This window comes from Streptomyces sp. NPDC093544, assembly GCF_040683495.1.
Lineage (GTDB): Bacteria > Actinomycetota > Actinomycetes > Streptomycetales > Streptomycetaceae > Streptomyces.
This window is the reverse complement of record NZ_JBFBEA010000028.1, coordinates 57,672-114,973: the sequence shown is the minus strand read 5'-3', so window position 1 is coordinate 114,973 and position 57,302 is coordinate 57,672. Positions and strand designations below refer to the sequence as shown.

The 57,302-nt window shown below is 70.1% G+C and carries 48 protein-coding genes, 1 tRNA gene and 1 riboswitch (2 of these 50 cut by a window edge); of the genes, 32 read left to right on the top strand and 17 right to left on the bottom strand.

Translation table 11 applies throughout. From position 1 onward, the window contains the following. Together mfd and AB0N66_RS34280 are read left to right on the top strand one after the other, a co-directional pair. Positions 1-2,256, top strand: the 3' portion of a protein-coding gene (gene mfd, locus AB0N66_RS34285; RefSeq protein ID WP_365442377.1) for a transcription-repair coupling factor. Its footprint begins 1,275 nt before the window's first position; the window shows 2,256 of its 3,531 coding nt (coding positions 1,276-3,531); the start codon falls outside the window, past its left edge; the stop codon is at positions 2,254-2,256. 81 nt (positions 2,257-2,337) lie between these two features. After that, positions 2,338-2,715, top strand: coding sequence for a MerR family transcriptional regulator (locus AB0N66_RS34280; protein ID WP_365442375.1), 378 nt, complete (start codon positions 2,338-2,340; stop codon positions 2,713-2,715). Here AB0N66_RS34280 and AB0N66_RS34275 read toward each other — a convergent pair. Together AB0N66_RS34275 and AB0N66_RS34270 are read right to left on the bottom strand one after the other, a co-directional pair. Beyond that, positions 2,708-3,526: an SDR family oxidoreductase gene (locus tag AB0N66_RS34275; protein WP_365442373.1), complete on the bottom strand. Its 819-nt coding sequence runs from the start codon at positions 3,524-3,526 to the stop codon at positions 2,708-2,710. The genes AB0N66_RS34280 and AB0N66_RS34275 overlap by 8 nt on opposite strands. A 134-nt stretch (positions 3,527-3,660) precedes the next feature. Continuing rightward, entirely contained in the window at positions 3,661-4,251 is a 591-nt protein-coding gene (locus AB0N66_RS34270; RefSeq protein WP_365442371.1) for a TetR/AcrR family transcriptional regulator, read from the bottom strand. Between the two features lie 143 nt (positions 4,252-4,394). On the opposite strand from AB0N66_RS34270, the gene AB0N66_RS34265 reads away from it, so the two are divergent. From AB0N66_RS34265 to AB0N66_RS34230, 8 genes are all read left to right on the top strand, one after another. After that, on the top strand, positions 4,395-5,309 hold the full coding sequence (locus AB0N66_RS34265; RefSeq protein WP_365442369.1) for a hypothetical protein: 915 nt from the start codon (positions 4,395-4,397) through the stop codon (positions 5,307-5,309). 235 nt (positions 5,310-5,544) lie between these two features. Then, positions 5,545-6,243 carry an HNH endonuclease family protein gene (locus AB0N66_RS34260; protein WP_365442395.1) on the top strand — a complete coding sequence of 233 codons (699 nt, stop codon included), beginning with the start codon at positions 5,545-5,547 and terminating at the stop codon, positions 6,241-6,243. Between the two features lie 166 nt (positions 6,244-6,409). Then, positions 6,410-7,228: a GNAT family N-acetyltransferase gene (locus AB0N66_RS34255; protein ID WP_365442367.1), complete on the top strand. Its 819-nt coding sequence runs from the start codon at positions 6,410-6,412 to the stop codon at positions 7,226-7,228. Positions 7,229-7,445: 217 nt separating this feature from the next. After that, positions 7,446-8,042, top strand: coding sequence for a hypothetical protein (locus tag AB0N66_RS34250; RefSeq protein WP_365442365.1), 597 nt, complete (start codon positions 7,446-7,448; stop codon positions 8,040-8,042). Positions 8,043-8,059: 17 nt separating this feature from the next. Then, the gene (locus tag AB0N66_RS34245; RefSeq protein ID WP_365442393.1) at positions 8,060-9,562 is read left to right on the top strand and encodes a protein kinase; all 1,503 of its coding nucleotides are present in this window, start codon (positions 8,060-8,062) and stop codon (positions 9,560-9,562) included. A 222-nt stretch (positions 9,563-9,784) separates the two neighbouring features. Then, positions 9,785-10,612, top strand: a complete 828-nt coding sequence (locus AB0N66_RS34240; protein WP_365442363.1) for a glycoside hydrolase domain-containing protein — start codon at positions 9,785-9,787, stop codon at positions 10,610-10,612. Between the two features lie 208 nt (positions 10,613-10,820). Next, complete coding sequence (locus AB0N66_RS34235) at positions 10,821-11,480, top strand: SurA N-terminal domain-containing protein (protein WP_365442361.1); 660 nt, start codon at positions 10,821-10,823, stop codon at positions 11,478-11,480. A 219-nt stretch (positions 11,481-11,699) separates the two neighbouring features. Beyond that, a complete protein-coding gene (locus AB0N66_RS34230; protein ID WP_365442391.1) occupies positions 11,700-12,710 on the top strand; it encodes a nucleoside triphosphate pyrophosphohydrolase in 1,011 nt (336 codons plus the stop codon). 399 nt (positions 12,711-13,109) lie between these two features. Here the strand turns inward: AB0N66_RS34230 and AB0N66_RS34225 are convergent, their stop codons facing one another. After that, a complete protein-coding gene (locus AB0N66_RS34225; RefSeq protein WP_365442359.1) occupies positions 13,110-14,321 on the bottom strand; it encodes a globin domain-containing protein in 1,212 nt (403 codons plus the stop codon). 201 nt (positions 14,322-14,522) lie between these two features. On the opposite strand from AB0N66_RS34225, the gene AB0N66_RS34220 reads away from it, so the two are divergent. The 10 genes from AB0N66_RS34220 to AB0N66_RS34175 all read left to right on the top strand — a co-directional run bounded on the left by AB0N66_RS34220 (position 14,523) and on the right by AB0N66_RS34175 (position 27,024). Next, positions 14,523-15,815, top strand: coding sequence for a cytochrome P450 (locus AB0N66_RS34220; RefSeq protein ID WP_365442357.1), 1,293 nt, complete (start codon positions 14,523-14,525; stop codon positions 15,813-15,815). A gap of 260 nt (positions 15,816-16,075) precedes the next feature. Continuing rightward, positions 16,076-16,981 (top strand): transglycosylase family protein, encoded by a 906-nt coding sequence (locus AB0N66_RS34215; protein WP_365442355.1) that lies wholly within the window; start codon positions 16,076-16,078, stop codon positions 16,979-16,981. A gap of 183 nt (positions 16,982-17,164) precedes the next feature. Further along, positions 17,165-17,329, top strand: a riboswitch (cyclic di-AMP (ydaO/yuaA leader). A gap of 4 nt (positions 17,330-17,333) precedes the next feature. Further along, positions 17,334-18,044: a transglycosylase family protein gene (locus AB0N66_RS34210; protein ID WP_365442353.1), complete on the top strand. Its 711-nt coding sequence runs from the start codon at positions 17,334-17,336 to the stop codon at positions 18,042-18,044. A 388-nt stretch (positions 18,045-18,432) separates the two neighbouring features. Continuing rightward, positions 18,433-19,728 (top strand): phosphopyruvate hydratase, encoded by a 1,296-nt coding sequence (gene eno, locus AB0N66_RS34205; protein WP_365442351.1) that lies wholly within the window; start codon positions 18,433-18,435, stop codon positions 19,726-19,728. A gap of 124 nt (positions 19,729-19,852) precedes the next feature. Further along, positions 19,853-20,332, top strand: coding sequence for a septum formation initiator family protein (locus tag AB0N66_RS34200; RefSeq protein ID WP_365442349.1), 480 nt, complete (start codon positions 19,853-19,855; stop codon positions 20,330-20,332). 233 nt (positions 20,333-20,565) lie between these two features. Next, positions 20,566-21,141, top strand: a complete 576-nt coding sequence (locus AB0N66_RS34195; protein WP_365442347.1) for a DUF501 domain-containing protein — start codon at positions 20,566-20,568, stop codon at positions 21,139-21,141. Next, positions 21,138-22,079 carry a Ppx/GppA phosphatase family protein gene (locus AB0N66_RS34190; protein WP_365442345.1) on the top strand — a complete coding sequence of 314 codons (942 nt, stop codon included), beginning with the start codon at positions 21,138-21,140 and terminating at the stop codon, positions 22,077-22,079. The genes AB0N66_RS34195 and AB0N66_RS34190 overlap by 4 nt, the downstream gene beginning before the upstream one ends. Positions 22,080-22,518: 439 nt before the next feature. Then, a complete protein-coding gene (locus AB0N66_RS34185) occupies positions 22,519-23,919 on the top strand; it encodes an NAD(P)/FAD-dependent oxidoreductase (RefSeq protein WP_365442343.1) in 1,401 nt (466 codons plus the stop codon). Between the two features lie 282 nt (positions 23,920-24,201). Then, positions 24,202-25,491, top strand: a complete 1,290-nt coding sequence (locus AB0N66_RS34180) for a class I SAM-dependent methyltransferase (protein ID WP_365442341.1) — start codon at positions 24,202-24,204, stop codon at positions 25,489-25,491. Positions 25,492-25,782: 291 nt separating this feature from the next. After that, positions 25,783-27,024 carry an RNA-guided endonuclease TnpB family protein gene (locus tag AB0N66_RS34175; RefSeq protein WP_365442339.1) on the top strand — a complete coding sequence of 414 codons (1,242 nt, stop codon included), beginning with the start codon at positions 25,783-25,785 and terminating at the stop codon, positions 27,022-27,024. A 38-nt stretch (positions 27,025-27,062) separates the two neighbouring features. On the opposite strand, the gene AB0N66_RS34170 is transcribed toward AB0N66_RS34175, so the two are convergent. After that, positions 27,063-29,591: an FtsX-like permease family protein gene (locus tag AB0N66_RS34170; protein ID WP_365442337.1), complete on the bottom strand. Its 2,529-nt coding sequence runs from the start codon at positions 29,589-29,591 to the stop codon at positions 27,063-27,065. Positions 29,592-29,692: 101 nt separating this feature from the next. Beyond that, positions 29,693-30,460: an ABC transporter ATP-binding protein gene (locus AB0N66_RS34165; protein ID WP_365442389.1), complete on the bottom strand. Its 768-nt coding sequence runs from the start codon at positions 30,458-30,460 to the stop codon at positions 29,693-29,695. A gap of 424 nt (positions 30,461-30,884) precedes the next feature. Between AB0N66_RS34165 and AB0N66_RS34160 the strand changes: the two genes are divergently transcribed. From AB0N66_RS34160 to AB0N66_RS34150, 3 genes are all read left to right on the top strand, one after another. Next, positions 30,885-30,967, top strand: a tRNA-Leu gene (locus AB0N66_RS34160). Between the two features lie 191 nt (positions 30,968-31,158). Further along, positions 31,159-32,334 carry a 4-hydroxybenzoate 3-monooxygenase gene (locus tag AB0N66_RS34155; protein WP_365442335.1) on the top strand — a complete coding sequence of 392 codons (1,176 nt, stop codon included), beginning with the start codon at positions 31,159-31,161 and terminating at the stop codon, positions 32,332-32,334. A gap of 262 nt (positions 32,335-32,596) precedes the next feature. Continuing rightward, entirely contained in the window at positions 32,597-33,481 is an 885-nt protein-coding gene (locus AB0N66_RS34150; protein WP_365442333.1) for a Bax inhibitor-1/YccA family protein, read from the top strand. A 106-nt stretch (positions 33,482-33,587) separates the two neighbouring features. On the opposite strand, the gene AB0N66_RS34145 is transcribed toward AB0N66_RS34150, so the two are convergent. After that, positions 33,588-33,818, bottom strand: a complete 231-nt coding sequence (locus tag AB0N66_RS34145; protein WP_148008763.1) for a DUF4287 domain-containing protein — start codon at positions 33,816-33,818, stop codon at positions 33,588-33,590. Between the two features lie 105 nt (positions 33,819-33,923). On the opposite strand from AB0N66_RS34145, the gene AB0N66_RS34140 reads away from it, so the two are divergent. Continuing rightward, positions 33,924-34,235: a hypothetical protein gene (locus AB0N66_RS34140; RefSeq protein WP_365442331.1), complete on the top strand. Its 312-nt coding sequence runs from the start codon at positions 33,924-33,926 to the stop codon at positions 34,233-34,235. A gap of 49 nt (positions 34,236-34,284) precedes the next feature. Here AB0N66_RS34140 and AB0N66_RS34135 read toward each other — a convergent pair whose 3' ends face one another. The 3 genes from AB0N66_RS34135 to AB0N66_RS34125 form a co-directional block, all read right to left on the bottom strand. Further along, positions 34,285-35,067 carry a hypothetical protein gene (locus AB0N66_RS34135; protein ID WP_365442329.1) on the bottom strand — a complete coding sequence of 261 codons (783 nt, stop codon included), beginning with the start codon at positions 35,065-35,067 and terminating at the stop codon, positions 34,285-34,287. Positions 35,068-35,361: 294 nt separating this feature from the next. Beyond that, on the bottom strand, positions 35,362-36,582 hold the full coding sequence (locus AB0N66_RS34130; protein WP_365442327.1) for an acetyl-CoA C-acetyltransferase: 1,221 nt from the start codon (positions 36,580-36,582) through the stop codon (positions 35,362-35,364). A gap of 451 nt (positions 36,583-37,033) precedes the next feature. Further along, the gene (locus tag AB0N66_RS34125; protein WP_365442325.1) at positions 37,034-38,056 is read right to left on the bottom strand and encodes an SGNH/GDSL hydrolase family protein; all 1,023 of its coding nucleotides are present in this window, start codon (positions 38,054-38,056) and stop codon (positions 37,034-37,036) included. A 143-nt stretch (positions 38,057-38,199) separates the two neighbouring features. Here AB0N66_RS34125 and AB0N66_RS34120 point away from each other — a divergent pair, with 143 nt between their 5' ends. Further along, the gene (locus tag AB0N66_RS34120) at positions 38,200-39,594 is read left to right on the top strand and encodes a cystathionine beta-synthase (protein WP_365442323.1); all 1,395 of its coding nucleotides are present in this window, start codon (positions 38,200-38,202) and stop codon (positions 39,592-39,594) included. Between the two features lie 403 nt (positions 39,595-39,997). Here AB0N66_RS34120 and AB0N66_RS34115 read toward each other — a convergent pair whose 3' ends face one another. Then, positions 39,998-40,432 (bottom strand): hypothetical protein, encoded by a 435-nt coding sequence (locus AB0N66_RS34115; protein WP_365442321.1) that lies wholly within the window; start codon positions 40,430-40,432, stop codon positions 39,998-40,000. 214 nt (positions 40,433-40,646) lie between these two features. Between AB0N66_RS34115 and AB0N66_RS34110 the strand changes: the two genes are divergently transcribed. The 3 genes from AB0N66_RS34110 to AB0N66_RS34100 all read left to right on the top strand — a co-directional run bounded on the left by AB0N66_RS34110 (position 40,647) and on the right by AB0N66_RS34100 (position 44,123). Next, complete coding sequence (locus tag AB0N66_RS34110; RefSeq protein ID WP_365442319.1) at positions 40,647-42,521, top strand: aromatic amino acid ammonia-lyase; 1,875 nt, start codon at positions 40,647-40,649, stop codon at positions 42,519-42,521. 59 nt (positions 42,522-42,580) lie between these two features. Further along, on the top strand, positions 42,581-43,417 hold the full coding sequence (locus AB0N66_RS34105) for a MurR/RpiR family transcriptional regulator (RefSeq protein ID WP_365442317.1): 837 nt from the start codon (positions 42,581-42,583) through the stop codon (positions 43,415-43,417). 136 nt (positions 43,418-43,553) lie between these two features. Continuing rightward, positions 43,554-44,123 carry a hypothetical protein gene (locus AB0N66_RS34100; RefSeq protein WP_365442315.1) on the top strand — a complete coding sequence of 190 codons (570 nt, stop codon included), beginning with the start codon at positions 43,554-43,556 and terminating at the stop codon, positions 44,121-44,123. Between the two features lie 85 nt (positions 44,124-44,208). On the opposite strand, the gene AB0N66_RS34095 is transcribed toward AB0N66_RS34100, so the two are convergent. The 5 genes from AB0N66_RS34095 to AB0N66_RS34075 all read right to left on the bottom strand — a co-directional run bounded on the left by AB0N66_RS34095 (position 44,209) and on the right by AB0N66_RS34075 (position 48,111). Then, complete coding sequence (locus tag AB0N66_RS34095; protein ID WP_365442313.1) at positions 44,209-44,583, bottom strand: hypothetical protein; 375 nt, start codon at positions 44,581-44,583, stop codon at positions 44,209-44,211. Positions 44,584-44,599: 16 nt separating this feature from the next. Then, the gene (locus AB0N66_RS34090) at positions 44,600-45,115 is read right to left on the bottom strand and encodes a roadblock/LC7 domain-containing protein (RefSeq protein WP_365442311.1); all 516 of its coding nucleotides are present in this window, start codon (positions 45,113-45,115) and stop codon (positions 44,600-44,602) included. A 64-nt stretch (positions 45,116-45,179) separates the two neighbouring features. Beyond that, on the bottom strand, positions 45,180-45,992 hold the full coding sequence (locus AB0N66_RS34085; RefSeq protein WP_365442309.1) for a transcriptional regulator: 813 nt from the start codon (positions 45,990-45,992) through the stop codon (positions 45,180-45,182). Further along, complete coding sequence (locus tag AB0N66_RS34080) at positions 45,989-46,387, bottom strand: hypothetical protein (RefSeq protein ID WP_365442307.1); 399 nt, start codon at positions 46,385-46,387, stop codon at positions 45,989-45,991. The genes AB0N66_RS34085 and AB0N66_RS34080 overlap by 4 nt, the downstream gene beginning before the upstream one ends. A 368-nt stretch (positions 46,388-46,755) precedes the next feature. Further along, positions 46,756-48,111, bottom strand: coding sequence for a diaminopimelate decarboxylase (locus AB0N66_RS34075; RefSeq protein WP_365442305.1), 1,356 nt, complete (start codon positions 48,109-48,111; stop codon positions 46,756-46,758). A 270-nt stretch (positions 48,112-48,381) separates the two neighbouring features. Between AB0N66_RS34075 and hutU the strand changes: the two genes are divergently transcribed. The 4 genes from hutU to hutI all read left to right on the top strand — a co-directional run bounded on the left by hutU (position 48,382) and on the right by hutI (position 54,369). After that, positions 48,382-50,046 (top strand): urocanate hydratase, encoded by a 1,665-nt coding sequence (gene hutU, locus AB0N66_RS34070; RefSeq protein WP_365442303.1) that lies wholly within the window; start codon positions 48,382-48,384, stop codon positions 50,044-50,046. Between the two features lie 515 nt (positions 50,047-50,561). Continuing rightward, a complete protein-coding gene (locus AB0N66_RS34065) occupies positions 50,562-51,764 on the top strand; it encodes an allantoate amidohydrolase (RefSeq protein WP_365442301.1) in 1,203 nt (400 codons plus the stop codon). Continuing rightward, a complete protein-coding gene (locus AB0N66_RS34060) occupies positions 51,761-53,122 on the top strand; it encodes a formimidoylglutamate deiminase (RefSeq protein ID WP_365442299.1) in 1,362 nt (453 codons plus the stop codon). Before AB0N66_RS34065 ends, AB0N66_RS34060 begins: the two co-directional genes overlap by 4 nt. A 38-nt stretch (positions 53,123-53,160) precedes the next feature. After that, entirely contained in the window at positions 53,161-54,369 is a 1,209-nt protein-coding gene (gene hutI / locus AB0N66_RS34055; protein ID WP_365442297.1) for an imidazolonepropionase, read from the top strand. A 52-nt stretch (positions 54,370-54,421) separates the two neighbouring features. Here hutI and AB0N66_RS34050 read toward each other — a convergent pair whose 3' ends face one another. Both AB0N66_RS34050 and AB0N66_RS34045 read right to left on the bottom strand, forming a co-directional pair. Continuing rightward, positions 54,422-56,176, bottom strand: coding sequence for an RICIN domain-containing protein (locus AB0N66_RS34050; RefSeq protein WP_365442295.1), 1,755 nt, complete (start codon positions 56,174-56,176; stop codon positions 54,422-54,424). Positions 56,177-56,427: 251 nt separating this feature from the next. Beyond that, positions 56,428-57,302, bottom strand: the 3' portion of a protein-coding gene (locus tag AB0N66_RS34045) for an RNA polymerase sigma factor SigF (protein ID WP_365442293.1). 22 nt of this gene lie beyond the right edge of the window; only the last 875 of its 897 coding nucleotides appear in the window; its start codon lies beyond the right edge, outside the window; the stop codon is at positions 56,428-56,430.

The following is a 57,302-nucleotide window of genomic DNA, read 5'->3' as shown; positions in this document are numbered from 1 at the left end:
CTGGGCGGCGAGGGCATCGCGGCCCGCCTGGACACCGACGTGGCGGACATCAGCCCGTCGATCGTCCATGTGTCCTGCGGCTCGATCGACTACGGCTTCATCGACCCGGCCCTCAAGCTCGCCGTCCTGACGGAGACCGACCTCTCCGGCGCGAAGGCGGCAGGCAAGGACGGCGCGCGGATGCCGGCCCGCCGCCGCAAGACCATCGACCCGCTGACGCTGGAGATGGGCGACTACATCGTCCACGAGCAGCACGGCGTGGGCCGCTACATCGAGATGGTGCAGCGCACCGTCCAGGCCGCGACCCGCGAGTACCTGGTCGTCGAGTACGCCCCCGCCAAGCGTGGCCAGCCGGGCGACCGCCTCTACATCCCCACCGACCAGCTGGAACAGATCACCAAGTACGTCGGGGGAGAGTCCCCGACCCTGCACCGGCTCGGCGGCGCGGACTGGACGAAGACCAAGGCGCGGGCGAAGAAGGCGGTCAAGGAGATCGCCGCGGACCTCATCAAGCTGTACTCCGCCCGCATGGCCGCCCCCGGGCACGCGTTCGGTCCCGACACCCCCTGGCAGCGCGAGCTGGAGGACGCCTTCCCGTACGCGGAGACCCCCGACCAGCTCACCACCATCGCCGAGGTCAAGGACGACATGGAGAAGACGGTCCCGATGGACCGGCTGGTCTGCGGCGACGTCGGCTACGGCAAGACGGAGATCGCGGTCCGCGCCGCCTTCAAGGCCGTGCAGGACGGCAAGCAGGTCGCGGTGCTCGTGCCCACCACTCTGCTCGTGCAGCAGCACTTCGGGACCTTCTCCGAGCGCTACTCCCAATTCCCGGTCAACGTAAGGGCGTTGTCGCGCTTCCAGTCGGACACGGAGGCGAAGGCGGTCCTGGAGGGCCTGCGCGAGGGCTCGGTCGACCTGGTCATCGGCACCCACCGGCTCTTCTCCGCGGAGACCAAGTTCAAGGACCTGGGCCTGGTCATCGTCGACGAGGAACAGCGCTTCGGCGTCGAGCACAAGGAGCAGCTGAAGAAGCTGCGCGCGAACGTGGACGTTCTGACGATGTCGGCCACCCCGATTCCCCGCACGCTGGAAATGGCTGTGACGGGCATCCGCGAGATGTCGACGATCACGACGCCGCCGGAGGAACGCCACCCGGTGCTGACCTTCGTCGGCCCGTACGAGGAGAAGCAGATCGGCGCCGCGATCCGCCGCGAACTGCTGCGCGAGGGCCAGGTCTTCTACATCCACAACCGCGTCGAGTCGATCGACCGCGCGGCCGCCCGCCTCCGCGAGATCGTCCCCGAGGCGCGCATCGCCACCGCCCACGGCCAGATGTCGGAATCGTCCCTGGAACAGGTGGTCGTCGACTTCTGGGAGAACAAGTTCGACGTGCTCGTGTCGACGACGATCGTCGAGTCGGGCATCGACATCTCCAACGCGAACACGCTGATCGTGGAGCGCGGCGACAACTTCGGCCTCTCGCAACTGCACCAGTTGCGCGGGCGGGTCGGCCGAGGCCGTGAGCGCGGATACGCCTACTTCCTGTACCCGCCGGAGAAGCCCCTGACGGAGACCGCGCACGAACGCCTCGCGACCATCGCCCAGCACACCGAGATGGGCGCGGGCATGTACGTCGCCATGAAGGACCTGGAGATCCGCGGCGCGGGCAATCTGCTCGGCGGCGAACAGTCCGGCCACATCGCGGGCGTCGGCTTCGACCTCTACGTACGGATGGTCGGCGAAGCGGTCGCCGACTACCGGGCCTCCCTGGACGGCAGCGTCGAGGAAGAGCCGCCCCTGGAGGTCAAGATCGAGCTCCCGGTCGACGCGCACGTCCCCCACGACTACGCGCCGGGCGAGCGGCTCCGCCTCCAGGCCTACCGCTCCATCGCCTCCGCCAACACGGAGGAGGACGTCAAGGCCGTACGCGAGGAACTCCTCGACCGCTACGGCAAGTTGCCGGAGCCGGTGGAGAACCTGCTGCTCGTCGCCGGCCTGCGGATGCTCGCCCGCGCCTGCGGAGTCGGCGAGGTCGTCCTCCAGGGCAACAACATCCGCTTCGCACCGGCGGAGTTGAGGGAGTCCCAGGAGCTGCGGTTGCAGCGGCTGTACCCGGGAACGGTCATCAAGCCGACCGCGCATCAGCTGCTGGTACCGCGCCCGAAGACGGCGAAGGTGGGGGGAAAGCCTTTGGTGGGGCGGGAGTTGCTGGGGTGGACCGGGGAGTTCCTGGCGACGATTCTGGGGTCGTAGGGATGCTGTAGGGATTCCGTAGGCATTGCCGGGGTCCCCGGGGTCTAGGGGGCGTGGTGGGTGTTGCGGTGGGGGACAGCGGTGCGGATCGGTGAGTTGGGGCGGGTGACGGGGGCGACTCCGCGCGCCCTGCGCCACTACGAGCAGGCGGGTCTCATCGAGTCGCGGCGCGCGGCGAACGGCTACCGCGTCTACGACGAGGAGGCCGTCACCCGCGTACGCAACATCCGCCACCTCCTCGCCGCGGGCCTCACCCTCGACGACGCGCGCGTCTTCCTGCCCTGTCTGGACGGGGACATGACCGCGGGGCCCGCGTCCGGCAAGGTGCTCCGGGTCGCGCTGGAACGACTTGCCGTGATCGACGAGCGGATCGCGGCGCAGCAGGCGGTTCGTGAGCGGCTGGCCGATGCCTTGCGCGAGGTCACGGGGCGGGTTGTGGTGGATCCTTCTGTCAGCTGAGGACGGCGCCTCCGTCCACCGGGAGTACGACGCCGGTGACGAAGGAGGCGTCGGGGGAGGCGAGTTGGGTGATCGCCCAGGCCACCTCCTCGGGGCGGCCGACGCGGCCCAGCGGTGTGTGCGCGAGCTGCCACTCGCGTATCGCGGTGCTGTATTCCGGGGTGAATCCGGAGTGCTGGGCGATGGGTGTCGCGATGGCGCCGGGAGCGACCGCGGAGACGCGGATGCCGCGCGGGGCGAGTTCGACGGCCCAGCTGCGGGTGAGGAGTTCGAGGGCGGTCTTCGTGGCGGCGTAGAGGGAGTTGCCGGGCCAGGCACGCTGGCCCACGGACGTACTGACGTTGATGATCACGCCCTTGCTCTCGGTGAGTGCCGGGAGGGCGGCCTGGGTCAGGAGGACCGGGGCGGTGAGGTTCGTGGCGAGCAGCGGGTCGATGGACGCGCGCGTGTAGCTGCCGAGGGACTCCGTTCGTACGATCCCCGCGTTGTTGACCAGGACGTCCAGGCGACCGTGGGTGTCAAGGACGGTGCGGATCAGGTGGGCTGGGGCCCCGTCGGCGGTGATGTCGGCGGGGAGCGTGGTGATCCCCGGATGGCCCGCGGCTGTCTCGGCGAGGGGTTCCGGGCGGCGGCCTACGACGATGACGCGGGCTCCCTGCGCGGCGAACGCGTGGGCGGTGGCGCGGCCTATGCCGGTGCCGGCTCCGGTGATGAGGACGGTTCTGGCGTTGTTCGTGTCGGTGTCGGTGTCGGTGTCGGTGTCGGTGGCGGTGGCGGTGGTTTTGGTTTTGGCGTTGGTCGTGTTGGTCATGGAGAGATCGTCGAACCCTGACGCCGGCGTCAGGGTCAAGCCCGGGCTCAAGTTCAGGACGTAGCTCAAGGCCAAGTCCGATCTCAAGGCCAAGGCCAAGGCCAAGCACGATCTCAAGGCCAAGTCCAACGTGATCAGGCTGACTTGGGCTGGAACAGCATCTCCGACAGCGTACGGAAAACCTCCTCGGGATCCTGGTCGCCGACCGGGCCTTCCAGGTTGTGGCTGAGGAGCAGGGTGGCGAAGCCGTGGGCCAGGGACCAGGCGGCGACTCCGGCGAGACGGGGGTCGGTGCCGCGACCCTCGGGCGGGACCGCGGAGACGGCGGTGCGGAGGCGTTCGCCTGCCAGGGCCTGGGCGGTGGTCAGCTCCAGGTCGTTCGCGCGGAGCAGCTCCGGCGTGAACATCACCTGGAAGTGCGCCGGGTGCTCGCGCGCGAAACGTACGTAGCGGACGCCTGCGTCCTTGAGATCCGCGGCCCCCGCCAGCGTGGCCGCCAGCAGCTCGTAGCCCTCGGCCGCGATCGCGGTGAGCAGGCCGGTGCGGTCCTTGAAGTGGTGCGCCGGCGCCGCGTGCGAGACACCGGCGCGGCGGGCCAGGTCACGCAGGCTCAGTGCGGACGGGCCGTCGGCGGTGATGACGTCGAGCGCGGCATTGAGGATTGCGCGGCGCAGGTCGCCGTGGTGGTAGGGGCGGGGGGCGTCACTGGTCTTGGCAGGGGCCATGGTCAGCAGCGTACGCGGAATCTAGGCATTGACAAGTTGTGAGGGTTGGGGCAATCTTGTCAGTGTCAAGTTCTGGGGCGGGTCGCAGCGATCGCAACGGTCCGTGCGGTCCGTGCAGTCGGTGCGGGATGAGGGGTTGGGTCATGTCTGAGAACGTCAGCGAGGCGGGCGAGCGTGGCGCGGTGGAAGGCGGCCGGGTCGATCTCGGCCGGGTGCGCCAGATGTGGCACCTGCTGGAGCCGCTGCACGCCACGCTCTACTACGCACCGGAGGCCTTCGAGGAGGCGGCCGCGCTCGGGTACGGGACCGAGGAGCGCTGGCCGAGCTACTTCCCCTACCGCGCCGCCCCGTTGGGGGAGACCGGGAGCGGTCGCGTGACCTCCGCCTTCTACAGCTTCAGCCCGCGCATGGTCACCGAACACATGGAGTCCGCGTGGCGGACAGCGAGTCCTGACCAGGTGCTGAAGGCGCGGGAGCGGGCTGTCGACCGGGCTTACCGCGCGATACTCGGCGACCGTATATCCAGTCCCGAACTCGCGCAGGCCGCCTCGCTGGCCCGCCGCGCCGCCGAGGCCGCGAACACCGCCGGCCGCCCACTGTCCGCCGCCAACGCGGAGTTGGCATGGCCCGAGGCCCCGCACCTCCAGCTCTGGCACGCGGCGACGATCCTGCGTGAGCACCGGGGAGACGGCCACCTCGCGGCCCTGCTCGTCGCGGGCCTCGACCCCGTCGAGTCCCTCGTCTCCTTCGCGGCGATCGGCGCGGCCTCCGTGGAGCGCTTCGAGAGCCGTGGGTGGAGCCCCGAGGAATGGGCCGCGGCACGCCAACGGCTCGTCGGGCGCGGCCTGCTGACCGATACGGGTACCGCGACTGACGCCGGCCTCGAGTTGCGCCGCCAGGTAGAACAGCACACGGACGAGCTGGCCGCAGCTCCCTGGCAGGCGCTCGGGCCCGACGCCGTGGGGCAACTCGCCGAACTTGTGGGTGAGTTCTGGGTCGCGGTGCTCGGCTCGGGGCTGCTGCCTTCGGAGACGACGCTGGGGATCGGAAAGGTTTGACGGGGAAGGAAGGGGAGAGAAGGGCAACGGTCCATAAGGGCAAGGGTCCTGACGATGGGCTCACCACCGGCGGTACACCCGGCGTGCACCTCTTGCCTGTTGAGGGCGGGTATGGCCGAGATCCCGCGGCCGCTACTTTGGGATCAGGGGAACGCGCTCGTGCGGGCGCATCCGGCTAGGCAAGGGGAGGGGTGTCGTGGCGCGTCTGAGGGGTGGCGGTGCGGGGTCCGCGCTGATGGTGTTCGTGGTGGGTGTCAGCCTTGGTGTCAGCGGCTGCAAGATCGAACCCGAGGACGGAGCCGCGGGACCGGAGGAGACGGTGGCGGGCGGCGGCGCCGCTCTGACCGCCGTGGACTCACTGACCGTCAAGGGGCGTGCGCCCAAGACGGGTTACACCAGGGACAAGTTCGGTACGGCCTGGGCCGACACGGACTCCAACGACTGCGACACCCGCGACGACATCCTCAAACGGGACCTGGAGGATGTGAAGTTCAGCGACGGTGACTGCAAGGTGTCCTCCGGGGTGCTCAACCCGGACCACTACACCGGCAAGGACGTGACGTTCACCCGCGGCCGCAGCCTGGTCGACATAGATCACGTCATAGCGCTCTCGGACGCCTGGCAGAAGGGCGCCAAGTACTGGGACGCCAGCAAGCGAATAGCTCTGGCCAACGACCCGCTCAACCTCCGTGCCGTCGACTCCAGCACCAACCGCAGCAAGGGCGACGGAGACACGGCGACCTGGCTCCCGCCCAACAAGGCGTACCGCTGCACGTATGTCGCCGCCCAGGTCGCCGTCAAGAAGAAGTACGAGCTGTGGGTCACCAGCAGTGAGAAGGCCGCGATGAAGAAGGTGCTCTCAAGCTGCCCCGACCAGAAGATCCCGTCCGGCGGCAACCCGACGAACGCGCCGGCCCGCTTTCACGCGGACTGAGGACATCGCCGGAGACACCATCGCCGGGTGCCTGAGGCGGGCAGTCACGGCCGGGTGCCTGAGGCGGGCAATCCCGGCCGGGCGCTGAGACAGGCGACCACGGCCGGGCGCTGAGGCAGATGCAAAGCCGTTTCGTTGTGGACCGGCGGCGCTTACCGTGACTCGCATGCAGCTGAAGGTGTCGAGTCTCACCGAGCGCCCGGAGATGCTCGGTCAGGTGGTCGGGATGGCCGATACCTGGCCCGAGTTCATGCTCCACGACCTGGTCGGCAACGCGCACTACGGCCGGATCGCCACCGAGCTCCCGGAGTACGTGCTGTTCGCCGAGGACGAGCACGGGGATGTGGTCGCGCACGCGTACAGCGTTCCGTTCGCGCTCGCCGATGAGGGGAACGAGGACGAGTACGCGGGCGAAGGCGAGTCCGCGGGCGACGCGTCACCAGGTACCCGGGGTGCCCGGGACGCCCGACGCAAGCTGCCCGCGCGAGGCTGGGACGACGTACTGGCCGGTGCCTTCGCCGATCGGCGGCGCGGCACACCCCCCGACACGGTGAGCGCCATCTCGATCGTGGTCGCCCCGCACGCCCAGGGCGGCGGCCTGTCGGCCTGGATGCTCCAGGCGATGCGGGACAACGCCCGTGCGCACGGCTTCGGCGAGGTCGTCGCCCCCGTCCGCCCCAGCGCCAAGCACCTGGAACCGCGGACGCCGATGGAGGAGTACGCGTTCCGCAAGCGCGCCGACGGACTGCCGCACGACCCGTGGCTGCGCGTCCACGTCCGGGCCGGCGGTGTCATCGAGACGGTGGCGCCGGCGTCGATGACCGTGGCGGCCTCGCTGGCGGAGTGGCGCGACTGGACGGGCCTGCCCTTCGACACCGAGGGTCTCGTCGAAGTGCCCGGCGCGCTGGCGCCGGTGCACTGCGAACCGGGGCGGGGATACGCCGTATACGTCGAGCCCAATGTGTGGGTGCGGCACACCCTTTGACGCATCCACCGCAACCCGGCGAGCAACCGTCGAGTGGCTGAGGCTGCCTGAGGTACGGGTGAAGCGATCGGCCCGGCAACGGTTCGGTACAACCCGGGACCGGTTGTCCTTGTCGGCCTATACGCTCGGACTTCGAACTCGTCAGTCCGTCCTCGCCAGGCTGCCCTCGTCAGCCTGGCGCCATCAGTCCGTCCTCATCAGGTCACCGGGAGAAGTCATGTACGGCCACGGCGCGGCGCCGCCCTCCCGTAGTTCGGGCACCGTCATCACCCTCCGTGTGCTGATCGCCGCCGCCGGATTCCTCACCTGTGGACTGCTCGCGTGCCTCCCGCTTTTCAGGGTGGCCGTGCTGCGCGGCAGGTCGTCGGACTGGGTGTTGGCGTGGGTGAGTCTGCCGCTCGTGATCGGCGGCCTCTCCGTGATCGGCTCGCTGCCCGAGGAGGACCACAGGACCGATGTCGCGCTGGCCGTCATCCTCCTGCTCGGCGCGTTCGCCTCCGTGCACTTCCTGATCGCCGACATCCAGCACCACCGCCAGGGGCCCCCGTTCCCCGGCTACATACCCCAGCGGCCGCCCGCCGCCGGATACGGCTACCCAGGCCCCGCGTCCCCGTACACCGCCACGCACCCGCAGACGCCGGTTCCCACGTCTCACACCCCCACGCATCACACCCCCGCGCCGCACACCCCCGTTCCGCCGCCCGCGCCGCCGCAGCGCCCCGCGCCCGCCCGGATCGACCAGGTGCGTGCCGAACTCGACGAGCTCAGCGACTACCTGCGCAAGCACGAGGGCAACAACGGAGACGGCCGGTGAGCGTGGCGGCAAAGCGTATGGTCGCCGACCGCTATGAACTGTCCACGCTCATCGGACAGGGCGGCATGGGTCAGGTGTGGACGGCCTACGACCAGCGCCTGGATCGACGCGTCGCGGTCAAGCTCCTGCGCCCCGACAAGGTCGCGGGCCAGGAGGCCGACGAGCTGCGCCGCCGCTTCGTGCGCGAGTGCCGCGTCACCGCACAGGTCGACCACCCCGGCCTGGTCACGGTCCACGACGCGGGCAGCGAGGGCGAGGAACTGTTCCTCGTCATGCAGTACGTCGACGGCTCCGACCTCGCCGACCACCTCGCCGAACACACCCCCTACCCCTGGCAGTGGGCGGTCTCGGTGGCCGCGCAACTGTGCGCCGTGCTGAGCGCCGTGCACGCCGTCCCGATCGTCCACCGCGACCTGAAGCCACGGAACGTGATGGTCAAGCAGGACGGCACGGTCACCGTCCTCGACCTCGGTGTCGCCTCCGTCATGGACACCGACACCACCCGCCTGACCCACACCGGCTCACCCATCGGCAGCCCCGCCTACATGGCGCCCGAGCAGGCCATGGGCGGCGCGGTCGGCCCGTACACGGACCTGTACGCACTCGGCGTACTTCTCCATGAACTCCTCAGCGGAGACGTGCCGTTCTCGGGTTCGACGGCCCTCGGAGTCCTGCACCGGCACCTCTACGAGCCGCCGCTCCCGGTGCGCCGACTGCGCGCCGAGGTCCCGCCCGCCCTGGAGGGTCTCGTCCTGCGCCTGCTCTCCAAGGACCCGCAGCACCGGCCGTCGTCCGCGCAGGAGACGTACGAGCAACTGCTCCCGCTGCTGCCGGGGCGCGGTATGCCCACGGGCGCCTCACTCGACCCCACGCGCCCTTTCCTGCGCCCGCACGCCCCCTGGCCGGACCGCGCGCGTATCCCCGCGGCCCAGCCGCAGGCCGCGCCCGTCGTGGAGAAGCCGGACGTCGTGGGCGCCGTCGACGAGGTGAAGCGCCTCCTCGGCGAGGGGCGCATCACGCAGGCCGTCGACATCCTCGGCGCGATCCTTCCGGCCGCCGCCGCCGAACACGGCGCGCACTCCGCCGTCGTACGCACCCTGCGCAAGCAGTACGCCGCCACGCTCATGGACGACGGCCAGTACCGGCGCGCGCTGCCCGAACTGCGCCGTCTCGCCGACGAACGGGCAAGCGAGGCAGGCCAGTCCGACCCGCAGTCCCTGCGCTTCCGCTACGAGGCCGCCCAGTGCCTCGAACAGCTCGGCGAACCCGCCGCCGCGCTCGGGGAGTACCGCGCACTGCTGCCGTACTACGAGAACCAGTACGTCGCCGGCGACCCCGAGCTCTCCCTCGAAGTCCGCCGTCGCATGGGCCACCTGCTGCTGGCGCTCGGCGACCGCGGCGCCGCCCACGACACACTGGCCCGGCTGCTGCACGATGTGGAACGCCTGAGCGGGCCCGGCCATCCGATGACGACGGAGATCCGGCGGACGTTGCAGTGGCTGGGGCAGGTACGGGGTTAGCAGGTACGGGGTTAGAACGTGCACGGGTTAGAACGTGCACGGGGCTAGAACACGCACGGGTTTTGCGCCTGCTTGGCCGATCCTTGTGACGATCAAGGTCCGGGGTTTCCCGAACGCGGGTGCGACACCGGATACGGTGCGATCCGCCTCCGTATCGCAGCGGACGCAAAGCAGGCACACGGTCAGAGCACAACCAGAGCACAACTAGGGGTGGGGTCACGCATGTCCAGCCATCGTCAGTCCAAGAAGCGCAGATACCTGGCATGGGCCACGGCCGGCGCCGCCGTGGTCGCCGGAGCCGGGATCGCGGCGCAGAACTCGATGGCGGCCACCACGTGGCCCGCACAGCGGACGTACACCGGCCGCGCCTTCGACGCCTGCACCGCGCCCTCCCTCAACGCGATGAAGGCCTGGCACGGCGGGCTCTACGGCGCCGCCGCCGTCTACATCGGCGGCAAGAACCGCGGCTGCGCCCAGCCCAACCTCACCGCCTCCTGGGTCAAGTCGGTCAGCACGGTCGGCTGGAAACTCATCCCGCTGTACGTCGGCGCCCAGCCGCCCTGTCAGACCGGCTCCAGCCCCGAGAAGATCACCGCCGCCACCGCCGCCTCACTCGGCGCCACCGACGCCGCGGACGCCGTGAAGAAGGCCTCTGCCCTGGGCATGAAGGCCGGCAGCCCGATCTACCTGGACATGGAGGCGTACGACATCACCAACACGGCCTGCAACAAGGCGGTGCTGACGTATGTGCGCGCTTTCGACAAGGCCCTGCGCGCCAAGATCTACCGCTCCGGCTACTACGGCTTCTCCAGCTCCAGCGCCAAGGCCATCGCCGTCGCGACCGACCGCACGGACCTGCCGGGCAACATGTGGTACGCCCTGTGGGACAAGCAGAACACCACCACGACCGACTGGCCGTTCAAGGCCAGCCTGTGGACCAACCACAGCCGCGCCCACCAGTACATGGTGAACAGCAAGGAGACCCGCGGCGGTTACACGATCACCGTGGACCGCAACGCGTGGGACGCGCCGGTGGCGATCACCAGCTGACGACCGGCTGACGACCGGCTGACGAGGGGCTGGCGTTGGGACCAGGACTTGGGCTCAGGACACGGGCTCTAGACGACGTGCCCGTGCGGCGGTGCCTGAACTGCTTGCGAATCGTTGGTCGAATGGGTGGCCGAGAGCTGGGCCACTGCCTACCATCGATCACCGCAAGACTTTGTGCACCGCCGCACAATCTCCTCGGGAGGCTTCCTTGCACCGCCGCCGTCGCACCGCGCTCGTCCTTTCCGCCGCGATCGTCGCCGCGGCCCCCCTTCTCACCGCCTGCGGCAGCGAGGCGCATCCCGGTGCCGCGGCCGTCGTCGGCGGGCAGCGGATCACCATCGCGCAGCTGGATGGCCGCGTGAACGAGGTGCGTACGGCACAGCGCGCCGCCACCACGGACGAGGCCCAGTACAAGCAGGCCGTCTCACAGACCAGCAGCCTCACCCGCGACACCCTGCACACCCTGGTCCTCGACCGGGTCCTGGACCAGGCCGCGAAGAACGCGGGCGTGAGCGTGTCCCGCAAGGACACCCAGCAGCTGCGCACCTCCCTGGAGGAGCAGGCGGGCGGCGCCAAGGCGCTGGAGTCGGCCTGGCTGACGCAGTACGGGGTGGCTCCCAAGCGTCTCGACGACAGCCTCCGCACCGAGATCGAGGCCCAGAAGCTCGCCGCTGCGATCGGCGCCGACATGAACACCACCGAGGGCCAGGCCACCTTCTGGAAGGCGATGTCCGAGGCCTCCAAGAAACTGGACGTCGACCTGAACCCGCGCTACGGCGCCTGGGACGTCCAGAAGAGCAGCCGCGTCGACGTGAAGACGCCGTGGCTGCGGGAGGTTACGGCGGCCCAGACGCCGGAGACGGCGTAGCGGACAGCCTGGAGGGCCGGGACGGGCCGGGGCTGTGGATAAACGGTTCGGCGTCCGGGCCCGCTGCTGGCGTGGTTCGGCCGCCCGACCTGAGGACGGGCGGGGTGGCTGGCTGGCCTGTGGATAACTGGCGGGGCGCTCGGCGGTGTGGGTTACGTTCGAGGGGTGAACGCAACCAGCTTCGACGGCACCCCGGACGCGACCGGCCCCGGTAGCCACATCCCCGGCCGGGATGTCCCCGCCCCCGCCCCGGATGCCCTCGCCCCCGGCCGTATCGTCCTGCTCACCACCAGCCACCGCGTCGCCCCCGGTCTGCTGTCCTGGCCCGCCTGGCAGGCGCTGCGCGGTGCCGACCAGGTGCTGTGCGCGGACGGTGCGCATCCGCAGCTGCCGTACCTCCGCGAGGCGGGCATCACCGTCGACGAGACGGCGCCGAACGCGCAGGAACTGATCGACGCCTGTGCCGGCGGCCGCACCGTGGTCGTCGTCGCCACCGGCGAGGGCGAGCCCCGGCTGACCGACGGGCTGTCCCGGCTCGCGGGCTCCGGCCGCATACAGATGCCGGACCTGGAGCTGCTCCCCGCCTCGTACGACCTGCCGGGCGCCCGCTTCCTCGACCTCGTCCAGGTCATGGACCGCATCCGCGTCGAGTGCCCCTGGTCGTCCCAGCAGACCCACAAGGGCCTGGCGAAGTACGGCATCGAGGAGGCGTACGAACTGGTCGAAGCGATCGAGGAGGGCGACCGGGACGAGCTGCGGGAGGAACTCGGCGACGTCCTGCTCCAGGTCGTCTTCCACGCCCGGATCGCCGAGGAAGGCGGACCGGAGGACGAGGACGTCCCCTTCTCCATCGACGACGTCGTCGGCGGCATCGTCGCGAAGCTGATCCACCGCCACCCGCACGTGTTCGGCGACGAGACCGCCACGACCCCCGAAGAGGTCAAGGAGCACTGGCTGCGCACCAAGGCCGAGGAGAAGGGCCGCACGTCCGTGACGGAGGGGATCCCGCTCGGCCAGCCGGGCCTGGCCCTGGCGGCGAAGCTGGCATCCCGGGTGCGTACGGCAGGACTTGAGGTCGAACTCCCCCAGGGCGAGGGCGTCGGCTACGAGCTGCTGGCCATAGCCACCCGCGCCGAGGCCGAGGGCGTGGACCCGGAGACGGCCCTGCGAACGGCGGCGCGCGCGTACCGCGACGCGATCCGCGCGACGGAGGGCCCTGCGGAGGGATGAGGGTCGGAGCTGGGTGGCCTACGTAGGGGTGTGAGTGGGAGCCGGGCGACCCGCCGAGGTGTGAGGGCCGGAGTCGGGTGGCCCGCGGAAGTGTGCGGGCCGGAGTTGAGCGTCCCGCAGAGGTACGAGGGTCGGAGCCCGGCGACCTGCGGAGGTATGAGGGCTGGAGCCCATTGACCCGCGGAAGGGCGAGTCCGGCTCAGCGCCGAAGTCACGCGCTCACGCGCCACGCGCTCACGCGCCACGCGCTCACGCGCCACGCGCTCACGCGCTGGGCGCTCACGCGCCACGCGCTCACGCGCCACGCGCTCACGCGCTGGGCGCTCACGCGCCACGCGCTCACGCGCTGGGCGCTCACGCGCCACGCGCTCACGCGCCACGCGCTCACGCGCTGGGCGCTCACGCGCTGGGCGCGCGGCCCGATGGGTTGTGCCAGCTCGGCTGCGGGCGGTCCAGCAGCCACTCCGCCGTGCCCAGCGGCCGGGTGCGTTCCTCGGCGGTCGGCGCCAGGACGTCGTGGAAGACCCGCTCGGCCGGAGTGCCCAGCCCGGGAAGCTCGTCGCCGATCTCCTCGACGAGCTGGGGCGGACCGGCCAGATAGACGTCGTGCCGTTCCCAGCCCGCGCGGTTGCCCAGCGCCGTGCGCAATCGCTCGGTCGCTTCCGCCTTGGGTCGGCCGGGCGCGGGTGTGATGAACGTGACGGAGAGCAGCGGAAGTCGGGCCTGAAGTCGTTCGACGGCGGACCGGTCGTACAGATAGGAGGTGTCCCGGGCGACGAGGAAGAGCCGGGCCTCGTGCGTGGCGTCGAGCTGCTGCAGAAGCGCCTTGACGGGTGCCCATCCCGTACCGGCCGCGATGAAGGTCAGCGGCCGCTCCACGGGCGCCCGGAGGGTCATCGCGCCACAGGGCGCGCCGAGCCGCAGGATGTCCCCCTCCCGCGTCTGGCGGACCAGGGCGGTGGAGAGCACCCCGTCCTCGACCCGGCTGATGTGCAGGTCGACGGTGTGGTCGGCGCGGGGTGCGTTGCCCAGTGAGTACGGCCGCCAGATGCCCGGCAGATGCGGGGCGTTGACGCTGACGTACTGGCCGGGGAAGAAGCGCAGCCGCCTGTCGGGCCGCAGGGTCAGCACGGCGAGATCGTCACCGTGCCGGGTCCGGGTCACGACTTCGGCGTCCCACCAAGGCGGTTCACCCATCTGCTGCGACTCCCAGGCGCCCTGGAGCATGACGTTGGCGATCGCCCCGTACGCCTCGGCCCAGGCCTTCTCGACCTCCGCGTTCCACGCCGACCCCGCGACGAAGGTGAACGCGGCGATCAGACTCGCCCCCACGGCGGCGTAATGGTCCGGCTCCGCCAGATACTTCCGGTGATCCCGCCCCAACTCCCGCAGGTATCCCGGCAGTGCCGGATCCCCCAGCCGCTCCATCACATACGTCAGCGCCGCGAACAGCCGGTCCCGCTGCCGCTCCATGTCCTCCGGAAAGTCCAGCGGAAACAGCTCGCGTACGTCCGGATTGTGCCGGAACAGATGCGAGTAGAAGTACTTGACCGCGAACTCGGCCCGTCTCTCGACGACCGCGAAGCTGGATCTGAGTATTTCGGGGTCCACTTCGCGACTGTAGGGACTTGCCGAGCCGCGAAGTCAAACAGCAGGTGATTTCCGGACAGCCCGGGGTGAAGGGCGCGATGGTCGTCAGGGGCTCGTCGAGTACCCCTGGTAGCCGGCGGGCGCAGGGCCAACACCGGTTCAGCATCGGGCCGGCCACCGGCCGGACAAGGCATCCCGGCCTCACCCGGATACCGTCAAGGAGTGACCGAGCACCCCACTCCCGCAAGTCCTGCCCCCGAACTCTTCACCTGGGAGTTCGCCACCGACCCCTACCCTGCGTACGCCTGGCTCCGTGAGCATGCGCCCGTGCACAGGACCCGGCTGCCCAGCGGGGTGGAGGCCTGGCTGGTCACCCGTTATGCCGACGCCAAGCAGGCGCTCGCGGACGGACGGCTCAGCAAGAATCCGGTGCATCACGACGAACCCGCCCACGCGAAGGGGAAGACGGGCATCCCGGGTGAGCGCAAGGCCGAGTTGATGACGCATCTGCTGAACATCGACCCGCCGGACCACACCCGGCTGCGCCGGTTCGTCAGCAAGGCGTTCACGCCCCGCCGGGTGGCCGAGTTCGCGCCGCGTGTGCAGGAGCTCGCCGACCAGCTCATCGACCAGTTCGCGGAGAAGGGGTCCGCCGACCTGATCCACGAGTTCGCCTTCCCGCTCCCCATCTACGCCATCTGCGATCTCCTCGGCGTCCCCCGCGAGGACCAGGACGACTTCCGGGACTGGGCCGGGATGATGATCCGGCACGGCGGGGGGCCGAGGGGCGGTGTCGCTCGGTCCGTGAAGAAGATGCGCGGGTATCTGGCCGAGCTGATCCACCGCAAGCGCGAGGAACTGCCCGAGCACCCCGCCCCAGGCGAGGACCTCATCTCCGCCCTCATCCGCGCCTCGGACGACGGCGAACACCTCACGGAGAACGAGGTGGCAGCAATGGGGTTTATCCTTCTTTTTGCTGGTTTTGAGACCACGGTGAATTTGATTGGCAATGGCACGTACGCCCTCCTTACTCACCCCGAGCAGCGGCGGCGGCTACAGGAGTCACTTGCCGCCGGGGAGAGTGGACTGCTCGAAACCGGCGTCGAGGAACTCCTCCGATACGACGGCCCTGTCGAACTGGCCACTTGGCGGTACGCGACCGAGGCCGTCCGGCTCGGCGGGCAGGACATCGCACCCGGCGACCCCGTCCTCGTCGTACTGGCGGCTGCGGACCGTGACCCCGAACGCTTCGAGCAACCGGACACGCTCGACCTCTCCCGCCGTGACAACCAGCACCTCGGCTATGGGCACGGCATCCATTACTGCCTCGGTGCGCCCCTCGCTCGCCTGGAGGGCCAGACCGCGCTGGCCACGCTCCTCACCCGTCTCCCCGACCTCCAACTCGCGGGAGATTCCGCTGATTTGCGCTGGCGTGGTGGTCTCATTATGCGTGGATTGCGCACGCTTCCAGTGGAGTTCGCGGCTCCGGTCGAGTTGTCCACCGGGCGGTCTTGAGGCACTTCGGGTGTCGCGAAAAACTGACGATCCCTCAACAATGTGATCTTCACGTGATCTACGCTGCATCGACTTGTGACAAGCGTTCGAGGCCGGATACGTTCAATGACCAGCGCGGATCATCCGTCGCAGACGTCGTCTGACGTCGCCGTACGTCGCTGTAGTCACCTGCTGTCACATGAAAGGGCTTCCGCATGCTCTCCGGGAACGGCCGCCATCGTCGCCCCCGTCAGGCCCCGGCTCTCATTGTCGCGGCAGGAGTGACCGGATCGGCCATCGCGATCCCGTTGCTCGGTGCCACGAGTGCGAGCGCGGCCGACACCACCACTTGGGACCGCGTCGCGGAGTGCGAGACAGGGTCCTCCTGGAGCGACAACATCGGTGACGGGTACTACGGCGGGCTGCACGTGACCCAGTGGGACTGGGAGAACTACGGCGGCCTCGAATACGCCCCGAGCGCCGACCAGGCCAGCCGCTCGCAGCAGATAGCCGTCGCCGAGAAGATCCTCGACGGCCGAGGGCTCGTCGCCTGGCCCACCTGTGGACCCCTCTCCGGGCTCAGCAAGGACTCCGCCTCGGTGGAGGTCGACACGGGCGTGTCGGACGACCCGTCATCCGACGCCTCCGCCACGCCTGGTGCATCCGGTTCCGCCGACCCGTCCGAATCGTCCAGCCCCTCTCCGTCCGCTTCGCCTTCCTCGGGTGCGACCGAGAGCACCGGGGACTCGACCAAGTCCGACAGTTCGGACGAGGGTGCGAGTGCCGACGCGAGTACAGACGCGAGCACGGACTCAAGCGCGGCGAATGGTGACGAATCGGATAAGTCCACCCAGGGCGACGACTCTTCGAGTGCGTCCGAGGATGAGGCGAGCGGCGCCGGGCGTCACCGTGGCGACATCGCCGCCGAGGGCGCGACCGACGGCGGTACGGACGATGCCGCCTCCGGACGGCACGCCTCCCGTGGCTCCGACGAGGCTCGCGATGTCGTCGACGGCTCGTATGTCGTCCGCGTCGGCGACAGCCTCTCGCTCATCGCCGACGCCCTTGGCCTCGACGGCGGATGGACCCAGCTGTACGCCGAGAACAAGGAAACGGTCGGCGCCGACGCGGACCTCATCCTGCCCGGTCAGAGCCTCGCAGTTGGTGCCGAACCGGGCGAAAAGTAGCGGGAGTTCACGTCATGTTTCGCCATGTAATGTCCCGTTTGGCGAGAATGAGAGATGGATCTCAGACCCCCTGATCGCCTTTGATATTCCGCCGATCCCCTGCCTACGGTCGTGACCGCTCGCCATCGCGGGCCCCGACGGTTGCAACGCCGAATCCTGCCAGCGGCCGTACGGGAACAGTCGTCGCGTCAAGCGCCGTAGGCAGGAGCGGGGGACCCAAGGTAAGCGCCGCGCCCGGTAGTTGACCGGGAGTGGCTTGGGGTTAAGCCGTGCACCGAAAGGTGTGCGACCGGGCACTCACCCGCCCGAACCCGACAGCTCACCTCGTAGGCGTCGGTGAGGGGATCACTTCATGCTGCGTTCGTGCAAGGGCAAGCACCGTCGCCCGTCCAAGGTCACTCGTATCGCCACGCTCGCCGGAGTGACCGGCGTCGCCGTCGCCGCCCCGCTGATGGCGGCCGGCACCGCCTCCGCCGCCACCACTTCCGAGTGGGACACCGTCGCCCAGTGCGAGTCCGGTGGCAACTGGTCCATCAATACGGGCAACGGCTACTACGGCGGCCTGCAGTTCTCCGCCTCCACCTGGTCCGCGTACGGCGGCAGCTCGTACGCCTCCACTGCCGACCAGGCCTCCAAGTCCCAGCAGATTTCCGTCGCCGAGAAGGTTCTCGCCGCGCAGGGCAAGGGTGCCTGGCCGTCCTGCGGCACGGGCCTGTCGAACGCCGCGAACGACGCCGGCTCCAGCGACTCGTCCTCGTCCTCGGGCAATTCGCAGAGCACCACCCCCTCGCAGCAGAGCACGCCGAGCTCACAGACCGACGAGCAGCGTGCCTCGCGTTCCTCGGAGCGGGAGACCGCCGCGAAGGAGACCGTCGAGACCCCGACCGGTAAGACGGTCAAGAAGGGTGACGGCGAGTACAAGGTGAAGAAGGACGACACTCTCAGCGAGATCGCCGAGGCGAAGAACGTCAAGGGCGGCTGGCAGGAGCTGTTCAAGCTGAACAAGGACATCATCGACGACGCGGACTTCATCTTCCCGGGTCAGCAGCTGCACCTCAGCTGACGGCCGGGGTCGCCGGCCGACGGCGGTCGGCCGGCGGCTGATATTCGGTTCTCAGCTGAACCACAGCAGGCTCCTATACGTGGTCTCCATACTGAAGGCCTCGTGTGGGTCACCCCCGTCCCCCACGGGCTCCCCGCTCCGGTGCGTGTTCCCCCGTACGCACCGGGGCGGGGCTTTTTCATTTCCGGCTGAGATCCGGCTTCGCTCCCTCTCTTTACGGCCCCTCTTCACCCCCTCTCCTCTGTCTTTTTGTTCCGTTCTGGAACAATGCGTACGCTCAGTTCTGTACAAGAGGGGGTAGACCGGCTGGCCGATCCCTCGGAGCCGGTTAGGCTCATCCCGCGGGGCTGCCACAGTCCCGCGTACCCGCGTCACATTCCTGAAGGAGATGCTCGTGCCGTCCATCGACGTCGTCGTAGCCCGGGAAATCCTCGACTCGCGAGGGAACCCCACCGTCGAGGTCGAGGTCGGCCTCGATGACGGCAGCACCGGTCGTGCCGCCGTCCCGTCCGGCGCCTCCACCGGAGCCTTCGAGGCCATCGAGCTGCGCGACGGTGACCCCAACCGTTACGGCGGCAAGGGTGTCGAGAAGGCCGTCCTCGCCGTCATCGAGCAGATCGGCCCGGAGCTCGTCGGTTACGACGCCACCGAGCAGCGCCTGATCGACCAGGCGATGTTCGACCTGGACGCCACCGACAACAAGGGCTCGCTCGGCGCCAACGCCATCCTCGGCGTCTCGCTCGCCGTCGCGCACGCCGCCTCCGAGGCCAGCGACCTGCCCCTCTTCCGCTACCTGGGTGGCCCGAACGCGCACCTGCTGCCCGTTCCGATGATGAACATCCTCAACGGTGGGTCGCACGCCGACTCGAACGTGGACATCCAGGAGTTCATGATCGCCCCGATCGGCGCGGAGTCCTTCTCCGAGGCGCTGCGCTGGGGCGCCGAGGTCTACCACACCCTCAAGAAGGTGCTGAAGACCAAGGGCCTGTCCACCGGTCTCGGCGACGAGGGCGGCTTCGCCCCGAACCTGGAGTCCAACCGCGCCGCGCTCGACCTCATCCTTGAGGCCATCAAGCAGGCCGGTTACATCCCGGGCGAGCAGATCGGGCTCGCGCTCGACGTCGCCGCGTCCGAGTTCTACAAGGACGGCAAGTACGAGTTCGAGGGCAAGTCCCGCTCGGCCGCCGAGATGACCGAGTACTACGAGGAGCTCGTCGCCGCGTATCCGCTGGTCTCCATCGAGGACCCGTTGTACGAGGACGACTGGGCAGGCTGGAAGGTCATCACCGACAAGCTGGGCGACAAGGTCCAGATCGTCGGCGACGACCTCTTCGTCACCAACCCGGAGCGCCTGGCCCGCGGCATCGAGGAGGGCTCCGCGAACGCCCTGCTCGTCAAGGTCAACCAGATCGGCTCGCTGACCGAGACCCTGGACGCCGTCGAGATGGCGCAGCGCAACGGCTTCAAGTGCATGATGTCCCACCGCTCCGGCGAGACCGAGGACACCACCATCGCCGACCTCGCCGTCGCGGTGAACTGCGGCCAGATCAAGACCGGCGCCCCGGCCCGCTCGGACCGCGTCGCCAAGTACAACCAGCTGCTGCGCATCGAGGAGATCCTCGACGACGCGGCCGTGTACGCCGGCCGTAGCGCCTTCCCGCGGTTTCGCTCTGCGAACCATTAAGCACAGCAAGGGCTGAGCCTCGGCTTCGTAGGAAGCGTCGTACGTACGTCCCCGTACTCGGTCCCGTACCGTGTGCGGGGACGTACGCACGTGCAGGCAGGGACGTATCGGGGAGGCGGGAATCATGGCTGTGAAGGACCGGGACCGGTTCTCCACCTCGACCAGGCTGCGGCTGCTCGGCGAGCAGACGGCGGCCCGGGTCTACCGCTCCCAGACCAAGCGCCAGGCGCGCCGCTCGCGGCTCACCGGGCGGGCGGCGCTCCTCGCTCTTGTCCTGTGCTCGCTGGTCGTCGCCCTCGCGTATCCGATAAGGCAGTACGTGTCCCAGCGCGCCGAGGTCTCCGACCTGGTGCGGCAGCGGGAGCAGGCCCGCGCGCGGGTCGAGCAGTTGCGTGACCTCAAGGCGCGCTGGCAGGACGACGCGTACGCGGAGCAGCAGATCCGGGACCGGCTGCACTATGTGATGCCGGGGGAGACCGGCTACATCGTGATCGACCCGGACGCGGCGAAGCAGTCGCGCGTCGACCAGGGAGCGGCCGACCGTCCCTGGTACGCGAACGTCTGGGACGGCGTGGACAGGGCCGACGCCGCCGCCGACCGGTGAACGAACCGATCGACCAGTTCACCGGCGGACCGCCCGACCGATCGATTGACTGAATCGGCAGACCTACCGGGCCGACCGGCTGACTGAACCGGCAGACCGACCAGGCCGACCGGCTGACTGAACCGGCAGACCGACCAGGCCGATCGGCTGACTGAATCGGCAGACCGACCGATTGACCGGTTTGACTGACCGACCTTTTGACTGACTGATCAGAAAGACATGTGACTCACGGCATGGAAACGCCACCGCCGCCCACCCCGCGCACCGAGCCGACCGACGCGGACGTCGAGGCCTTCAAGCAGCAGCTGGGGCGACCGCCGCGCGGGTTGTGCGCGATCGCGCACCGCTGTCCCTGCGGTCAGCCGGACGTGGTGGAGACGGCGCCACGCCTTCCCGACGGGACGCCGTTCCCGACGACGTACTACCTCACCTGCCCGCGGGCCGCTTCCGCGATCGGCACGCTGGAGGCCAACGGGGTCATGAAGGAGATGACGGACCGGCTGGCGAGCGATCCCGAGCTGGCCGCCGCGTATCGCGCCGCTCATGAGGACTACATCGCCCGGCGTGACTCCATCGAGGTCCTGGAGGGCTTCCCCAGCGCGGGCGGCATGCCGGACCGGGTGAAGTGTCTCCATGTGCTGGTGGGCCACTCCCTGGCGGCGGGTCCCGGGGTGAACCCGCTGGGCGACGAGGCCATCGCGATGCTGCCGGAGTGGTGGCGCAAGGGGGCCTGCGTGGTCCCGTCACCCGAGACCACTCATCAGCCCGGCGCTCACCCCTCCCTCGCCGAAGAGGAGGCCGCCAAGTGACCCGTGTCGCCGCCATCGACTGCGGTACGAACTCGATCCGCCTGCTCGTCGCCGACGCGGACCCGGCGACGGGGGAACTCGTCGACCTGGACCGGCGTATGACGATCGTCCGGCTCGGCCAGGGCGTCGACCGGACCGGGCGGCTCGCCCCCGAGGCGCTGGAGCGCACCTTCGCCGCCTGCCGGGAGTACGCGGCGGCCATCAAGGAGCACGGCGCTCAGCGGGTGCGGTTCGTGGCGACCTCGGCCTCCCGTGACGCCGAGAACCGGGACGAGTTCGTGCGCGGGGTGCTCGACATCCTGGGTGTCGAGCCCGAGGTCATCACCGGTGACCGGGAGGCGGAGTTCTCCTTCACCGGCGCGACCAAGGAGCTGACCGGCCGGGACGGCCTCGCCAGGCCGTATCTGGTCGTGGACATCGGCGGCGGGTCCACGGAGTTCGTCGTGGGCGACGACCAGGTGCGTACGGCCCGGTCCGTCGACATCGGCTGTGTACGGATGACCGAGCGCCACCTCGTGCACGACGGCAAGGTCAGTGACCCGCCGACGCCCGCCGAGGTCGACGCGATCCGTGCCGACATCGAGGCGGCCCTGGATCTCGCCGAGCGGACCGTGCCGCTGCGCGAGGCGCGCACGCTGGTCGGGCTCGCGGGCTCGGTCACCACGGTCTCGGCGATCGCGCAGAACCTTCCCGCGTACGACTCGGCGGCGATCCACCACTCCCGGGTCTCCTACGACCGGGTCCGCGAGATCACCGAGACCCTGCTGATCTCGACGCACGCCGAACGCGCCGCGATCCCCTCGATGCATCCGGGCCGTGTCGACGTCATCGCCGCGGGCGCCCTCGTACTGCTCGCGATCATGGAGCGGGTCGGCGCGGCGGAGGTTGTGGTCAGTGAGCACGACATCCTGGACGGGATCGCGTGGTCGGTCGCGTAGTGCCTGCGTGGTCCGTTGGCCGCCTCTCCTGAGCCGGTCGGACAACGTATGAGCGCACTTCAGGGGTCTGGAAAACGCCTCGGCGACACGCCGCCGGAAAAGTTCGTGAAGTTCTTCACAAGGAAAAAGGCCGTGTTGGACGAGGATTTCGTTCCGATGGCCCTTCGGGGCGGCTCACCAGGCAGAGAAGGGTGCTCACCGGAGCGTTCGGGGCGTGTTTCGGGCGTGTGAAACGGGGGTCGCTCCGGCCCGTTCGCGGGACCCTCGCGGACGCGGAGTGGCAGCTCACGCGGTGTTGACAACGGTCCGAAGTGGACGCGGGTTCCCTCGTCGTGACATGACCTGGGTCACGTGGGCGGCGCAGTGTAGCAGAGGGTCCGCCCATGCTTGTGAAGGGGCTCACGAGCCACCCCCCTGGGGCAGGTGGATACTCGATGGCATGAGCACCACGGAGCGTCCCAGGATCCTCGTAGTAGGCGGTGGGTACGTAGGCCTGTACGCAGCTCGGCGCATTCTCAAGAAGATGCGCTACGGAGAGGCGACCGTCACGGTTGTCGACCCCCGGTCGTACATGACCTACCAGCCCTTCCTCCCCGAAGCCGCCGCCGGCAGCATCTCCCCTCGGCATGTCGTCGTCCCGTTGCGGCGCGTGCTTCCCAAGGCGGAGGTGCTCACCGGTCGGGTGACCACCATCGATCAGGACCGCAAGGTCGCGACGATCGCCCCCCTCGTGGGTGAGGCGTACGAGCTGCCTTTCGACTACCTCGTCATCGCGATGGGCGCGGTTTCGCGCACCTTCCCGATCCCCGGCCTCGCCGAGCAGGGCATCGGTATGAAGGGCATCGAGGAGGCCATCGGCCTGCGTAACCACGTCCTGGAGCAGCTCGACAAGGCTGACTCGACCACGGACGAGGAGGTCCGCCGCAAGGCGCTCACCTTCGTCTTCGTCGGCGGTGGCTTCGCGGGTGCGGAGACCATCGGCGAGGTCGAGGACATGGCCCGCGACGCGTCGAAGTACTACACCAGCGTGTCCCGTGAGGACATGCGCTTCGTCCTCGTCGACGCGGCGGACAAGATCCTTCCCGAGGTGGGCCCCAAGCTCGGCCTGTACGGCAAGGAGCACCTGGAGAGCCGCGGCGTGGAGATCTACCTCTCCACCTCCATGGACTCGTGCGTCGACGGTCACGTCGTGCTCAAGAACGGCCTCGAGGTCGACTCCAACACGATCGTCTGGACGGCCGGCGTCAAGCCGAACCCCGTCCTCTCCCGCTTCGGTCTGCCGCTCGGCCCGCGCGGTCACGTGGACACCCAGACCACCCTTCAGGTGCAGGGCACGGACTACATCTGGGCCGCGGGCGACAACGCCCAGGTGCCGGACGTCGCCTCCCGCAAGGCCGGTGTCGAGAACGCCTGGTGCCCGCCGAACGCGCAGCACGCGCTGCGGCAGGCGAAGGTGCTCGGCGACAACGTGATCTCCGGTATGCGGGGCTTTCCGCAGAAGGAGTACGCACACGCCAACAAGGGTGCGGTGGCCGGGCTCGGCCTCCACAAGGGCGTTGCGATGATCGTCATGGGCAAGGTGAAGATCAAGGTCAAGGGCCGTCTCGCCTGGTACATGCACCGCGGCTACCACGGTCTCGCCATGCCGACGTGGAACCGTAAGATCCGCGTCTTCGCCGACTGGACGCTCGCGATGTTCCTCAAGCGTGAGGTCGTCTCGCTCGGCGCCATGGAGACTCCTCGTGAGGAGTTCTACGAGGCCGCGAAGCCTGCTCCGGCCCGCGCGGCCGCGGCACCGGCAGCGCCCGCCAAGACCGAGGAGAAGGCCAAGGCCTCCTGACCTCCGGTCGCCGAACGCTCCGGCCTCGGGTCACTGAACGCTCCGACCTCCGGTCACCGAACGCCCCGAAGGGGCCTCCCGCCATCCGTGGTGCGGGAGGCCCCTTCGGCGTTTCCGCGGCCGCCGCATCGGCGATAAAAGCACCGCGGCCTCGACATCAAAAGCATGGTCCCTGCACGTATTTTGCGAAGCCGTAACGCGGAACGGGGACTGCGCGAGGAGCATGTTGGTGTTTACGTGGTTGTTGGAGCGTTCGGGAGTGTCGTCACGGAGGTGTGCGCCATGCAGGACGCCGCGCTGCGGCTCAGGAGCCTTGTCGAACAGTTGCTGGGAGCCCCGCTCCCGGTGCGCATCCGCGCCTGGGACGGCTCGGAGGCAGGGCCGCCCGCCGCCCCCGTACTCGTCGTACGGAATCGACGGGCTGTACGCCGGCTGCTGTGGAAGCCGGGAGAGCTGGGCCTCGCGAGGGCGTGGGTCGCCGGGGACCTCGCCGTGGAGGGCGACCTCTACACCGCGCTCGGCCTGATGTCCGGGCTCCTGTGGGAGCGGGGAGAGGACGCGAGGGGGACGGCACAAGCCCTGCGGGACCCCGAGGTGCGCGCCGCCCTGCGCGGGCTGGTGAAGCTGGCCGGGCCGCTGCCGCCCGCCCCGCCCGGAGAAGAGGTGCGCAGACGCCGTCATCTGCACACCAAGCGCAGCGACAGGCGGGCCATCAGCCACCACTACGACGTGGGGAACGACTTCTACGAGGTCGTCCTCGGTCCGTCGATGGTCTACTCGTGCGCCTACTGGGAGTCCGGGGAGGCCACCCTTGAGGAGGCCCAGCGCGACAAGCTCGACCTCATCGCCCGCAAGCTGGACCTGAAGGCGGGTCAGCGGCTCCTCGACGTCGGCTGCGGCTGGGGTTCCATGGCCATCCACGCCGCGCGTGAGTACGGCGTCAGCGTGGTCGGCGTGACGCTGTCGCAGGAGCAGGCCGCGTACGCCCGTAAGCGGGTCGCGGAGGAGGGGCTGACCGACCGGGTGGAGATCCGGGTGCAGGACTACCGGGATGTCGCGGACGGGCCCTTCGACGCCATCTCGTCGATCGGCATGGCCGAACACGTGGGCGCCGAACGGTACTTGGAGTACGCCGAGGTACTGCATCAGCTGCTGAGGCCCGGCGGGCGGTTGCTCAACCACCAGATCGCGCGCCCGCCGCGCCGGGACGAATCGGCGTACTCCGTCGACGAGTTCATCGACGCGTACGTCTTCCCGGACGGCGAACTCGCGCCTGTCGGGACGACGGTGACCCAGTTGGAACGAGCCGGCTTCGAGGTCCGTGACGTCGAGTCGATCCGCGAGCACTACGCCCTCACCCTGCGGCACTGGGTCACCAACCTGGAAGCGCAGTGGGGGCGTGCCGTGCGGCTCACCAGCCCCGGCCGTGCCCGCGTCTGGCGGCTGTACATGGCCGCCTCCGCACTCGCCTTCGAGCGCAACCGCATCGGCGTCAACCAGGTACTGGCGGTCAGGACGCAGGAGGCTTCGGGGGCGTCCGGAATGCCGTTGCGGGCGCGTACCTGGAACTGAAGAGCGTGCGCGTACGAGAAAGGGGCCCCGTTCCCCCTGGAGGGAACGGGGCCCCGACTCGTGCCGTGCTACCGGGATTCATTCTCAGTGCTCCGGCGTTCATGCCGGGGGCGTGGAGAATCCGGCGGCTGTGCCGCGGAGCGGCACGGAAGTGGGTGTCGGTGGGCGCGGAGCGCCCACGTTGCTGCCGGCGGAGCCGGGGAGGGCTCGCCGACACTGCCTGGCAAGGGTGATGCGGGGAACGCATGTTCCGGGTTCATGCGGGCGGGTCTCGTTCGTACGATCGGCGTCATGCAGCTCCGGTACGCCTTTCGCCTGTACCCGGAGCCCGGCCAGGAACGTGCGCTGGCGCGGGCGTTCGGGTGTGCCCGTGTCGTGTTCAACGACGCGGTGCGCGCCCGCCGTACCGCCCATGAGCAGGGCGATCCCTATCCCACGGCAGCCCTGCTGTCCAAGGTGCTGGTCACGGAGGCGAAGCAGCGTCCGGAGCGGTCCTGGCTCGCGGAGGTCTCCGCGGTCGTCCTCCAGCAGTCCCTGAAGGACGCCGAGGCCGCCTACCGCAACTTCTTCGCCTCCCTCAAGGGCGAACGCAAGGGCCCCAAGGCCGCCGCGCCCCGGTTCAAGTCCCGCAAGGACACCCGCCAGGCCATTCGCTTCACCGCCAATGCCTGCTGGTCCATCACACCGGGCGGCCGCCTGCACCTGCCGAAGATCGGCCCGGTGAAGGTCGCCTGGTCGAGGACCCTGCCCACCACCCCCTCCTCCGTCACCGTCGTCAAGGACAGCGCAGGCCGCTTCTTCGCCTCCTTCGTCATCGACACCGACCCCGATACCGACAACGCCCGCATGCCCGACACCGACCGATCCATCGGCATCGATCTGGGCCTGACTCACTTCGCCGTCCTCTCCGACGGCACGAAAATCAACTCCCCGCGCTTCCTGCGCCGCGCGGAGAAGAAACTCAAGAAGGCCCAACGAGACCTGTCCCGCAAACAGAAGGGATCAAAGAACCGTGCCAAGGCCCGCCGGGTAGTCGCCCGCGCCCATGCCAAGGTCGCCGACGCCCGCAAGGAATTCCACCACCAGCTCTCCACGAAACTGATCCGCGAGAACCAAGCGATCGCCGTGGAAGACCTGGCTGTGAACGGCCTCGCCCGCACCCGCCTGGCCAAATCCGTCCACGACGCAGGCTGGTCCCAGTTCGTGAACATGCTCCAGTACAAGGCAGCACGGTATGGCCGGACCTTCATCAAGATCGGCCGGTTCGAACCCACCAGCCAGACCTGCTCGACCTGCGGCCACCGCGACGGACCCAAACCCCTCGATGTCCGCGAATGGACCTGTAGCGCCTGCGGCGCGGTCCACGACCGCGACCACAACGCCGCCATCAACATCAAGACGGCCGCCGGACTGGCGGTTTCAGCCTGCGGAGCGCCGATAAGACCAGGACTCGTCCCGGCACAGCGCCAAGAAACAGGAAGCCACGGAACCCCGACCAGACGCCGTGCAGCGAAGCTGCACAGCACCCGGTAGGGACGGCCAGAATCACCACCCTTCAGGTGGTGAGCACGTCAATCGGACTTGATGGCCGACAGCATGTTCAGGCGGGCCGCCCTGCGTGCCGGCCACAGCGCGGCGAGCACGCCGACCGTCGCCGCGAGGAGCAGGAAGAAGCCCATCCTGGCCCAGGGCAGGACCAGTTCGTACGTCGGCATGCTGCTGCCGAGGAGTTCGCCGGCGGCCCAGCCGAAGAACACGCCCAGGCCGATGCCGAGTACGCCGCCGAAGAGCGAGATGACCAGGGACTCCAGACGGACCATCCGCTTGATGCCCTTGCGGTCGAGGCCGATCGCGCGCAGCATCCCGATCTCCTGCGAGCGTTCGAAGACCGACATGGCCAGGGTGTTGATGACACCGAGGACGGCGACGATGACCGCCATCGCGAGCAGGCCGTAGAGCATGTTCAGCATCAGGGTGAAGATGCTCGCGATGCCGTCGGAGATGTCCTGCTTGTCCTGGACCTGGATGGCCGGGTTGTTGCCGAGGGCCTTCTCCAGCTTGTCCTTGGTGGCGTCCGAGGCGCCGCTCGCCGTCTTCAGCATGACCTGCATGTCGAAGGCGTCCGTGGTGTGCGGGGTGAGCGTCGAGTTGTCGAGCATGATGCCCGAGATCATCTCGTTGCCCTGGTAGACGCCGGCCACGGTCAGCTGCTGCTTCTTGCCGTCCTCGTACGAGACGGTGAACTGCGAACCGGCCTTCCAGCCGTGCGAGTCGGCGGTGCGGTCGTCGACCACGGTCTGCGTCCCGCCGACCTTGAACGAGCCCTCGTCCATGGTGAGGTCGGTGAGCTTGGCGATGGACGCGCCGTTGACGCCCGTCAGGTACTCGGTCTGCTGGTCGATGCGTGAAGGTGCGTTGCGCAGGGCACTGGTGTCCGTGACCCCGTCGAGGCCGGCGAGCTTCTTCTCGACGTCCGGCGAGAGCGACTGGCCGTTCGCCATCGAGACGACGTAGTCCGCCTTGATCGCGGAGCTGGCCATCTTGTCGATCGACTTCTGCAGGCTGCCCGCCATCACCGTCATCCCGGTGATCAGGGTCAGGCCGATCATCAGCGCCGAGGCGGTCGCGGCGGTGCGGCGCGGGTTGCGCACCGAGTTCTGGCGGGCGAGCTTGCCGGAGACCCCGAAGATCCGGAGCACCGGGGAGGCGGCCGCGATCAGCGGGCGGGACAGCAGCGGCGTGAGGATGAAGACGCCGAGGATGAGCAGGACCGCGCCGAGGCCCATCGGGGCCTGGCCGTCCGAGCCGCTCATGGTCGTGGCGAGCAGGACGACGGCGATGCCCGCCCCCGCGAAGAGGGCGCCGATCGTGTTCCGTACGACCAGGGACTTCGTGGTCGCCTGTGCGTGCACGCTGCTCATCGCGGCGACCGGCGGGATCTTCGCCGCGCGGCGGCCCGGCAGCCAGGCGGCGAGCATCGTGATGACGATGCCGACGATCAGGGCCGTGACGACGGTGCCGGGCGAGATCACCAGCGGGCCGTCCGGTACGGGCGCGCCGAGCGTGCCGATCAGGGCGCGCATTGCGGCGCCGATGCCGATGCCCGCGACCAGACCCGAGACCGCGGCGACCGCGCCGACGACGAAGGCCTCGACGAGTACGGACCGGGTGACCTGCCTGCGGGAGGCGCCGACGGCGCGCAGCAGCGCAAGTTCCTTGGTGCGCTGGGCGACCAGCATGGTGAAGGTGTTGGCGATGATGAACGTACCGACGAACAGCGCGATGCCGGCGAAGACCAGCAGGCCCGTCTTCATGGCGCTCATCCCCGAGGAGATCCGCTCGGCCTGGTCGGCGGCGGCCTTCTCGCCGGTCGTGGTGGAGGCGGTGTCCTTCGGTAGGACCTTGTCGAGCTGGTTCTGCAGGGCGGTCTGGCTGATGCCGGCCGCCGCCTTCACATCGATCTCGTCGTAGGTGCCGACCGAGTCGAAGAGCTTCTGCGCGGTGGCCGTGTCGAAGAGGGCCAGGCTGCCGCCGGCCGCGACATTGCCGTCGTCGGTGGTGAAGACCGCGGTGATGGTGGGCGTGAGGACGGGCCCGTCGACGGACAGCCGTACGGTGTCGCCGACCTTGTACCCGGCCCGCTTCGCGGTCTCGGAGTCGATCGCGACCTCGTTCGGGCCGCGCGGGGCGCTGCCGCCCGTCAGCGGATACCGGGGATCCTTGTCCCCCCAGTAGTTCCCGCCCATCGACTGGAAGCCGCTGCCGACGAGCTTGCCGTCCTTGTCGGCGATGGCGGTGAAGCCGTTCACGACGCCGATGGTGGACGCCGCGCCGGGGACGTCGGCCGCCTTGTCGAGCAGCGGCTGCGTGAGCTTCTGCTCCTTGCCGACCGTGTCGCCGCTGTCGTCCTGATACTCGGGCTCGATGACGACGTCGACCTGGTCGAAGCCCTTGGCCGAACTGTTCTGGTAGGCGTCCGAGATGGTGTTGGTGAAGACCAGGGTCCCGGACACGAACGCGACGCCGAGCATCACGGCGAGCACGGTCATCAGGAGCCTGGCCTTGTGCGCGAACACGTTGCGCAAGGCGGTACGGAACATGGGGTTGTCTCAGTCCAGGGAGGTAGGAAGTCTGCGGGACGGCGCGACGGGTGCTCGGTCCGATGGACCGGCGGGCGTCAACTCGTATGGGCCGGCGGGCGTCAACTCGTGCGGCCCTTCGAGTCGAACTGCTTCATCCGGTCGAGGACGGCGTCCGCGGTCGGCTCGAGCACCTCGTCGACGATCCGGCCGTCGGCCAGGAAGATGACGCGGTCGGCGTACGCGGCGGCCACCGGGTCGTGGGTGACCATGACGACGGTCTGCCCCAACTCCCGTACGGAGTTGCGCAGGAAGCCGAGTACCTCCGCGCCGGCGCGGGAGTCGAGGTTTCCGGTCGGCTCGTCGCCGAAGATGATGTCGGGCCGGGAGGCGAGCGCGCGGGCGACGGCGACGCGCTGCTGCTGGCCGCCGGAGAGCTGGGAGGGCCGGTGGCTCAGGCGGTCGGCGAGGCCGATCATCTCGATGACCGTGTTCAGCCACTGCTTGTCGGGCTTACGGCCCGCGATGTCCATCGGGAGGGTGATGTTCTCCAGGGCGGTCAGGGTCGGCAGCAGGTTGAACGCCTGGAAGATGAAGCCGATCTTGTCCCGGCGCAACTTGGTGAGCTGCTTGTCCTTGAGGGAGCCGAGCTCCGTCTCGCCGATGCGCACGGAGCCGGAGGAGAACGAGTCCAGCCCGGCCACACAGTGCATCAGGGTGGACTTGCCGGACCCGGAGGGACCCATGATCGCGGTGAACTCGGCCTGCCGGAAGTCGACGGTGACCCGGTCGAGGGCGACCACCTGGGTCTCGCCCTGTCCGTAGACCTTGGAGAGTTCCGTGGCTCGGGCGGCCACCGCGGTGGCCCGGTCGGCAGTGCGGTCGGCAATGCGGGGGGCGGTCACGGGAGTGGTGGTCACGGGAGGGTGCTCCTGTCGGGACGACGACGACGATTTCCGGGGACGTGTCCATCGTCGTGGCCGTTCGGGGCCGTGTAGTCAGCCGCTGTTCCGGTTCCGGGGGGCGACTTCGGTCGCACCGGGAGCGCCCGTGTCATACCTGGGGATGAGGGCCGTCCCTGAGAGCGCCGGTCACGGGTGCCGCGCTGTCCGCGTGTTCGGACGGTGAAATTCCGTCATTCCGTATGCGCTGCCGGAAGTCGCCCGAAAGGCTATCTGGCATGTGCGGATGGTCCGTACCGGGTGCTGATGCACCCTCAGACATCAATAAAATAAGACAACATCGGTCCGCCTGACCGCTGTTCAGGGGACGAGCCCCGATAGGCTCGGAACTTCGATGCGGAGCCCATGGCCTGCCCGGATGGTGGAATGCAGACACGGCGAGCTTAAACCTCGCTGCCCCTCGCGGGCGTACCGGTTCAAGTCCGGTTCCGGGCACCTCCCGCACTTGCGACGCAGGCGTGGGTCTCGACGGGGTGAGGAGTCCCCCGCACAACCTTTGACCGAGGTCTGTTGACAGAGAGTGTAACCAGTCGGAGACTCGGTGGCAGAGATTGGTGAAGGAAACTTCACTATGCGAACTCGAAGTTGTGAACGAGAGTATCTGAGGAACGCGAAGGGGCGTGCCGATGCGTACCACCGTCGGGATCATCGGGGCGGGGCCGGCCGGGCTGTTGCTGGCGCGGCTGCTGCACAACGCCGGGATCGAGTCCGTGGTCCTGGAGAGCCGGGACCGGGCCTATGTGGAGCACCGGCAGCGGGCCGGGATCCTGGAGCAGGGGACCGTCGACGTGCTGCGGGCCGCGGGGGCCGGGGAGCGGATGGACCGGGAAGGGCTGCGGCACGACGGGATCGAGCTGCGGTTCGAGGGCAAGCGGCATCGCGTCGACTTCCCCGGGCTCACCGGGGGCAGCTCCGTGATGGTGTACGCGCAGACCGAGGTGTGCAAGGACCTCATCGCCCTCCAGCTGAAGGAGGGCGGCCCGCTGCTCTTCGAGGCCGAGGCGCTGGAGGTGGAGGGGGCCGAGAGCGATCGACCGCGGATCCGCTTCACGTACGAGGGGCGCGAGGACGTACTCGACTGTGACTACGTGGTGGGGTGTGACGGATTCTGGGGGGTCGCGCGGAACGCCGTGCCCGCGGACCTCTCCCGCGTCTTCGAGCGGACGTACCCCTTCGGCTGGCTCGGGATCCTCGCCGATGTCCCGCCCTCGCACGACGAGCTCGTCTACGCCCGCCACGACCGCGGCTTCGCCCTGCTGAGCATGCGCTCGCCCACCGTCTCCCGCCTCTACCTCCAGGTGCCCGAGGGCACGGACGCCGAGGCCTGGGGCGACGAGGAGATCTGGGACGAGCTGGAGCGGCGGTTCGCGACCGAGGACGGCTGGGAGCTGCGGCGGGGGCCCATCACCGCCAAGTCCGTCACCCCGATGCGGAGCTACGTCCACGAGCCGATGCGGCACGGGCGGCTCTTCCTCGCCGGGGACGCCGCGCACATCGTGCCGCCCACCGGCGCCAAGGGGCTCAACCTCGCGGTCGGCGACGTCGTCACCTTCGCCCGCGCCCTGGTCCGGCTCCGTGACACCGGATCGGCCGAACTGCTCGACACCTACTCGGCGACCTGCCTGCGCCGGGTCTGGCAGGCCGAGCGGTTCTCGTACGACATGACGACCATGCTGCACCGCGCCCCCGACGCGACCCCCTTCGAGGACCGGCTCCAGCTCGCCCGCCTCGAGCGGGTCGTCGGCTCGCGGGCGGCCGAGACGGACCTCGCGGACGGGTACACCGGGTTCCCGCTGGACTGACCCGGATCGTTCGGGCTGAGCTGTTCGTACGGTCTGAGCCGTTCGTACGGTCTGAGCTCTTCGTCCGGTCTGATCATCGGCCGGTCTCGGCCGTGTCCCAGGTCGGTCATGGATTGGGTGCTCCGTCGCAGGGAATGAGGCCAGCACGTAGCGTGTTCCGCGTCACGACAAGGGAAAGATCCTCCCCAAGCACTAGGCTCTTCCCTTTGCCTACCTATTACTCTTGAGCCAACGCCACGCACGGTGGCCATGGAGGAGTGAAATGAGGAGCAGCAACCCGGTCTTCTCGCGACGGGGGTTCAGCCGCGACAACGGCTACGCGGGATTCAACGCGGCGCCGCAGGCCGGGGGACCCGCTGTCGGCACGCAGGCCAACCCGTACGCCCAGCAGGGCGGCGGCAATCCCTACGCGCAGAACCCCTACGCGCAGCAGGACCTGCAGCAAGGCGCTCCGCCGCAGGCTCCGGTCACCACCGGCCGTATGACGATGGACGACGTCGTCATGCGCTCGGGCATGACGCTCGGCACCGTCGCCGTCGGCGCCATCCTGGCCTGGGCCCTGCTGCCGGTCACCAGCACCAGCTTCGGGCTCGCCATCGGCTCCGCCCTCATCGCCTTCGTACTGGCGATGGTGCAGTCCTTCAAGCGCAAGGCCTCGCCCGCGCTGATCCTCGGTTACGCCGCCTTCGAGGGCGTCTTCCTCGGGGTCATCAGCGAGATGTACAACAGCCAGTGGTCGGGCGCGCCCTTCCAGGCGGTGCTCGGCACCATGGCGGTGTCCGGCGCGACCCTGCTGATCTACAAGGCGGGCTGGATCCGCGTGACCGCGCGGTACGCGCGCATCGGCATGGCCATCGCCATCGCCTTCATCCTGGTCATGGCGGTCAACCTGCTGCTCGTCGCCTTCGGTGGAGCCGAGGACGGCGGACTGCGCAGCATGGGGCCGCTGGGCGCGATCGTCGGCATCATCGCGATCATCCTCGGCGCGTTCTTCCTGACCCTCGACTTCAAGCAGATCGAGGACGGCATCGCGTATGGAGCTCCTCGCGAGGAGGCCTGGCTGGCCGCGTTCGGCCTGACCATGTCCATCGTGTGGATCTACGTCGAGATGCTGCGGCTGGCCGCCATCTTCAGCGGCAACGACTAGTCGGACCGACCGGTACCAGCCGGTCGTCAGTGACTGAAGGGCCCGCGAACCCACCGGTTCGCGGGCCCTTTGTCATGCGGATGCCTGTCGTCTCGGTGGTGCGCGCTCAGAGCAGTTTGCGCGCGGCCCTCCTCAGGTCGTACTCGTGAATGATTGCCTTGGCGTGGCCGTACGCGAGGTCGTGCTCGGCGCGGAGCCAGCTGACCTTTTCCTCGAAGCGGAAGAGCGCGGGGCCTTCGTCGACGGTGCGCAGCCAGTCGGAGATCTCACGACCGGTGCAATGGGGGATGCGGGCGAGCAGGTTGCGATGGGTCTCCTGGGAGAACACTTGGGACATCGGCGCCTCCGGACGCAATCGGGGATGTGAGCCGGTCCTTCACGCCACCGTGCCTGAGGGTTGGGTTGTTGGCAACAGTCCTGCTGCGGCGCGTACGCTCGCCGCGTGCTTGATACGACGCCTTTGACCCGTGCAGTGGATCACTTCGCCGACCGGTTGCGGGCCGCGCCGCAGAGCCGGCTGCAGCGCGGGGCCGCCGCCGAGGCACTGGGCCTGGCCAGGGAGTTGGCACGGTGGGCGCAGCGTGTGGAGGACCCGTCCGGGGAGCCTCGCGAGATGCCCGACGCGGGGATGTTCGCCGCCGCCGACCAAATCATGGTTGCCGCGCATGATTTGGCGCTCGTACTGAAAGACGAGCGGGAGCTCGAGGAAGCAGTGGGGCTTGTTGCGGAGGCGCAGAAACGCGCCGGAGTCTGATCGACTCCGGCGCGTTGAGAGTTCGTACGGCTCCCGGCTCGTGCAGCTCTTACAGCGACGCTATGACTCGGTCCGCCAGGATGTAGATGTTCTCGTCTCCGCACGCGAACGTCAGCGCGTACGCGCCCGAGACGCCGGAGCCGCCGAGGAGGACCGGGGCGGCGCCCGCGTGGAGGGCCGCGGCCAGTTGCTCCGCGGTCTCGCGGTGGCCCGGGGTCATGCACAGGGTCGTACCGTCGGCGAAGACGTAGACGTCGAGGGTGCCGAGCGGGCCGGGGCGGACGTCGGCCAGTTCCGTGCCGGACTCGGCGAGTTCCTCCAGGCAGGCCACCGTGCGCTCATGGTCGTTCACGACGGGTGACTGTGCGGGGATGAAGTCCGGGTGGGAGGGGTGGCGGCGGCGGGCCGCGGCGAGTTCGGGGGAGTCACCGGCGAAGTCGTCGGCCTCCAGGCCCGGCTCGGGCACCGGCTCCAGGTGTTCGAGGCCGATGAAGTCCGAGTGGCGCGGCAGGAACGGTTCGCCGTCGGGCAGGCCGAGCAGCGAGGGCAGGTCGGAGGCGTCACGCGCCTCCTGGGCCGCCCAGAACGCCCGCGCCTCGGCAAGCTCCCGCTCCCGCTCCTCGGCGAGCGCCTCGGCCACGGCAGCGCGTATCTCGTCCGTGTCCGCGGCCGCGCGGGCGGCGGGCACGAGGCCTCGTGCGGCGGTGGCGCGGCTCGCGGCGAGTTCGGTGTGCAGGGCCGTGACCTGCCGGCGCAGTCCCTGAAGCGTGCGCAGAACGGCGACGCCCACGGCCGCGGTGGCGGCCGTGGTGAGCAGCAAAGCAATCGGCATGGCGCTCACTGACGTACTCCCGGTTCAAAGTCGACCCCCGACTTCCTACATCAGCTTGAAGGGCGGACTATCCAGCTGTCAGTGCGTAACGTCACGAAAGGGACAGGACTTTGGGCCTGGTGTTTAGTTGCGTAACGGCTCTGACCTGCGTAAATCGCTCTCCAGAGGGAGATAGGTCACATCTTGGGGGGGATTGGATCACAAATCGGCCCAGAGTCCCTGGGGTTGCAGGGATCCGGGCCGTTTTGGTCACGCTGGGTTCAACTCCCGTGACAGGAGCGGTACTAGGTGGTACTAGCTGAGGCGCTCGATGACCATCGCCATGCCCTGGCCGCCGCCGACGCACATCGTCTCCAGGCCGAACTGCTTGTCGTGGAACTGGAGGCTGTTGATGAGCGTTCCGGTGATGCGGGCGCCGGTCATGCCGAAGGGGTGGCCGACGGCGATGGCGCCGCCGTTGACGTTCAGCTTGTCCAGCGGGATGTTCAGGTCGCGGTAGCTCGGGATCACCTGGGCGGCGAACGCCTCGTTGATCTCGAACAGGTCGATGTCGTCGACGGTCAGGCCGGCCCGCTTCAGGGCCTGCTTCGACGCCTCGACCGGGCCGAGGCCCATGATCTCGGGGGAGAGGCCGGTGACGCCGGTCGAGACGATGCGGGCGAGCGGGGTCAGGCCGAGCTCGCGGGCCTTCGTGTCGGACATGATCACGAGGGCGGCGGCGCCGTCGTTCAGGGGGCAGCAGTTGCCGGCCGTGACGAGTCCGTCCGGGCGGAAGACCGGCTTCAGGCCCTGGACGCCCTCCAGCGTCACACCCGCGCGCGGGCCGTCGTCCTTGGAGACGACAGTGCCGTCCGGCGTCGTGATCGGCGTGATCTCCCGCTCCCAGAAGCCGTTCTTGATGGCTTCCTCGGCGAGGTTCTGCGAGCGGACGCCGAACTCGTCCATGTCCTGGCGGGTGACGCCCTTGAGGCGGGCCAGGTTCTCGGCGGTCTGGCCCATCGCGATGTACGCGTCCGGGACGAGGCCGTCCTCGCGGGGGTCGTGCCAGCTCGCGCCCTCGCTGGCGGCGACGGTGGCGGTACGGGCCAGGGCCTCGGCGAAGAACGGGTTCTGGGTGTCGGGGAGGCCGTCGCTGGAGCCCTTGATGCTGCGCGACACCATCTCGACGCCCGCCGAGATGAAGACGTCGCCCTCGCCCGCCTTGATGGCGTGCAGGGCCATGCGGCTGGTCTGGAGCGACGAGGAACAGTAGCGGGTGATGGTGCAGCCCGGGAGGTGGTCCATGCCCATCTGTACGGCGACGATGCGGCCGAGGTTGTAGCCCTGCTCGCCGCCGGGGAGGCCGCAGCCGAGCATGAGGTCGTCGATGTCCTTCGGGTCCAGGCCGGGGACCTTGGCGAGGGCGGCCTCGATGATCGTGGCGGTCAGGTCGTCGGGGCGCACCTCCTTCAAGGAGCCCTTGAAGGCGCGGCCGATCGGGGAGCGGGTGGCTGAGACGATCACGGCTTCGGGCATCGACGGCTCCAGTAGGAAGGGGCGGCGCGTAGCGCCTCGTTGAGGGGTGGTGGTCGGGCGACGGGTGGGAGTACGGGGCGGGCATGGCTGCTTGCGAAGTTACCCGTACGTACGGTTCAGGTCACGGGGGTGGGGGTGTGACTCGGGCCGCACTTTTCTAAGCGCTTGCTTTCTTCTGGCGTGGGCGCCTTTCACTGGCGGGGCTCCCGGCATCGGGGGGTGCGGCGGGCTTTTTCGCCCCTCCGCCCCTTCCCGTCCCTTGTTCCTGGGGCTCCGCCCCAGACCCCGCTCCTCAAAGGCCGGAGGGGCTGAATCTCTCCCCGGCCGGCGCTAGAAGTCTTTAGCCCGTCCGGCGTTTGAGGACGAGGCCGTTCGGCCGACAGCGCGGGTGTGGGGGCGGCAGCCCCCAGATACGGGACGGGCAGGGGCGGAGGGGGCGAAAAACCCCTGCTCACGCAGACGGGGCCGGTGTCGGGTCCGTGGCCGGTACGCGGCGTCGGCGGCGGCGTTTCAGGAGGGCCCAGGGGCCGCGGGGGCCTGTGGGCATGGCGGCGGTGACCTCGGTGCCGGGCTCGGAGGCGGCCTCCGCGGCCGCGCGGGCCACCGGCAGGAAACCTTCGCGGCGGGAGACGTCCGGGTGCTCCTCCTCCGCCGGCCAGAGGTTGAGCGCCGCGCAGACCGTAGGGAGCAGCGCCATCGCGGCAGTGGCGTACCCCTCCGCCGAGGGGTGGTAGTTGTCGGGCCCGAACAACTCCCGCGGGTTCGCCGCGAACTCGGGGCCAAGGAGGTCGCCCAGCGACACCGTACGACCGCCCTGCTCGACCGTACCGATCGTCTGGGCGGCGGCGAGCTGCCGCGAGGCCCGGCGGGCCAGCCACCGCAGCGGCTGCTGAACCTGCTCGACCGTGCCCAGGTCGGGACAGGTGCCCACGACGACCTCCGCACCGGCCGTACGCAGCCGCCGTACCGCCGAGGACAGATGGCGCACGGAACGCGTCGGCGGCATCCGATGGGTCACATCGTTCGCGCCGATCATGATCACGCAGATATCGGGTACCCGGGAGGTGTCCGCGAGGGTCAGCGCTACCTGGCGGTCCAGGTCGTCCGACTGGGCCCCGGGCAGCGCCACGTTGCTCAGCTCCACCGGACGCTCGGCGACCGCCGCGAGCCCGGACGCGATGAGCGCCCCCGGAGTCTGCCGTGCCCGGTGCACACCCTGCCCTGCGGCCGTGGAGTCGCCGAGCATGGTCAGCCGCAGCGGCGGACCGTCCTGCCCGGCGTATCCGTACCCGTACAAGCCCTCACCGCGCGGCGCGTGCGGTGTGTGTCCGTTGCCCACCACACGTTTCGCCATCTGCACCTCGGCCAGCAGCACGCCGACCGCGGCCGCGCCCACCAGGCCGATCCCGCCGCCGCCGTACGCCGCGCCCGCCGCGATCCGCCGTGCCACCCTCGCCCTCGACATACCCGCCATGCGTCGCCGTCACCTCCTCATAGCCGTACATCCAGTGCTTGCCCCGTGAGGGCCGCTCTCCAATCTCAACGGTGCGTGAACCGTCACCCGACGCCTTACGCTGACGGGACCATCCCTTTTGAAACACAGCTCCGGAGACAACGGTGCAATTCCACGACTCGATGATCAGTCTCGTCGGCAACACCCCGCTGGTGAGGCTCAACAACGTGACCGCGGGCATCCAGGCGACCGTCCTGGCGAAGGTTGAGTACTTCAACCCCGGCGGGTCCGTGAAGGACCGCATCGCCCTGCGCATGATCGAGGCCGCGGAGGAGAGCGGAGCCCTCAAGCCGGGGGGCACGATTGTCGAGCCGACCAGCGGAAACACCGGAGTCGGGCTCGCCATCGTGGCGCAGACGAAGGGCTACAAGTGCATCTTCGTGTGCCCCGACAAGGTGAGCACCGACAAGATCAATGTGCTCCGGGCGTACGGCGCCGAGGTCGTCGTCTGCCCCACCGCCGTCGACCCCGAGCACCCGGACTCGTACTACAACGTGTCCGACCGGCTCGTACGCGATACGCCCGGCGCCTGGAAGCCCGACCAGTACTCCAACCCCAACAATCCCCTCTCGCACTATCACTCCACCGGCCCCGAGCTGTGGGAGCAGACGGAAGGGAAGATCACCCACTTCGTGACGGGCGTGGGCACCGGCGGCACCATTTCCGGGACCGGGCGGTACCTGAAGGACGCCAGTGACGGCAAGGTGCAGGTCGTGGGCGCCGACCCCGAGGGGTCCGTGTACTCCGGCGGGTCCGGGCGGCCGTATCTGGTCGAGGGCGTGGGCGAGGACTTCTGGCCCACCGCGTACGACCGGACCGTCGCCGACGAGATCGTCGCCGTGTCCGACAAGGACTCCTTCCAGATGACGCGCCGGCTCGCCAAGGAAGAGGGGCTGCTCGTCGGCGGGTCCTGCGGCATGGCCGTCGTCGCCGCGCTGCGGGTGGCCGAGCGGCTCGGGCCCGACGACGTCGTGGTCGTACTGCTGCCCGACAGCGGGCGCGGGTACCTCAGCAAGATCTTCAACGACGAGTGGATGGCCGACTACGGGTTCCTGGAGGACACCGGGCCCAGCGCGCGCGTCGCCGACGTCCTCGACGACAAGGAGCACGGCCGCATCCCCACCCTCGTCCACATGCACCCGGAGGAGACGGTCGGCCAGGCGATCGAAGTGCTGCGCGAGTACGGCGTCTCGCAGATGCCGATCGTGAAGCCCGGCGCCGGGCACCCGGACGTGATGGCCGCCGAGGTCATCGGGTCCGTGGTCGAACGGGAGCTGCTCGACGCGCTGTTCACCAAGCGGGCCTCCCTGGAGGACCCGCTGGAGAAGCACATGTCGGCGCCGCTGCCGCAGGTCGGGTCCGGTGAGCCGGTCGGGGACCTGATGTCCGTGCTCGGCGCCGCCGACGCCGCGATGGTCCTCGTCGAGGGCAAGCCCACCGGGGTCGTCAGCCGTCAGGACCTGCTGTCCTTCCTCGCCAAGGGCGGGGCGAAGCAGTAACAGACAGGCGAGGCGTCCGGGCCGAGCTGCGAGAACGCTTCTGAGCGGCGCTTTCTGGAGTGAACTTCGCGGAAGTGGTACGAGCGCGTCACGTCCGCGCAGCACCGGCTTAACACGGATCCGGCACATTGGTGGTTGTCGGCAAGGGCGGGAGCGGCTCCCCGCCCCGGCCGACACCAAAACGGCGTCAAGGACCTTCGGAGCGGCTCCCGGACCTCCATGACGCCACGGACGCGTAAGCCCGGCCCTGACCCGGCTCGCGTCCCTCGCGGGGACCGCCGTCGTCCCGCCCCCCTTTATCGGGGGTGCGGCGGTCCTCGCGCAAGCTTCGAAGGGCCCGCACCTGATCGCAGGTGCGGGCCCTTCGCGCGTGTTCGTGCTGTCCGAACTCTTCTGGACTCTTCTAGTCTTCCCAGTCCGACGCCGACTTGCCCTTGCGCCTGCCGAAGAAGTCCGGGTAGAGACGCGCGGCCTGGACCACGTTGACCCCCACGATGCCTCCCCAGGCGACCAGGAGGCCGGGCAGGCCCGCGACGCCGCCGCCGATCCCCGACAAGGGGATGGCGAGGACGAGGGAGACGATCCCGAAGCCGAAGCGCTCGCCCCAGGAGTCGGTCGACTGGGGTGAGCGCGATCCACGCGCCACCACCATCTGCTGTTCCGCGAGTTGGCGCCGCACCCGGCGGTCGACCACGCCGTCAAAGCGCTGTTCGACCTTCTCCAGGAACGAGTCGACCAACGCGGACTCGTACTCTTCGCCCAGCTCCTTGCGTGCGTGCAGGGTGGCGTCGAGTTCCTTCTTCAGTTCGGCGTCGCCGCGGGCTTCCATACCGGTCATGGTGCCTACGTTAGGGAGCCGACGGCGCCGAGGCACTGGGGTTAGCCCCCCTGTTCGGAGTGGGCTGCACCCCCGTCGGATCCGGAATGTGCGCCGTGTTGAACTGGATCACGAGGTGTCCCTTGCCCGGCCTGCATATCGTCATGCAGAGTTCTCCGTACTTGAATAGGTTGTCAACGGTGTCAATCTCCGGAGTGAGGGGAGTCTGCGCTCTATGTCGTCTCGGACTGTGGACGTGTCGAGTGTGGTGAACACCGGTCTCGTGGTGCTGGACGGCTGCAGCACCGGTGTCGCCGACATCGTCCGGCTCGCCGACGGGGCCGCGCGGCCGGTTCCCGGCACCGAAGCGATGAAGCGCGTCGAGGAATCCTGGGACGCGGCCCGGCAGATCGCCGCGAGCGGCCGTGTGTACGGGCGGTCCACCGGCGTGGGCGCCAACCGGAACGAGGACGTGCCGACGGCGTCCGCCGCGGGGCACGGTCTGCGTCTCCTGCGCAGCCACGCCGGGGCGATCGGCGAGGAGCTGCCCGCCCGGCAGGTCCGCGCGATGCTCGCCGTGCGCGCCAACCAGTTGCTCGCGGGCGGCGCGGGGCTCCGGCCCAGCGTCGTCACGGCACTGTGCGAGGCACTGGAGACCGGGGTGTACCCGGTGGTGAACGAGTTCGGATCCGTGGGCACGGGTGACATCGCGGCGCTGGCGCAGGTGGGGCTGGCGCTGGCGGGGGAGCATCCTTGGCGGGGGCCGGTGGGGCCGGTGGGGCTGGCAGGGTCCGTGGGACCAGTGGGCCATGTGAGCCCTGTGGGGTCCGTGGGGGGTCTGAGGGTTTCCGGGGGCGATCACTCCGAGCGGGGTGGCGGCGCCGAGGCGAAGCCGCACGGAGGGTCGGGCGGTCGCCCGCGGGACGTGTCGTCCCCGGAGGAGCAGACTGTCGGCGGGGCTGGCGCGGGTGCTTCGCGGGGCGTGGCGCCCGTGGTGGGGCGGGCTGTCGGCGGGGCTGGTGCGGGTGCTTCGCGGGATGCGGCGTCCGTGGAGGCGCGCGTCGCTGCTGAGTCTGCCGCCGGGTTCGTCGGCGAGGTCGGCGACGGCGCCGGTGCGGGCGCCCCGCGGAGGCTTGTCCCCGAGCCCCAGCCCCTCGACAACAACGACGCCCTCGCGCTCATCAGCAGTAACGCGCTCACCCTCGGGCAGGCCGCGCTGGCTCTGGACGAGCTGCGTGGGCTCATCGGGGCCACGCAGGTCGTCGCCGCGCTCTCGCTGATCGCGGTCGACGGCTCGCACGAGGCGTACGCGGCGCCCGTGCACGCCGCGCGGCCGCACCGCGGGTCGGTCGAAGTGGCGCGGCGGATGCGGGAGTTGATCGGGGCGGCGGACCGGCCGGTGCCGCCGCTCGGGCGGATCCAGGACCCGTACGGCTTCCGGTGTGTCCCGCAGATCCACGGGCCCGCGCAGGACGCGGCGGACGCGCTGGAGGGCGTCCTCACCGTCGAGATCAACGCCGCCGCCGAGAACCCCCTGATCTCCCCCGAGGACATGGCCGCGTACCACCACGGCGGCTTCTACCAGGCCCAACTAGCCCTCGCCCTGGACCACTTCAGGCTGGCCGTCACACAGGTGGCCCGCCTGTCGACCTCCCGGCTCTCCACCCTGAACGAACCCGCTTACACCCGCCTGCGCCCCTTCCTCGCCGACAGCGAACCCGCGTCCTCCGGCGTGATGATCCTGGAGTACGCCGCCGCGGCCGCCCTCGGTGACCTGCGGGCCTTCTCCGCGCCCGCCTCGCTCGGCCACGCTGTACTCTCCCGGGGCGTCGAGGAACAGGCCAGCTTCGCCTCGCTCGCCGCACGGCAGACCCTGCGGGCCTGCGGTGCGTACCGTCTCGTCGTCGGCTGCGAACTCGTCGCCGCCGTACGGGCGTTGCGTCAGCGCGAGCTGCGGCCCGATCCGGAGCTGCCGGCCGGCCGGGCGCTGGAGCTCGCCGAGTCGGTGCTCGACCCGGAACAGGCCGACCGGCCGCTCACCGGCGACGTGGGCGCGGCGGCCGCACTGCTCGACCGGTTCACGGACATCTGGAGGGGGAGCGCGTCATGAGCGGCGTGGACGCAAATGCGGATGCGGATGCGAGTACGGGTGTGGACGGGAGTATTGGTATGACGGACAGTCCCGCCGCGCGGCTTCAGGCGCTCTTCGAGGGGCACCGGCTGACGCCGACCCAGCGGCGGATCGCGCACAGCATGGTGCGCCGCGCCGCCGACGTGCCGTTCCTGTCGAGCGTCGAGCTCGCCGAGCTGGCCGGGGTCAGCCAGCCGTCCGTCACCCGCTTCGCGGTCGCGCTCGGCTTCGACGGCTACCCGGCGCTGCGCAAGCACCTGCGCGAGGTCGCGCCCGCCGAGCAGACCGCGGCCTCCGCCTCGTACAACGAGTACCAGCAGGCCGTCGAGGCCGAGATCGAGAACCTGAAGCACCTGGCGGAGGTGCTGGCGGACCCGCGCCCGGTGGCGCGTGCCGGGCGGCTCCTCGCTTCGAGCCGGCCGCTGCCCGTGCTCGGCCTGCGCGCCGCCGCCTCCCAGGCGTACGGCTTCGCGTACTTCGCGGCCAAGGTCCACCCCGACGTACGGCTGCTGCACGAGGGCGGCACGATGCTCCACGACCGCATCGACGCGGCCGTGCACGCCGGGGCCACGGCACTGCTCTGCTTCGCGCTGCCCCGGCATCCGCGCGAGGTCGTGGACTCGCTGGCCTACGCGAAGGCGGCCGGCCTGACGGTGGTGACGGTCGCGGACTCGGCGTTCGCGCCGGTGGCGAAGGTGTCGGACCTGCTGCTTCCGGCCGCCGTCGGTACCGGTCTCGCCTTTGACACGGCTTGCGCCCCGATGCTGATCGGCCGCGTCCTGCTGGAGGCGATGTGCGACGACCTGCCGGACGCGCAGGCACGCCTTGAGGAGTTCGACGCGCGGGCGGCCGCCCGGGGACTCTTCGTCGAGTAGCCAGTAGCCAGTTCTCAGTGGCCACTCGCTGGTCGCTGGTCACGGTTTGGTTGAGCGGTCGTACTTCTCAGGCTCGTCTCACCTTCGCTCGCTAGCGTGCTCGCCCGGAGAGTTGGGACGTACAAGGAGGCGGAACGTGGGGCGCGGAGGGCAGGGACTGGCCCGGGTGGCTGTCGTCGTGAGAGCGGGCGCCGCACCGTTGTGGTGGTTCGGGGTGTTCGCGGCGGCCATCGGGGTGGTGTTGCCGGGGATCACCGGGCGCCGGATCGGGGTCATGGCCGGGGCGGTGCTGTTCATCGTCGCGGCCGTCGTGGTGGCGTACAGACGCAGGAAGCGGTACGCCGAACTGGCCCGCTCCGCCGCGCGCGCCAGCAAGCACGATGTGCTCCAGGACCGCGCGGTGACCGTACGGAACTGGCGCCGGGGCCACCGCTGGTGGCTGCTGCTCGCCTTCGTGGCCGCGCTGGGCAGCTCGTTCGCGGTGCCCGCCGCGGGCGGCATGCTGCTCGCCGGCGTGGGCGTCGGCCTGTGGCTGAAGGCCGGCTGGCTGGGGCGCCGCGAACGCGCCGGGCAGGAGCTGATCTGGGTGCGCGTCGACTGGCTCGGCAGGGGCGCGGGCGCCCCCGCGGGCAAGCCGGTCAAGGCCTGCCGGGCCACCGGTGTGGCGGCGGGCGACGCCGCGCCCGGCGGAGCGCGGCGCCACTGACGGCCCTGGCTGTACCGCCTGTTGGTCAACATCCGTTGGCCATCGGTCGTTTGCCATCAGCCGTTTGCCATCGCCGTTGGTCTGGCTATACCTCTAGGTCCGCCTCGATCCTGCGTAGCTGGTGGCGGGCCATCGCCAGGTTGGACCGTTTGACGTCGAGCACCAGATACAGGAAGAGGCCGTTGCCGCCGCGTCCCTTCATCAGCCGGATCAGGTGGTACTGGTCGGACAGCGTGATCAGGATGTCCTCGATCTCGCCCTTCAGGCCGAGGTGCTCCATGGTGCGCAGCTTGGCGCGTACGACGTCGGTGTTGCCGGCCGCCGCGACGGTGAGGTCGAAGCCCTTGCTGCCGCCGATGGTGCCCAGCGCCATGCCGCTGGTGTAGTCGACGAGGGCGGCGCCGGTGGCGCCCTCGATGGAGGCGAGTGCCTCTTTGAGTGCGGTTTCGGTGTTGGTCATGGTGTGCTGCTTCCTCTCAACTTTCCGATGTGGTTGGGGTGTTGGGGGTAGGAGTGGTGACGGCGCGCGAAACCGTCGGGCCGCGCGCCGTCCGGGTACGCGAGGTCGCGGAGGCGGGCTTCGTGGGAGCCCTCGCCGAGCCGGCCGGTTCGCCGCGCGCGGTCGCGGCTGCCACGAGCTCGCCGATCCGGGTGCCGGAGCGGCGCCCCTCCAGGTGCAGCCGGCCGACGTTCACCCGGTCCTGGGCGAGCAGGGTCAGCACGGCGGAGGCGCCGGCCGCGTACGTCGCCACATAGCCGTGGACGCCGCGCACCAGCAGCTCGCGGAAGTCGCCCTGCCCGGTGGCGTCCGCCATCCGTACGGCGACACCCAGCGCGGCCGCGGTCAGCGCGGCCAGGCCGTCCGGCTCCACGCCGGGGGTGTCGTGGGCGAGGACGAGACCGTCGGCGCTGGCCGCGAGCGCCCCGGTCAGCTGGGGTACTCGGGCTCTCAACCGGTGGAGTTCGTCGAGGACTTCGGGCTCCGCCGCCATCAGCAGTCTCCTCTCGGCACGCTGTCGTAGCGCGCGGATCACAAGGCCTCCCGCGGGTCGGGGCTCACAGGGCCTCCAGCGCGTCTCTGAGCCGCCGCAGCAGGGCCACGTCGGGGTCGGCCGAGGTCTGGGTGAGCACGCTGGGAACGGGGGGCGGCTGCGCCGGGGGCGCCGCCGTCACGAGCCCGGCGGCGGCCAGCCGGCGCAGGTCGACCAGGGTGTGGAAAGCGGGCCGACCCAGGACGAGCGAGACGTCCGCCGCGGTGCGTACGCCGTCCACCCGGTCGAGTACGGCTTCCTGTCGCAGCGGAATCGCCGGGCCGGCGGCGAGTCGAGCGCGCGCCAGCGGTGCGGTGTCCGTCGCCGGGTCGGGCCAGATGCGGTGCAGCAGCTCGCGGCGGCGCACGGTCTCGCGCTCCAGCGCGGCCACGGATACTGGGCGGACGGGGCCGAGCCAGTGCGCGGCCCCGTACCGGAAGCGGCTCGGGGTGCTGCTCGCCCCGAGCACGAAATACGCCGCGTCGTACAGCGAACCGAGATGGCACAGCTCCAGCGCGCCCTTCGCTATCCGGCCGCTGTCGACCAGGAACCGGCCGACCCGGTTGCGCGCACCGGCCGCGGCGACGGCCTCCCGCCACACCTCCGGGTCCAGCACCCCGCGGGCGGCGAACAGCACGTCGAGCCCTGGTGTGGCGGGGCTCTCGGCGTGCACCACTTCGCCGTCGGCGAGGTAAAGCGTGCCGCGCTCGCGCACGAGCACGCCGGTGGCCCGCTCGGCGGCGAGCCGGCTCAGCATCGGCGAGACGCCGCCACTGGAGTCGGCCGCTCTGTCCCGGAGCGGTAGGTGGGGCGGGGGAGGTGTTCTGACCGTCGTCATCCGAGCACCAGCCGTCCGGCCAGCTCGGCGAGGCGGATACGGGCCAGCGCGAGGTTGCCGTCCGCGCGGGCCAGCCACAGGTGCAGGAACACGCTGCTGTCGAAGGTGGTGCTCACGAAGCGCAGCAGGTGGTAGCTGTCCCGGTTGCTGATGATCAGGTCCTCGACCGGTGTCTCCTGATCCGACCGGTCGGAGCCGTCGGCCGGGGCGAACGCGTGGTGCTCCGCGGCGAGCCGGGCCAGCTCGGCGGCCTCCGCCGCGGTCGTCTCGTGGTCACCGCCCGGTGCGTCCCCGGCCGTGCCCAGGGCCAGGCCGCTGGTCCAGTCGACCACCGCGGCCCCCCGGGCACCGGGCAGTGTCATGGCTTCCAGTAGGCACTCGTCGATTCCGGGCACCGTGTCTCCCCTCCCGCCAAGGGTTCGGCCGAGTGACGCCGAAGTTACGCAACGTGTGCGGCGGGGGGTGAGGGTTCTGGCATTTTCCTGTGGAACATGCCCCGCGGTGACTAAGGTGGGTCAACTGACCATATTTTCTGCCTGGTTGGAGCCGTGGCGAAGGCCCGGCCCGGGGCGCGTGCGGGTGCGCGGGGGCGTGCGGGACCTTTTGAGCGCCGGGTGCTCCACTGGATGTGCCGGGATGTGCCGGGATGTGCCGTCGATCGTCTGCGGCACCGTCGTGGCTGGTCGCGCAGTTCCCCGCGCCGCTTCAGGGCGCTGCCGAACCGCGGGTGGACTTCACCGCCCTGGTAAGCCCCGTGAGGGCCTTAGAGTCCCGTGAGCGCCGACGGGCGTGCCCCGCCCGATTCCGCGACGATCTCTTCGAGGGTTTGCGGCTCGCGTGCGACGGCGAAGCGGACGCCGCCCTCGTCGTCCGGCGCGAAGCCGTAGATACCCGGCCGGGCGAGGGAGTTGTACGCGTAGTGGTGGGCGAAGTAGTACGCGCCCGTGTCCAGCGCGGCCGCGTAGTCGCCCTGCTCGAACAGCGGCAGCGCGCGCCCCTCGGCGAGGAGGTCACCCGCGAAGCAGGCGGGACCCGCGATGTCCTGGACGACGTCCGGTCCCGCCTTGGGGCGCCCCTTCGCGTCGTACGCGGCGATCCGCAGCGGCCAGGACGCGGGCGCGTACACCGTGCGGGCGGCGATCTGCACGCCCGCGTGGGTGACCGCGATCGCCCGCCCCCCGGCGGACTTCGTGTACTCGACCCGCGCGAGCACCGTCCCGTGCTTGGCGAGGAGCGACCGCCCGAACTCGGTGACCAGCCCGTACCGCCCGTCGAACAGCCCCGGCACCACCCCGGCGAGCAGCCGCGCGTACTGCGCGTACGTCGGGGCGGTGGCGTTGGAGCCGAAGTTGACCGGCAGCCCGCCGCCGATGTCGATCGTGTCGATCTGCCGCCGCCCGAGGTGCCGGTTGATCTCCTCGGCCAGTGCGTACGTCTCCGCCACGCCCTGTGCCATCAGTGACAGCGGGATGCCCTGCGACCCGGTGTGCGCGTGCAGCCGGGTCAGCCAGGGGCGGTCGGCGTACGCCTGGACGATCCACTCCCGCGCTCCCTCGTCCCGCAGCGCGACCCCGAACTTGGAGGTCGCCGTGGCAGTCGACAGCGCCTCGATGGAACCCCCGCCGACCTGCGGGTTCACCCGGATTCCGAGGGGAGATCGGGTCGCCGCGGACCGTACCAGGGCGTCGATACGGTCCAGCTCCTGCGGGTTGTCCGCGTTGACGGCGATGCCCAGCGCCAACGCCTCGCGCAGCTCGGCGGGTGTCTTGGCGGGTGAGTCGAGGACCGTGTGCGCCGGCGACACTCCGGCCGCCCGGGCGAGGGCGAGCTCCCCGGGGCTCGCCACCTCCGCACCGATACCCTGCTCGCGCAGCAGCCGCAGTACGGGCACGAGCGGGGTCGCCTTCACCGCGAACGCGTGCAGCACAGGCGTGCCGGGAGCGGTCACCGCGTCGAAGGCGGCCCGCAGGGCGGCGGCCGAGGCCCGGATGCCGGGGACGTCCAGGAGGGCGACGATGGGGGTTCCCGGCGTGAGGAGACCTTGCTCCACGGCGGCCCGGACGGCATCGTCGCGTCGCAGGACGCGATCGCGGTCCTCATCGTCGGCCAAGCCCGCCAAGCCCGCCAAGCCCGCCAAGCCCGCCAAGCCAGCCAAGCCAGCCAAGCCCGCACCGCCCGAGCCACCTGAAGAGTCCGCCGCCCCGTCTGTCCCCTCCGCCCCGACCGCCCCGTCGCTCACCGGATCCCCCGCCGTGTCCCTGTCTGCGCCCATACGTACCAGCCAAACATCCGCGGCGGGCCCGCGCTTGCCTATGCGGCTATTGACTAGCTCTATTCAAGAAGCCAGGATGTGAATATCTACGGCAACAGTCCGCTTAGGAGGCAGACCATGTCAGGACCCCGCCCCGTACGAGCGCCGCGCGGTACGGAACTGAGCGCCCTGGGATGGCAGCAGGAAGCCGCCTTGCGGATGCTGCAGAACAACCTCGACCCCGAGGTCGCCGAGCACCCCGACAAGCTCGTCGTCTACGGCGGTACCGGCAAGGCCGCCCGTGACTGGCGCTCCTTCGACGCCATGGTGCGCACCCTGCGGACCCTGAAGCAGGACGAGACGATGCTCGTCCAGTCCGGCCGCCCCGTCGGCGTCATGCAGACCCACGAGTGGGCCCCGCGCGTCCTCATCGCCAACTCCAACCTGGTCGGCGACTGGGCGAACTGGGAGGAGTTCCGGCGTCTTGAGGCTCTCGGCCTCACCATGTACGGCCAGATGACCGCCGGCTCGTGGATCTACATCGGCACGCAGGGCATCCTCCAGGGCACGTACGAGACGTTCTCCGCCGTCGCCGCGAAGAAGTTCAACGGCACGCTGGCCGGCACGATCACGCTGACCGCCGGTCTCGGTGGCATGGGCGGCGCCCAGCCGCTCGCCGTGACGATGAACGACGGCGTCGCGATCTGTATCGACGTCGACCCGCGTGCCATCGAGCGCCGCATCGAGCACCGCTACCTCGACGTGAAGGCCGACTCCCTGGAGCACGCCCTCCAGCTTGCCGTCGAGGCCCGCGACGCCCGTCGCCCGCTGTCGATCGGTCTGCTCGGCAACGCCGCCGAGCTGCTCCCGCGCATGCTCGCCGAGGGCGCCCCCATCGACATCGTGACCGATCAGACCTCGGCCCACGACCCGCTGGCCTACCTTCCCGTCGGCGTCGACCTCGACGACATGGCCTCGTACGCCGCGAAGGACCCGGCCGGGTTCACCACCCGCGCCCGTGAGTCCATGGCCCGTCACGTCGAGTCCATGGTCGGCTTCATGGACGCCGGTGCCGAGGTCTTCGACTACGGCAACTCGATCCGTGGCGAGGCCCAACTCGCCGGGTACGAGCGGGCGTTCGCCTTCCCCGGCTTCGTCCCCGCCTACATCCGGCCCCTCTTCTCCGAGGGCAAGGGCCCCTTCCGCTGGGCGGCGCTCTCCGGAGAGGCCTCGGACATCCACAAGACGGACAAGGCGATCCTCGACCTCTTCCCGGAGAACGAGTCCCTGCACCGCTGGATCAAGCTGGCCGGCGAGCGCGTCCACTTCCAGGGCCTGCCCGCCCGTATCTGCTGGCTCGGCTACGGCGAGCGCGACAAGGCCGGCGAACGCTTCAACGACATGGTCGCCTCCGGTGAGCTCGCGGCGCCCCTCGTCATCGGCCGAGACCACCTCGACTGCGGTTCCGTCGCCTCGCCGTACCGCGAGACCGAGGCCATGCTCGACGGCTCCGACGCGATCGCCGACTGGCCGCTGCTGAACGCCATGGTGAACGTGGCTTCGGGTGCGTCCTGGGTGTCCATCCACCACGGCGGCGGCGTCGGCATGGGCCGCTCCATCCACGCCGGCCAGGTCACCGTCGCCGACGGCACCAAGCTCGCCGGCGAGAAGATCCGCCGCGTGCTGACCAATGACCCCGGGATGGGAGTCATCCGGCACGTGGACGCCGGCTACGACATCGCCGAGTCCGTGGCGGACGAGCGTGGTGTGCGGATTCCCATGCGGGAAGGCGACTCCGCGTGACCTCTCGTGAGGGCGCGCCTGGGGCGCGAGACAGTTATCCCCCGGTAGGGGCGGGCACTTTGTCGCCGTCCGCTGGTCCGGCTGAGGCGCCGGGCGGCCACTCCCTGGTGGGGGCGGGTGTTTCGTCGCCGTCTGCGGGTCCGGCTGTGCCCACCCGTTCCGCCCTGCGGAACGATTGCCCACAGCCTGATGGTGCGGCTGCCCCGCAGCCCGGAGCGCCTGCGCCACTGCCTGGTGTGGCTGCGTCAGCGTCCGAAGCTGCTGCTCCACAGCCTGGAGCGGCTGCCCCAACGCCTGGAGGGGCTGCCTCAGCGCCTGGTGTGGCTGTCTCACAGCCCGGTGCGCCTGCTCCACAGCCCGGTGCGGCTGCTGCCCCAGCGCCTGGCACGGCTGTCTCACAGCCTGGTGTGCCTGTGCCGCAGCCTGGTGCGGCGGCAACCCCGGCCCCGGCCCCGGCCCCAGCCCCAGCCCATGGTGCCCCCTCACCTTCGTCCACCGCCCCCTCCTTCCACCAAATGTGGCGCGACCTCAAGCCCATCGGCCGCCATCCCGCCTCCGGTGGCTACCGGCGATTCGCCTGGACCGGGGCCGACGCCGAATGCCGGGCTTGGTTCCGGGCGCAGGCTGAGGCGCGAGGGCTTGCCTATGAGCTCGACCGGAACGGGAATCAGTGGGCGTGGCTCGGTGACCCGGCGGCAGGGGACGCCGTCGTCACGGGGTCGCATCTCGACTCCGTGCCGGACGGCGGGGCCTTCGACGGGCCCCTCGGAGTGGTGTCGTCCTTCGCCGCGCTGGACGAACTGCGCGCGCGCCACGTGGAGTTCACCCGGCCCCTCGCCATCGTGAACTTCGGTGACGAGGAGGGTGCCCGGTTCGGGCTCGCGTGCGTCGGGTCGCGGCTCGCCGCCGGGCAGCTCACCGTCGAGCAGGCGCACCGGCTGACGGACGCCGAGGGCATCACGCTGCCGCAGGCCATGGAACGGGCCGGGTACGACCCGGACACCATCGGCCCGGATCCCGAGCGGCTCGCCCGCATCGGCGCCTTCGTCGAGCTGCACGTCGAACAGGGCCGTGCCCTCGACCTCTCCGGCGACCGCGTGGGCATCGCGAGCGCCATCTGGCCGCACGGCCGCTGGCGGTTCGACTTCAAGGGCGAGGCCAACCACGCGGGCACCACCCGGCTAGTGGACCGCCGGGACCCGATGCTGCCCTATGCGGAGACGGTGCTCGCAGCGCGTAGAGAAGCCCAACTCGCGGGCGCCGTGGCCACATTCGGCAAGATCGCGGTCGAGCCGAACGGTGTGAACGCCATCCCCTCCCTCGTTCGCGGCTGGCTCGACTCCCGCGCCGCCGACCAGGCGAGCCTGGACACGGTCGTCACCGGCATCGAGAAGGCGGCCCGCGAGTACGCGGAGGCGCAGGGCGTCGAACTCGACGTCGTCCGTGAGTCCTTCACCCCCGTCGTCGAGTTCGAACACGCCCTGCGCGACGAGCTCGCCCGCATCCTGGGCCAGGAGGCGGACCTGCGGGTCCCCGTCCTGGGAACCGGCGCCGGACACGACGCCGGAATCCTCTCCGGGACCGTCCCGACCGCCATGCTGTTCGTACGCAACCCCACGGGCGTCTCGCACTCCCCGGCCGAGTACGCCGCTGAGGAAGACTGCGTGGCCGGGGTGACCGCACTCGCCGACGTACTCGAAGGGCTGGTCCGCAGGTGACGCAGACGTACTGGCTGGAACACGCCTGGCTCGACACCAACGTCGAGCCGGGCGTGGCACTCGACGTGTCGACCAGCGGCAACGCGGCGGGGAGCGACGACGGCCGTATCACCGCCGTCCGCACCGGCGTCGACACCCCGCCCCCCGGCGCCGAGATCCTCCGCGGCCTCACCCTCCCCGGGCTCGCCAACGCCCACAGCCACGCCTTCCACCGTGCCCTGCGCGGCATCGTCCAGGTCGGCTCGGGCACCTTCTGGACCTGGCGCGAGATCATGTACTCCGTCGCGGACAGGCTGACCCCGGACACCTACCACGCACTCGCCCGCGCCGTGTACGCGGAGATGGCGCTCGCCGGGGTCACGGCCGTCGGCGAGTTCCACTACGTGCACCACGCCCCGGGCGGCACCCCGTACGCCGACCCCAACGCGATGGGTGAGGCGCTCATCGCGGCAGCGGGCGAGGCCGGGATCAGGATCACCCTCCTCGACACCGCGTATCTGTCCGCGGGCTTCGGACAGCCTCCGAACCGGCACCAGCTCCGCTTCTCCGACGGCAGCGCGGACGCCTGGGCGGAACGCTCTTCACTTCTCAAGGACCGTGATCACGCGCGGATCGGTGCGGCCGTCCACTCCGTACGGGCCGTGCCTGCCCGGCAGCTGGCGACGGTGGCGCGGTGGGCCGAGGAACGGCGGGCCCCGCTGCATGTGCACCTGTCCGAGCAGACGGCGGAGAACGACGCCTGCCAGGCCGCGCACAGCCGCACCCCCACCCAACTGCTCGCCGACCACGGCGTCCTCGGCCCCCGCACGACCGGCGTCCACAACACGCACCTCACGCGTCAGGACATCTCGCTGATCGGCAGATCGGGAACCGGAACCTGCATGTGCCCGACCACCGAACGGGACCTGGCCGACGGCATCGGCCCCGCTGTCGCCCTGCAGAACGCCGGCTCGCGGCTCTCCCTCGGCTCCGACAGCCACGCCGTCATCGACCTCCTCGAAGAGGCCCGCGCCATGGAGCTGAACGAGCGCCTGCGCACCCGCAACCGCGGCCACTGGACGGCGGCCGCGCTCCTGCGCGCCGCCTCCGCCGACGGCCACGCGGCCCTGGGATGGGACGGTGCGGGCAGCCTGGAGCCGGGCGCGCTCGCCGACTTCACGACGATCGCCCTCGACTCGGTCAGAACAGCGGGACCGGTGCCGCGCCTCGGCGCCGAGACAGCCGTATTCGCCGCGACGGCGGCTGACGTACGCCACACGGTCGTGGGCGGGCGGCACGTCGTACGGGACGGCGCGCACACCCTCGTACCCGATGTGCCGACAGCTCTCGCGGAAGCCGTCGACGCCCTGCGCGCCTGACGACCGCCCACCGCAGCCCGAGCCCCCACGAGGACGCCATGAGCAGCACCACCGACACCGGCGCCGCCACTACCGGCACCAGCACCGTCATCACCAACATCGCCAGTCTGGTCACCAACGATCCCTCCCTCGGTGACAGATCCCCCCTCGGTCTGATCCAGGACGCGGCCGTCGTCATCGACGGCGACCGCATCGCGTGGACCGGTGATTCAAGAAAAGCACCCGCCACTGACAATCGGGTCGACGCCGGTGGCCGGGCGGTGATCCCCGGCTTCGTGGACTCCCACTCGCACCTCGTCTTCGCGGGCGACCGCACGCAGGAGTTCAACGCCCGTATGTCGGGCCGCAGCTACACGGCGGGCGGCATCCGCACCACCGTCGCCGCCACCCGCGCCGCTTCCGACGAGGACCTGGAACGCAACCTCACGCGCTACCTCCGCGAGGCCCTGCACCAGGGCACCACCACCTTCGAGACGAAGTCCGGCTACGGCCTCACCGTCGAGGACGAGGCACGAGCACTGCGCATCGCGGCGGCGCACACCGACGAGGTCACCTACCTCGGCGCGCACATCGTCTCGCCGGACTATGCCGACGACCCTGCCGCGTACGTGGCCCTGGTGACCGGCGAAATGCTCGACGCCTGTGCCCCGTACGCCCGTTGGATCGATGTCTTCTGTGAGAAGGGTGCCTTCGACGGCGACCAGGCCCGCGCGATCCTCACGGCGGGCAGGGCGAAGGGCCTGCACCCGCGCATCCACGCCAACCAGCTCTCCTACGGCCCCGGCGTCCAGCTCGCCGTCGAACTGGACGCGGCGAGTGCTGACCACTGCACGCACCTCACGGACGCCGACGTGGACGCCCTGGCCGCCGGGAACACCGTCGCCACCCTCCTCCCCGGCGCCGAGTTCTCCACCCGCGCCGAGTGGCCGAACGCCCGCCGCCTGCTCGACGCGGGCGTCACCGTGGCCCTCTCCACCGACTGCAACCCGGGCTCGTCCTTCACCTCGTCCGTCCCGTTCTGTATCGCGCTGGCGGTACGGGACATGGGGATGACTCCCGACGAGGCCCTCTGGTCGGCCACGGCGGGCGGAGCGCGCGCCCTGCGGCGCACGGACATCGGCGCTCTGACCCCGGGCTCCCACGCCGACCTCGCGTTCCTCGACGCCCCGAGCCATGTCCACCTCGCCTACCGGCCGGGCGTGCCGCTGGTGTCGGAGGTCTGGCGACGCGGGGTTCCGATCACGTAGCGGTGGAGTCGATCACGTAGCGGTGGCACCGGTCATGTAGCGCCGGCGCCGGTCATGTAGCGGTAGCGCCGGCCTGCCACCGCTGTTCGTCGATGTCCCGGTCACCGTCCCCGTCGCGGATCAGCATGAGCCGGTCGCCGTACGGCGTGACCGCAAAGCCCGGGAAGATGTCCGCGCCGATCCTGCCGCGCGAGTCCACCGTGAAGTGCAGGTTCTTGCCGTTGGGCTCGTAGTCGTCGGCGGCCGTGCACTCCCAGATGCCGACGCCCTTGTCCGTGCCACCGCGGCTGTCCAGGCAGAAGCGGTTGTCGGCGTACGACTGGAGGACGCCGCGCCCGGCGTCGACCCGCCACAACTGGGTGCGGGACGAGGTGCAGCGGGCCGCGACGACGTCCGTTCCCAGATTCATGACGCCGTCGCGGACGTCCATGCAGAGCCCGGAGCCGACGTTCACGACCTGGGCGTAGGTGCCGTTCGGGGGATGCGGGGTGGGTGAGGGCTTCGGCTTCTTCGAGGGCGTGGGTGTCTTCGAAGGCGTCGAAGTGGGCGTCGGGGACGGGGACTTGGTCGTACGGGTGGGGGAGGGGGACGCGGACGGCGACGGAGTCACCGAGACCGTCGCGGTCACCGTCACCGGGGGCGGCGCCGCCGGTGTGCTCACCGCGCTCACCGCCGGCTCCGATCCGCCCGACGTCAGCAGATACAGCAGCAGCGGCGCCAGCGCGACGCCGAGTGCGGTCGAGACGAGCACGAGGCGCCGGGAGGGCGGCCAGGACGGGGACGCCACGCCGCGGGCGGCCGGGGCCCGGCCCGTGGTGCCCAGGACGTACGCGGCGCCGCCCCACGGCAGCAGTCCCTCGGCCAGTGCCGTGCGCGGGGTGTCGCGCAGGGCGCCCAACTCCTCGTACGCGGCGGCGCAGTGCCCGCAGTGCGCCATGTGGGCGTTCAAGTCCGGGCTGTATCGCGGGTTCTCGGGATGCGCCGCTTCCTCGATCAGCCGGCGGAAGTCCTGACAGCGGGGGTTGCCGGAGCGGGCGAGGCGGGTCTTCAGACAGGCCTGCCGCAGGGCCTGGAACGCGGGCTGCTTGCCGTACGTCACGTCCTGCGGCACGGCACCGATGAGAGCCGTGGTCCTGGCGTCGGGCTCCTCGTCCACGATGCCGTACCAGATGAGGCCCTGGACACGGCTCGGGAGCGACTGGAACGCGTCGAGCATCGGCGGTACGGGCCCCTCGGGGCCGCCCGATTCGCGGAGCCGGGCGAGCAGACCCGGATCGAGGCGGCTCGCGCGATGGTCCAGGGGAGTGGCCCAGGAGGCGGCCACCCGGCCGGCCAGGAGCAGCAGTTGGTGGCGCCAGGGCCCACGCGGGTCGATGCCGCGCGCCGTGTCGCGGGCGGCGAGCGCGAACGCCTGAGCTGTCAGCTGCCGCGCCGCGGACTCGCCTACGGTGCACAGACGGGCGTACGAGAGGACCGCGGGCCGGTGGCGCAGGCGCAGTTCGCGCAGTGCCGGATACGCGGTCGCGGTGTCGGCGCGCAGCAGTTCGGTGAGCTGCGCGTCGGATGCCGTGGAGTAGACGCCACCACTCCCGGCGTCAGACCCGTCGTATCCCTCGGATCCCTCGTATTCGCCGTGTCCGTCAGACCCGCCATACGCGCCGGACCCGCCGTACGCGCCGGACCCGCCGTACGCGCCGGACCCGCCGTACGCGCCGGACCCGCCGTACGCGCCGGACCCGCCGTACGCGTCAGACCCGCCGTATGCGTCGTAGCCGTCTTCTCCGTCGGTCCGGCCGGCCCCAGCCATCCCCGTGCCTCCTCGCACCCCGCGCTCTCGGCCCGCCGGGGTTCTGGCGTACCGGCGGGCATGGGGGTGCTCATAGTGGTGGAAGGTAACCGGAGGGGAAAGAGGTTTCCCGGAGTAACCGTGGCCCGCTGCCAAGCTGTGACTACGGCCGGTGCCCCCAACACCGGGGGCACCGGCCGTAGTCACAGCTACCGGTCGCGGTTACGGCTGTGGCACCGTCACGTCGCTCTTCGACGGTCGGCCGCCCACCGTCACTCCTCGACGGTCAGTCCCTTGCGCAGCCGCACCAGCGTGCGCGAGAGCAGCCGGGAGACATGCATCTGGGAGATGCCGAGTTCGTCACCGATCTCGGACTGCGTCATGTTGGCGACGAAGCGGAGCGAGAGGATCTCGCGGTCGCGGAACGGGAGTTCGGCGATCAGCGGCCTCAGGGACTCCACGTACTCGATGCCTTCGAGCCCGTGGTCCTCGTAGCCGATGCGGTCCGCGAGCGCGCCCTCGGAGTCGTCCTCCTCGGGCTGGGCGTCCAGCGAACTGGCCGTGTAGGCGTTCGAGGCGGCCATGCCTTCGACGACCTCTTCGTTGGTGAGGCCCAGGCGCTCCGCCAGCTCTCCCACCGTCGGAGCGCGATCGAACTTCTGGGCGAGTTCGTCGCCCGCCTTGGCCAGGTCGAGGCGGAGTTCCTGCAACCTGCGCGGTACGCGCACCGACCACGACGTGTCGCGGAAGAAGCGCTTGATCTCACCGATGATGGTCGGCATCGCGAAGGTGGGGAACTCGACGCCGCGGCTCATCTCGAAGCGGTCGATCGCCTTGATCAGGCCGATGGTGCCGACCTGGATGATGTCCTCCATCGGCTCGCTGCGGGAGCGGAACCGAGAGGCGGCGAACTTGACCAGCGCGAGGTTGAGTTCGACCAGCGTGTTGCGAACGTACGAGTATTCGTAGGTGCCTTCTTCGAGGGACTCCAGCCGCTCGAAGAGTGTTTTGGACAGGGCCCGCGCGTCCACCGGCCCCACCTTGTCGTAGGGGGGGATCTCCGGAAGTCCCTCCAGACCCACGAGGGGGCGAGGGCGTTCCAGTGGGAGTGCCGACGTCGCCGTCTGGGTATGCGATTCGTCGAGCC

Bases quoted from the DNA above. Each gene is read 5' to 3' on its own strand.
- AB0N66_RS34145 (WP_148008763.1), bottom strand. From the start codon at position 33,818: ATGTCCCAAGTGTTCTCCCAGGAGACCCATCGCAACCTGCTCGCCCGC.
- hutU (WP_365442303.1), top strand. From the start codon at position 48,382: ATGTCAGGACCCCGCCCCGTACGAGCGCCGCGCGGTACGGAACTGAGC.
- AB0N66_RS34090 (WP_365442311.1), bottom strand. From the start codon at position 45,115: ATGGCGGCGGAGCCCGAAGTCCTCGACGAACTCCACCGGTTGAGAGCC.
- AB0N66_RS34185 (WP_365442343.1), top strand. From the start codon at position 22,519: ATGAGCACCACGGAGCGTCCCAGGATCCTCGTAGTAGGCGGTGGGTAC.
- AB0N66_RS34150 (WP_365442333.1), top strand. From the start codon at position 32,597: ATGAGGAGCAGCAACCCGGTCTTCTCGCGACGGGGGTTCAGCCGCGAC.
- AB0N66_RS34240 (WP_365442363.1), top strand. From the start codon at position 9,785: ATGTCCAGCCATCGTCAGTCCAAGAAGCGCAGATACCTGGCATGGGCC.
- AB0N66_RS34125 (WP_365442325.1), bottom strand. From the start codon at position 38,056: ATGGCGGGTATGTCGAGGGCGAGGGTGGCACGGCGGATCGCGGCGGGC.
- AB0N66_RS34175 (WP_365442339.1), top strand. From the start codon at position 25,783: ATGCAGCTCCGGTACGCCTTTCGCCTGTACCCGGAGCCCGGCCAGGAA.
- AB0N66_RS34265 (WP_365442369.1), top strand. From the start codon at position 4,395: ATGTCTGAGAACGTCAGCGAGGCGGGCGAGCGTGGCGCGGTGGAAGGC.
- AB0N66_RS34250 (WP_365442365.1), top strand. From the start codon at position 7,446: ATGTACGGCCACGGCGCGGCGCCGCCCTCCCGTAGTTCGGGCACCGTC.
- AB0N66_RS34085 (WP_365442309.1), bottom strand. From the start codon at position 45,992: ATGACGACGGTCAGAACACCTCCCCCGCCCCACCTACCGCTCCGGGAC.
- AB0N66_RS34245 (WP_365442393.1), top strand. From the start codon at position 8,060: ATGGTCGCCGACCGCTATGAACTGTCCACGCTCATCGGACAGGGCGGC.
- AB0N66_RS34195 (WP_365442347.1), top strand. From the start codon at position 20,566: ATGGAAACGCCACCGCCGCCCACCCCGCGCACCGAGCCGACCGACGCG.
- AB0N66_RS34270 (WP_365442371.1), bottom strand. From the start codon at position 4,251: ATGGCCCCTGCCAAGACCAGTGACGCCCCCCGCCCCTACCACCACGGC.
- AB0N66_RS34275 (WP_365442373.1), bottom strand. From the start codon at position 3,526: ATGACCAACACGACCAACGCCAAAACCAAAACCACCGCCACCGCCACC.
- AB0N66_RS34170 (WP_365442337.1), bottom strand. From the start codon at position 29,591: ATGTTCCGTACCGCCTTGCGCAACGTGTTCGCGCACAAGGCCAGGCTC.
- AB0N66_RS34200 (WP_365442349.1), top strand. From the start codon at position 19,853: ATGGCTGTGAAGGACCGGGACCGGTTCTCCACCTCGACCAGGCTGCGG.
- hutI (WP_365442297.1), top strand. From the start codon at position 53,161: ATGAGCAGCACCACCGACACCGGCGCCGCCACTACCGGCACCAGCACC.
- AB0N66_RS34130 (WP_365442327.1), bottom strand. From the start codon at position 36,582: ATGCCCGAAGCCGTGATCGTCTCAGCCACCCGCTCCCCGATCGGCCGC.
- eno (WP_365442351.1), top strand. From the start codon at position 18,433: ATGCTCGTGCCGTCCATCGACGTCGTCGTAGCCCGGGAAATCCTCGAC.
- AB0N66_RS34065 (WP_365442301.1), top strand. From the start codon at position 50,562: ATGTGGCGCGACCTCAAGCCCATCGGCCGCCATCCCGCCTCCGGTGGC.
- AB0N66_RS34255 (WP_365442367.1), top strand. From the start codon at position 6,410: ATGCAGCTGAAGGTGTCGAGTCTCACCGAGCGCCCGGAGATGCTCGGT.
- AB0N66_RS34115 (WP_365442321.1), bottom strand. From the start codon at position 40,432: ATGACCGGTATGGAAGCCCGCGGCGACGCCGAACTGAAGAAGGAACTC.
- AB0N66_RS34210 (WP_365442353.1), top strand. From the start codon at position 17,334: ATGCTGCGTTCGTGCAAGGGCAAGCACCGTCGCCCGTCCAAGGTCACT.
- AB0N66_RS34095 (WP_365442313.1), bottom strand. From the start codon at position 44,583: ATGACCAACACCGAAACCGCACTCAAAGAGGCACTCGCCTCCATCGAG.
- AB0N66_RS34180 (WP_365442341.1), top strand. From the start codon at position 24,202: ATGCAGGACGCCGCGCTGCGGCTCAGGAGCCTTGTCGAACAGTTGCTG.
- AB0N66_RS34050 (WP_365442295.1), bottom strand. From the start codon at position 56,176: ATGGCTGGGGCCGGCCGGACCGACGGAGAAGACGGCTACGACGCATAC.
- AB0N66_RS34155 (WP_365442335.1), top strand. From the start codon at position 31,159: ATGCGTACCACCGTCGGGATCATCGGGGCGGGGCCGGCCGGGCTGTTG.
- AB0N66_RS34135 (WP_365442329.1), bottom strand. From the start codon at position 35,067: ATGCCGATTGCTTTGCTGCTCACCACGGCCGCCACCGCGGCCGTGGGC.
- AB0N66_RS34110 (WP_365442319.1), top strand. From the start codon at position 40,647: ATGTCGTCTCGGACTGTGGACGTGTCGAGTGTGGTGAACACCGGTCTC.
- AB0N66_RS34105 (WP_365442317.1), top strand. From the start codon at position 42,581: ATGACGGACAGTCCCGCCGCGCGGCTTCAGGCGCTCTTCGAGGGGCAC.
- AB0N66_RS34260 (WP_365442395.1), top strand. From the start codon at position 5,545: ATGGTGTTCGTGGTGGGTGTCAGCCTTGGTGTCAGCGGCTGCAAGATC.